The sequence below is a fragment of the Amycolatopsis solani genome (assembly GCF_033441515.1).
Lineage (GTDB): Bacteria > Actinomycetota > Actinomycetes > Mycobacteriales > Pseudonocardiaceae > Amycolatopsis > Amycolatopsis solani.
Genome location: NZ_JAWQJT010000004.1, coordinates 167,537 through 225,207, shown reverse-complemented (window position 1 = coordinate 225,207; position 57,671 = coordinate 167,537). Strand labels below are relative to the sequence as shown.

The 57,671-nt window shown below is 72.3% G+C and carries 37 protein-coding genes and 1 pseudogene (2 of these 38 running past the window's edge); 29 read left to right on the top strand and 9 right to left on the bottom strand.

From position 1 onward, the window contains the following. The 5 genes in view from SD460_RS45140 to SD460_RS45120 are tightly spaced (at most 15 nt apart) and all read left to right on the top strand, a layout consistent with a single transcriptional unit that may run on beyond the window. Positions 1–382, top strand: the 3' end of a protein-coding gene (locus SD460_RS45140; RefSeq protein WP_290052499.1) for an ABC transporter substrate-binding protein. It extends 830 nt beyond the left edge of the window; only the last 382 of its 1,212 coding nucleotides appear in the window; the start codon falls outside the window, past its left edge; it ends in the stop codon at positions 380–382. 15 nt (positions 383–397) lie between these two features. After that, positions 398–1,285 (top strand): branched-chain amino acid ABC transporter permease, encoded by an 888-nt coding sequence (locus tag SD460_RS45135; RefSeq protein ID WP_290052497.1) that lies wholly within the window; start codon positions 398–400, stop codon positions 1,283–1,285. Beyond that, complete coding sequence (locus SD460_RS45130; RefSeq protein ID WP_318307739.1) at positions 1,282–2,985, top strand: branched-chain amino acid ABC transporter ATP-binding protein/permease; 1,704 nt, start codon at positions 1,282–1,284, stop codon at positions 2,983–2,985. Before SD460_RS45135 ends, SD460_RS45130 begins: the two co-directional genes overlap by 4 nt. Before the next feature lie 5 nt (positions 2,986–2,990). Beyond that, positions 2,991–3,698: an ABC transporter ATP-binding protein gene (locus SD460_RS45125; protein ID WP_318307738.1), complete on the top strand. Its 708-nt coding sequence runs from the start codon at positions 2,991–2,993 to the stop codon at positions 3,696–3,698. Continuing rightward, positions 3,698–4,279, top strand: coding sequence for a cysteine hydrolase family protein (locus SD460_RS45120; RefSeq protein ID WP_318307737.1), 582 nt, complete (start codon positions 3,698–3,700; stop codon positions 4,277–4,279). The genes SD460_RS45125 and SD460_RS45120 overlap by 1 nt, the downstream gene beginning before the upstream one ends. Positions 4,280–4,498: 219 nt before the next feature. Here the strand turns inward: SD460_RS45120 and SD460_RS45115 are convergent, their stop codons facing one another. Continuing rightward, positions 4,499–5,317: an SDR family oxidoreductase gene (locus SD460_RS45115; protein WP_318307736.1), complete on the bottom strand. Its 819-nt coding sequence runs from the start codon at positions 5,315–5,317 to the stop codon at positions 4,499–4,501. A gap of 86 nt (positions 5,318–5,403) precedes the next feature. On the opposite strand from SD460_RS45115, the gene SD460_RS45110 reads away from it, so the two are divergent. Further along, complete coding sequence (locus tag SD460_RS45110) at positions 5,404–6,345, top strand: TIGR03619 family F420-dependent LLM class oxidoreductase (RefSeq protein ID WP_290058590.1); 942 nt, start codon at positions 5,404–5,406, stop codon at positions 6,343–6,345. 45 nt (positions 6,346–6,390) lie between these two features. Here the strand turns inward: SD460_RS45110 and SD460_RS45105 are convergent, their stop codons facing one another. Continuing rightward, positions 6,391–7,704 (bottom strand): MFS transporter, encoded by a 1,314-nt coding sequence (locus SD460_RS45105; RefSeq protein ID WP_290058589.1) that lies wholly within the window; start codon positions 7,702–7,704, stop codon positions 6,391–6,393. A 226-nt stretch (positions 7,705–7,930) separates the two neighbouring features. On the opposite strand from SD460_RS45105, the gene SD460_RS45100 reads away from it, so the two are divergent. After that, on the top strand, positions 7,931–8,857 hold the full coding sequence (locus SD460_RS45100) for an SDR family NAD(P)-dependent oxidoreductase (protein ID WP_290058588.1): 927 nt from the start codon (positions 7,931–7,933) through the stop codon (positions 8,855–8,857). Positions 8,858–8,914: 57 nt separating this feature from the next. Here the strand turns inward: SD460_RS45100 and SD460_RS45095 are convergent, their stop codons facing one another. After that, positions 8,915–9,649, bottom strand: coding sequence for an EthD domain-containing protein (locus SD460_RS45095; protein WP_290058587.1), 735 nt, complete (start codon positions 9,647–9,649; stop codon positions 8,915–8,917). A gap of 93 nt (positions 9,650–9,742) precedes the next feature. On the opposite strand from SD460_RS45095, the gene SD460_RS45090 reads away from it, so the two are divergent. Both SD460_RS45090 and SD460_RS45085 read left to right on the top strand, forming a co-directional pair. Then, positions 9,743–10,726, top strand: coding sequence for a PDR/VanB family oxidoreductase (locus tag SD460_RS45090; protein ID WP_290058586.1), 984 nt, complete (start codon positions 9,743–9,745; stop codon positions 10,724–10,726). A 20-nt stretch (positions 10,727–10,746) separates the two neighbouring features. Next, positions 10,747–11,610 carry an isocitrate lyase/PEP mutase family protein gene (locus SD460_RS45085; RefSeq protein WP_290058585.1) on the top strand — a complete coding sequence of 288 codons (864 nt, stop codon included), beginning with the start codon at positions 10,747–10,749 and terminating at the stop codon, positions 11,608–11,610. 6 nt (positions 11,611–11,616) lie between these two features. On the opposite strand, the gene SD460_RS45080 is transcribed toward SD460_RS45085, so the two are convergent. Next, entirely contained in the window at positions 11,617–12,177 is a 561-nt protein-coding gene (locus SD460_RS45080; protein ID WP_290058584.1) for a TetR/AcrR family transcriptional regulator, read from the bottom strand. A gap of 58 nt (positions 12,178–12,235) precedes the next feature. Between SD460_RS45080 and SD460_RS45075 the strand changes: the two genes are divergently transcribed. Together SD460_RS45075 and SD460_RS45070 are read left to right on the top strand one after the other, a co-directional pair. Beyond that, entirely contained in the window at positions 12,236–13,015 is a 780-nt protein-coding gene (locus SD460_RS45075) for an SDR family NAD(P)-dependent oxidoreductase (RefSeq protein WP_290058582.1), read from the top strand. A gap of 39 nt (positions 13,016–13,054) precedes the next feature. After that, positions 13,055–13,795, top strand: coding sequence for an SDR family NAD(P)-dependent oxidoreductase (locus SD460_RS45070; RefSeq protein ID WP_290058581.1), 741 nt, complete (start codon positions 13,055–13,057; stop codon positions 13,793–13,795). Between the two features lie 15 nt (positions 13,796–13,810). On the opposite strand, the gene SD460_RS45065 is transcribed toward SD460_RS45070, so the two are convergent. Further along, positions 13,811–15,196 (bottom strand): MFS transporter, encoded by a 1,386-nt coding sequence (locus SD460_RS45065; protein WP_290058580.1) that lies wholly within the window; start codon positions 15,194–15,196, stop codon positions 13,811–13,813. 30 nt (positions 15,197–15,226) lie between these two features. Then, positions 15,227–15,955, bottom strand: a complete 729-nt coding sequence (locus SD460_RS45060) for a Sua5/YciO/YrdC/YwlC family protein (protein ID WP_290058578.1) — start codon at positions 15,953–15,955, stop codon at positions 15,227–15,229. A gap of 147 nt (positions 15,956–16,102) precedes the next feature. Here SD460_RS45060 and SD460_RS45055 point away from each other — a divergent pair, with 147 nt between their 5' ends. Genes SD460_RS45055 through SD460_RS45040 form a run of 4 tightly spaced genes read left to right on the top strand, consistent with a single transcriptional unit; the run spans position 16,103 to position 19,702 of the window. Next, on the top strand, positions 16,103–16,882 hold the full coding sequence (locus tag SD460_RS45055; RefSeq protein WP_290058577.1) for an IclR family transcriptional regulator: 780 nt from the start codon (positions 16,103–16,105) through the stop codon (positions 16,880–16,882). A gap of 2 nt (positions 16,883–16,884) precedes the next feature. Continuing rightward, positions 16,885–18,264: a 3-isopropylmalate dehydratase large subunit gene (leuC, locus tag SD460_RS45050; protein ID WP_318307735.1), complete on the top strand. Its 1,380-nt coding sequence runs from the start codon at positions 16,885–16,887 to the stop codon at positions 18,262–18,264. After that, entirely contained in the window at positions 18,261–18,851 is a 591-nt protein-coding gene (gene leuD, locus SD460_RS45045; RefSeq protein ID WP_290058575.1) for a 3-isopropylmalate dehydratase small subunit, read from the top strand. Before leuC ends, leuD begins: the two co-directional genes overlap by 4 nt. A 5-nt stretch (positions 18,852–18,856) precedes the next feature. After that, the gene (locus SD460_RS45040; protein WP_290058574.1) at positions 18,857–19,702 is read left to right on the top strand and encodes an isocitrate lyase/PEP mutase family protein; all 846 of its coding nucleotides are present in this window, start codon (positions 18,857–18,859) and stop codon (positions 19,700–19,702) included. 83 nt (positions 19,703–19,785) lie between these two features. Here the strand turns inward: SD460_RS45040 and SD460_RS45035 are convergent, their stop codons facing one another. Beyond that, the gene (locus SD460_RS45035; protein WP_290058573.1) at positions 19,786–20,802 is read right to left on the bottom strand and encodes a terpene synthase family protein; all 1,017 of its coding nucleotides are present in this window, start codon (positions 20,800–20,802) and stop codon (positions 19,786–19,788) included. Positions 20,803–20,906: 104 nt separating this feature from the next. Beyond that, positions 20,907–21,668, bottom strand: a complete 762-nt coding sequence (locus SD460_RS45030; protein WP_290058572.1) for a squalene/phytoene synthase family protein — start codon at positions 21,666–21,668, stop codon at positions 20,907–20,909. A 412-nt stretch (positions 21,669–22,080) separates the two neighbouring features. Between SD460_RS45030 and SD460_RS45025 the strand changes: the two genes are divergently transcribed. The 13 genes and pseudogenes from SD460_RS45025 to SD460_RS47105 form a co-directional block, all read left to right on the top strand. Then, positions 22,081–23,556: an MFS transporter gene (locus SD460_RS45025; protein ID WP_290058571.1), complete on the top strand. Its 1,476-nt coding sequence runs from the start codon at positions 22,081–22,083 to the stop codon at positions 23,554–23,556. A 691-nt stretch (positions 23,557–24,247) separates the two neighbouring features. Beyond that, on the top strand, positions 24,248–24,580 hold the full coding sequence (locus SD460_RS45020) for a WXG100 family type VII secretion target (RefSeq protein ID WP_257927307.1): 333 nt from the start codon (positions 24,248–24,250) through the stop codon (positions 24,578–24,580). A gap of 32 nt (positions 24,581–24,612) precedes the next feature. After that, the gene (locus SD460_RS45015) at positions 24,613–24,912 is read left to right on the top strand and encodes a WXG100 family type VII secretion target (RefSeq protein WP_247050428.1); all 300 of its coding nucleotides are present in this window, start codon (positions 24,613–24,615) and stop codon (positions 24,910–24,912) included. Positions 24,913–25,002: 90 nt separating this feature from the next. Continuing rightward, positions 25,003–25,569, top strand: a complete 567-nt coding sequence (locus SD460_RS45010; RefSeq protein ID WP_257927308.1) for a hypothetical protein — start codon at positions 25,003–25,005, stop codon at positions 25,567–25,569. Between the two features lie 46 nt (positions 25,570–25,615). Then, positions 25,616–29,290 (top strand): hypothetical protein, encoded by a 3,675-nt coding sequence (locus SD460_RS45005; protein WP_318307734.1) that lies wholly within the window; start codon positions 25,616–25,618, stop codon positions 29,288–29,290. Next, the gene (gene eccCa, locus SD460_RS45000) at positions 29,287–33,294 is read left to right on the top strand and encodes a type VII secretion protein EccCa (protein ID WP_318307733.1); all 4,008 of its coding nucleotides are present in this window, start codon (positions 29,287–29,289) and stop codon (positions 33,292–33,294) included. The genes SD460_RS45005 and eccCa overlap by 4 nt, the downstream gene beginning before the upstream one ends. Positions 33,295–33,299: 5 nt before the next feature. Continuing rightward, positions 33,300–34,679, top strand: a complete 1,380-nt coding sequence (gene eccD / locus SD460_RS44995) for a type VII secretion integral membrane protein EccD (protein WP_318307819.1) — start codon at positions 33,300–33,302, stop codon at positions 34,677–34,679. Between the two features lie 4 nt (positions 34,680–34,683). Further along, on the top strand, positions 34,684–34,923 hold the full coding sequence (locus tag SD460_RS44990; RefSeq protein ID WP_290061682.1) for a type VII secretion protein EccB: 240 nt from the start codon (positions 34,684–34,686) through the stop codon (positions 34,921–34,923). A gap of 13 nt (positions 34,924–34,936) precedes the next feature. Further along, on the top strand, positions 34,937–37,720 hold the full coding sequence (locus SD460_RS44985; RefSeq protein ID WP_318307732.1) for a hypothetical protein: 2,784 nt from the start codon (positions 34,937–34,939) through the stop codon (positions 37,718–37,720). 16 nt (positions 37,721–37,736) lie between these two features. Next, a complete protein-coding gene (locus tag SD460_RS44980; protein ID WP_318307731.1) occupies positions 37,737–40,769 on the top strand; it encodes a right-handed parallel beta-helix repeat-containing protein in 3,033 nt (1,010 codons plus the stop codon). Positions 40,770–40,779: 10 nt separating this feature from the next. After that, a complete protein-coding gene (locus tag SD460_RS44975; protein WP_318307730.1) occupies positions 40,780–41,181 on the top strand; it encodes a YbaB/EbfC family nucleoid-associated protein in 402 nt (133 codons plus the stop codon). After that, positions 41,174–41,542 carry a hypothetical protein gene (locus tag SD460_RS44970; RefSeq protein ID WP_290063094.1) on the top strand — a complete coding sequence of 123 codons (369 nt, stop codon included), beginning with the start codon at positions 41,174–41,176 and terminating at the stop codon, positions 41,540–41,542. The genes SD460_RS44975 and SD460_RS44970 overlap by 8 nt, the downstream gene beginning before the upstream one ends. A gap of 16 nt (positions 41,543–41,558) precedes the next feature. Then, positions 41,559–41,900, top strand: a pseudogene (locus tag SD460_RS47105) (WXG100-like domain-containing protein); the annotation flags it as partial. On the opposite strand, the gene SD460_RS44965 reads toward SD460_RS47105, so the two are convergent. Then, complete coding sequence (locus tag SD460_RS44965; protein WP_318307729.1) at positions 41,804–42,088, bottom strand: hypothetical protein; 285 nt, start codon at positions 42,086–42,088, stop codon at positions 41,804–41,806. The pseudogene SD460_RS47105 and the gene SD460_RS44965 sit on opposite strands and share 97 nt — an antisense overlap. Positions 42,089–44,288: 2,200 nt before the next feature. Between SD460_RS44965 and SD460_RS44960 the strand changes: the two genes are divergently transcribed. Further along, on the top strand, positions 44,289–57,671 hold the 5' portion of the coding sequence (locus SD460_RS44960) for a hypothetical protein (protein WP_318307728.1). The gene runs 189 nt beyond the window's last position; only the first 13,383 of its 13,572 coding nucleotides appear in the window; it begins with the start codon at positions 44,289–44,291; the stop codon falls past the right edge of the window.

Here is a 57,671-nt window from a genome sequence, read left to right as displayed (position 1 = left end):
CAGCTTCGGCCTGCCCAAGGTGATGGTGGCCGACCTGCTCCCGGCGGGCGACCCGGCCGGGCCGGCGATCCGGCCGTTCGCGGACGCGTGGAAGAAGGCCGGGAAGCCGGCGCTGACGACGAACAACGCGATCGGCTACTCGAGCGTCCGCGTCGTCTCGCAGGCCATCGAGGACGGTGGCCCGGCTGCCGAGGCGATCTACGCGGACCTCAAGTCCGGCAAGGACTTCCCGACGCCGATGCTCACCTACAACTTCAAGGCGGCCCGCAACGGCACCCTGCCCGACCGCGGCGACGGCTGGTTCACCTTCGCGCGGTGGAAGGCGGACGCCAAGGCGTGGGAGCTCACCTTCACCGGCGCCGCACCGGCGTCCGGCCGCTGAGCGAGGGGAACGCCGGTGCGGGAACTCCAATCACTGTTCAACGGAATCGGGCTCGGGGCCTTGTACGCCCTGGTCGGCCTCGCGGCCGCGTTCGTCCTGCGGGTCACGAAGATCATGAACTTCGCGGTGGGCGGGATCGTGGTGCTGGCCGGCCTGACGGCGGCCTCGCTCGCGGGGCTGCCCCCGCTGCCGCGGCTCGTGCTGCTCCTCGTGGCCGGAGCGCCGGTCGGCGCGCTCGTGCACCTGGTCTCGACGCGGTGGCTCGCGAGCCGTCCGGGCGGCGGGCAGGAACACGACCTCGGCGGGGTGCTCGTGACGGTCGCGCTGGCGACCGCCCTGCAGGGGCTGGGTTACCTGCTGTTCGGGTCGGACCTGCGGTTCGCCACCCCGGTGGTGCCGGCGCGCACGCTGGCGCTGGGTGGCGGGATCACCGTCACGACCGGCACCCTGCTCCTCGTCGCGGCGGTCGCGCTCGGCGGGCTCGGCAGCTGGGTGGTGCTGGAACGGTCGCGGCTGGGCCGGGCGCTGCGGGCGGTGTCCGACGACCCGGTCACCGCCCGGCTGTCGGGCGTGCGGGTCTCGACGATGGCGTTCGTCGCCTACGCGCTGCTGGGCGTGCTGTGCTTCTTCGTCGGCGACGTCTCCGCCGAAGTCGTCGGAGTGACGCCGGACAACGTCTTCCACATCATCGTGGGCGCCTTGTTCGGGCTGGTGATCGGCGGCGGCGACCGCGTCGCCGGGCCGATCGTGGGCGGCTTGGTCATCGGGATCGCCGAAGCGGTCGTGAACGCGCGGGGCGGGCAGTTCACCGCCACCGTCGTCCAGCTCGGCCTGGTGCTGGTGATCCTCCTGGTGAAACCCCGGGGCCTGTTCCCGGACCGGACGAGCAGGGTGGTCGGATGAACGAGCGGTTCCTGCGGCGGGCGATCCAGTCGGTCGTCGTCGCGCTGTACCTCTACGGCCTGTTCGGCGGCAGCTACGCGTTCCAGGCGACGCTGACGACGGTGTCGTTCACGGCCGCACTGGCGGTGGCCTACTCCCTCGTGCTCGGCTACCTGGACGTCTTCAACTTCTCGCAGCACGCCGTGATCGGGATTTCGGCGTACGGGTTCGCGATCACGGCGGCGGCCACCGGCTCGGTGTGGTGGGCGGTGCTGGTCTCGGCGGCCTGCTCGGTCGCGCTGCTCGTCGCGGTGGCGGGCCTGAGCGCACGGCTGACCGGGTTCCAGCTCGGCCTGGTCACCATCTCCGCGGGCGCGGTGTTCCTGACCGCGCTCACCACGTTCACTGGCCTGACCGGCGGCTCGTCCGGCATCACGGACTTCCCGCGCTGGGTGGACTTCTCGGCCCGCGAGACCGGCCCCGCGCTCGCCCTCGGCGTCGCCGTGCTCGTCGGCACCGGCCTCGTCGTGCGGCTGTTCATGTCGGGCCGCACCGGCCGTCTCGGCGTGGCGATCGGCGACGACGTGTTCCTGGCCCGGGTGGTCGGGACCAACGTCGTGGCGGTCCGGATCGGCGTCGCCGTGGTGAGCGGGCTGCTCACCGCCGTCGCCACGGTCCTGTGGGTGCAGGAGCAGAAGGTCGTGGTGCCGACGACCTACGGGCTGCCGCTGCTGATCCAGATCTTCCTCGTGCTGATGGTGGGCGGGCGGCGGAGCATCTGGGGCCCCATCGCGGCGAGCGTCGTCGTGGTCGGGGTGCCCGGCTGGATCGGCGGGCTGGACGGCAACGTCCTGACGATCGTGTTCGCGTTGCTGGTGATCCTCGTGGTCGTGCGCCGCCCGACCGGGCTGTTCCCGGAGGCGCTGCGCGACCGCCGTCGCCGGTGGGCGGTGCGCCGCGCGCCGGCGGGTGCGGCCGGCGCGCGGCCGGAGATCGTCGCGCTCACCGCGGACGGGGTCCGGAAGTCGTTCGGCCCGGTGGTGGCGCTCGACGGCGTCTCGATCGGGTTCGAACCCGGCCGGATCACCGCCGTCATCGGCTCCAACGGTTCCGGCAAGACGACGTTGCTGAACTGCCTCAACGGGATCTGGGCGCCGGAGACCGGGCGGATCGGGCTGCGCTGGTCCGACGGCGCCGACCGCGACGTCCGCTGGGGCCGGGTGCACCGGCTCGCCCGGCACGGTCTCGGCCGCAGCTTCCAGGTGCCGCGGCTGGCGGCGGGCCTGAGCGTGCGCGACAACGTCGGGCTCGCCTGCGACGGCTGGGGCCGGCGCGCGGATCCCGGGCGGCTGGAGGCGGTCCTGGAGCGGTGGGCGTTGACGGCGTGGCTCGACCGGCCGGTGGCGGTGCTGCCGCACGGCGTCCGCCGGTGGGTGGAGCTGGCACGGCTCGAACTGGGCGGCTGCCGCGTGCTGCTGCTCGACGAACCGGCCGCCGGGCTCACCGACGAAGAGGTCGAGTTCCTGGCCGGGGCGCTGCGGCGCTGGCGCGCGGACGGGTGCGCCGTCGTGCTCGTCGAGCACGACCACGACCTGGTGGAGCGGATCGCCGACCGCACCGTGGTGATGGTGGGCGGCCGGATCGTCGGCGTCGGCGACCTCGCCGAGCTGCGCGCCCGCGGCGACCTGCACGACGTCATCGGATCCGGGACGAGGAGCTGACCGCCATGCTGCGACGGAAGTCCACGAGTGCGCCGATCCGCGCGCTGGTCCTCGAGGACGCGGACATCGGGTACGGGCAGATGACCGTGCTGCGCGGAGCCGGCTTCACGATCGGGGCCGGCGAGTGCGCCGGCGTGCTCGGGCCCAACGGCGCGGGCAAGACGACCCTGCTGAGCTGCCTGGCCGGGGTGCTGGGCCCGGGCCGGGGTTCGGTCACCGGCCTGACCGGCGACGGCGACCGCGTCGACCTGACCCGGTCGGGTCCCGAAGCCCGGCGGTTCGCGGGGATCTCCTTCGTCCCCGAGGGCCGCCGCGTCTTCCCCCGGCTGACGGTGGAGGAGACGCTGCGGTTCGCCCACGAAGCCCTGCGCCGTCCCCGGGCGGCCGCCGACGAGGCGATCGAAGGCGCCTACGACCGGTTCCCCGGCCTCGCCGGGCGGCGGCACGTCGCCGCGGGCATGCTCAGCGGCGGCGAGCAGCAGATGCTGTCGCTGGCCAGGGCGATGGCGGGCGATCCCTCGGTGCTCCTCGTGGACGAGCCGTTCATGGGGTTGGCGCCCAAGGTGGTCGACGAACTGATCGGCTGCTTCCGCGAGCTGCGCGCCGCCGGCGTGACGCTCGTCGTCGCCGACGAAAGCGCCACCACGATCGACCAGCTCGCCCCGGAACGCACCGTCGACGTGCGCGACCTGCCGGCCCGGGTGGGTGGCTGATGCCGGGTTCCGGCCGCCGTCACGGACCGGGCCGCCGCCCGGCGGTGATCGCCGTCGACTTCCAGCGCCACTTCATCGACGCGGTCGCCGCCCCCGCCGTGGCGGCGACCGCCGGGCTCCTCGACCACGCGCGCCGCGCCGGGACACCGGTGTACCTCGTCCGCATCGAGTTCGACGACCTGGCGGACGCCGATCCGGCGTGGGCCGCCCGGTTCGACTTGAGCCCGTTGCTGCGCGGCGCGCCGGGGACCGAGCTGGACCCCCGGATCGGACCGCGGCACGGCGACGTCGTGGTCGACAAGCGCCACGCTTCCGCTTTCGCCGGAACGGACCTGGCGGTGCGACTGTCCGAAGAGGACGTCGATACGGTGCTCATCTGCGGTCTGACGACGAGCGGCTGCGTAAGGGCGACGGCGGTGGACGCGGCGTCACTCGGCTTGCGCGTGGAGGTGGTGCGGGAGTGCGTGGCGGACCCGAGGCCGCTGTCGGGACCGGTGGCGCTGTCGGACCTGGCGGACCGGTACGCGGACGTGATCGACCTCGGCGAAGCCGTGCGCATGCTGCCCGGCGGTGTCGAATAGCCGAGCCGGTCACGGTCGATGTCCTCGGTGCCGGTCACCACCAGGATGTTCGTCCGCTCGACCACGATCCGGCCGCTGATGCCCTGCAACGAAACTTCCGGTCGAGGTCGAGGACGGTTTCGCTGGACGGCATGGCGACCGCCCAGCTCGGCCCCAGGGTGCCGGGTGCCGCCGGCGCCACCCCGATCAAGGCCGCGACCGCGTCCGGGTGCTGCTCGATCAGCTTCCACCCGCTGCCCGCACGGCCGTCACGCCGCCGTCGACGAGGAGGTCGGTGCCGGTGACGAAGCCGGCGTCGGGCCCCAGCAGGAAGGCCGCGGCCGCGGCGACGTCGGCGGGCGTGCCGACCCGCCCGGCCGCCGAGGCCGCTACCGCCGCGCGCATGCGGTCGCCGCCCGGCCCGCTGAGCTCCTGGTGTCCCATCGGAGTGGCGACCACGCCCGGGCTGATCGAGTTGAGCCGGGCACGGCGCTCGCCCCACCGCGTCGCGGCGGCTTGCACCCGCAGCTGGTTGCCCCGCTTGGCCAGCCAGTACGCGGTGCGCGGCGATCGCGCGGCCTCCCGGACGAACGGCAGGTCCAGCAGGTCTTCGACGGGCGTCACGGCCAGCTCCCGTTCCTGTCCGGGCGGCAGGGCGGCCAGGCGGTGCCCGGCCATGCTCGCGATGACGACGCCGGCCCCGCCAGGAGCGACGACCTCGCCGAACTCCTCGACGGCGAACGCGACGCCCAGGAGGTCGATGCGCAGGATCCGCTCGGCGGGCGCCTGGGCGGGGGACACGCCGGCGGTGTGGGCGAGCCGGGTGACCGCGCCGAGGCCGGCGGCGGTGGCGGCGAGCGCGGCGACCGACGCGCGGTCGGCGACGTCCACGGCTTGCGTCACCACCTGGTGTCCCTCGCCGCGCAGCTCCGCGGCGGCCCGCTCGAGCCGGACCTCGTCGTGGTCGCCGAGCACCAGCGTGGTCCCGGCGCCGAGCCGCCGGGCGATCGCCAGGCCCATGCCGCCGGCCCCGACCACGACCGTCACGCCCAAGTCCATGACTCGTCTCCCGCTTCGCTGGACAGCGCTTCACTAAGAGGTTAATCATAGGAGCGTTAGTGGTCAACGTTCCCGAAGGAGTGACGATGCCAGCGTTCGGCCTGTTCCCCCCGATCCTGTACCCGATCAGCCTGCGGGACTGGGAAGCGGACGCCACGCCGGAAGACCTGCTCGGCATCGCCCGGCGAGCCGACGAACTCGGCTACGCCTTCATCGCCTGCGGAGACCACGGCGCCCTCGCCGTCGACGAACTGCGCATCTACGGGCGCGCCCGGTTCTACGACCCCGTCGCCACCCTCGGGTTCTTCGCCGCGGCGACCCGGCGGATCGGCTTGGTGACGCTCGTCTACCAGGCGCACCTGCGCAGTCCGCTGATCGCCGCGAAGGAGCTGGCGACCCTCGACCACCTGTCCGGCGGCCGGTTGATCGCCGGGTTCGGAGTCGGCAGCCGGAGGCACGAAGCCGACGCCGCCGGGGTCGACTTCGACCGGCGGGGCGCCATTGTGGACGACCACATCAAGGCGATGGAAGCGTTGTGGGGTAACGAAGTGGCCAGCTATCACGGCGAGTTCGCCCGGTTCGAGGACCTGATCTGCGAACCGCGGCCGAAGCAGCTCCCGCGGCCGCCGATCTGGATCGGCGGGAACCGGCTGGTCGGCCTGCGCCGCGCGCTGCGGCTCGGCGATGGCTGGGCGCCGTTCGGGGCGCACCGGGACGCCATCGCCGACGTCCTCGGCAAGGTCCGCGGCACGCCCGAGTGGGAATCGCGGCCCGGGGACTTCCGGATCATCGCGCCGTTGGCGCCGCTGGGCGGGCGGGCGCCGCGAGGTCAGCCGGCGCCCCCGTTCGAGGCGCCGGGCGACGCCGCCGCCGAGCGCACGGCCGCGCTCGTGGCGGACTGGCTCGCGCTCGGCGCGACGGACTTCATCGTCGACCTGCCCGCGCCGTCCTTGGCGGAGTTCCACGAGGCTTTGGCGTGGTTCGCCGAAGTCGCGGCACCGCAGGCGGGGCTGTCTATCTTGGACTGAACGAACCGGCTGGGCGACGGTGCCGTCGCCCAGCCGGTTTCTGCGTCACCGGGTCGGCAGTGCTTCCGGGAGCGGATCGGTGGCCGCGGTGCCGGCGAGTGACGTCCCGACCGACTCACGGCCGAGCAGCACCGCCGGTGCCGCGATCACGCACAGGCCGGCGATGACCACGACCACCCAGGTCAGCCCGCCCGGCGTGGTCATGAGGGCCGCGCTCACCACCGGGGTCAGCCCGCCCACGATCGCGGCGAGCTGGTAGGCGAGGGAGACGCCCGTCGAGCGCAGTCTCGTCGGGAAGAGCTCGCTCAGCAGCGACGCGATGGTGCCCTGCGCGGCCGGGGTGATGAAGCTGAACAGCACGATGAACGCGACGAACAGCAGCGCCGTCGAGCCACTGCGCATCGCCAGCAGGAACGGGTAGGTGGCGATCGCGACGCCCAGTACGGAGGCGACGTAAACCGGCCGGCGGCCGAGCCGGTCGGAAAGCAGGCCGTACAACGGGATCGTGAAGGTCGAGAGCACCCAGCTCGCGCTGAGCGCGAGGAGCACGGTCGTGCGGGCGTGCCCGGCGGCGACGGCGAAGCTCACCGCGAAGCTGCCGAAAAACGCCGCGGACATCGTGGGCGGGATGCTCGCGAGGATCCCGCGGGCCAGCGGGCCGAGGTGGCTCACCAGGCCGGCCTTCTGCCCGCGCGCCCGCTTGGCTTCGACGAACAGCGGGCTCTCGCTGATCCGCAGCCGCAGGTAGATCCCGAGCGCGATGAGCACGAAGCTCAGCAGGAACGGGATCCGCCACGCCCAGCCGAACAGGACCGGCTCCGGGAGCCCGGCGACGACCGCCATCACCAGCGTGGCGACGACCGCCCCGAGGGAGAGGCCGCCCTGCCCGATCCCCGTGTACAGCCCGCGGCGGCGGGGCTCGACGTGCTCGGCGATCATCAGCACGCCGCCACCCCATTCGCCGCCGTGCGCCAGGCCCTGCACCATGCGCAGGAGCACCAGCAGAACCGGCGCGAGCGGACCGACCTGCGCCTGGGTGGGCAGCAGCCCGATGACCCCGGTGCCGCCACCGGCCAGGCACACCGTCGTGATCAGCACCCATCGGCGGCCGAAGCGGTCGCCCAGGTAGCCGAAGACGAAGCCGCCGAGCGGCCGGACCAGGTAGCCGGTGGCGAAGGTCGCGAACGAGGCGATGGTCGCGAGCGCCGGGCTGAGCTGCGCGAAGAACAACGGCCCGAAGATCAGTGCCGCGGCGGAGCTGTAGAGGACGAAGTCGTAGGTCTCGATGGCGGTGCCGAGGCAGCTCGAGGCGACGACGCGGCGGACTTCACGCCGGGTGGCCCGCGGGTCGGCGCTCACCGGCCTTGCCTCGCCGTCGCGCGGGAAGTCGTGGTCCTGACGGTGGTTGACCGGGCACAGTCGAGCATCGTTGCTCCTTTGTGGATGGTGAGTGGCCGAGAACCGGACCGATTGCTCCTACTATTAGCCTGGATGTCGGGCCGGTCAAGGGTCACTTCCGGTCGGCTTGACAGCGGACCTATTGCTCCTATCATTAACCCGTTAGAGGTTCGCGCAAGGAGGAATGATGGCTGGACAAGGCCCGCTCGACGGCCGGGTGGCGATCGTGACCGGCGCCGGGCGGGGGATCGGCCGCGGCGAAGCCCTCGCCCTCGCGGCGGCCGGCGCGAAGGTCGTGGTCAACGACCTCGGGGTGGACCCGGACGGTGCGGGTACGGCCGCGGGGCCGGCCGACGAGGTGGTGGAAGCCATCCGGAGCGGCGGCGGTGAAGCCGTCGCCAGCTACGAGTCGGTCGCCGACTGGCACGGTGCGGCCCGGGTCGTGGCCACGGCGGTCGAGGCGTTCGGCCGGCTCGACGTGCTGGTGAACAACGCGGCCGTGGTGCGCCAGCACAAGATCGAGGACGCCACCGAGGAGGACTTCGACGTGATGGTCGGGGTCAACCTCAAGGGGACCTTCGCGATGTGCCGGCACGCGATCCCGGTGCTCCGGCGCCAGGGCGGCGGGCGGATCATCAACACGACGTCGAACCAGTGGGCCGCGCCGCTGGGCAACGCGGAGTACGCGTTGTCCAAGGGCGGTGTGACGAGCTTGACGTACGCGCTGGCCTGGGAGCTGCAGAAGGACGGCATCACGGTGAACGCCGTCGCCCCGTTCGCGCTGACGCGGATGACGGCCGACCAGGGGCAGCGGGACGCGGCGCGGATCGCCGAGGGCGTGATGAGCGAGCGCCGCGCCCGTGCCAAGGAACCACGGGCCGACGCGGCGCTGGTCGCCCCGATCGTCGTCTACCTCGCCGGCGACCGGGCCGCGGACGTGACCGGCCGGGTGTTCCGGGCCGGCGGCGGCAAGATCGGGATGTACAGCCACCCGGTCGAGACGCGCACGATCTTCCGGGACGAGAACGCCGGGCCGTGGCCGCACGAGGAACTCGTCGAGCTGCTGCCGCGCACCGTCCTGGCCGCGGACACCAAAGCTCCGCACATCGTCTGAGCCGCACGCGCGGGGCCCCTGACGTGCCGGGGTCCCGCGCGTGCTTCATCCGGGTCGCTACGCGGGCTGCGTGATCGGCCGGTCGACCGCGGTCCGCTCGTCGATCGCGGGCCTCGCGTGGCTCAGCCGGGTCGCCATCGCGACCGTCCGCACCTCGTCGCACAGCTCCGCGCGCCGCCTCAGGTAGGCGCCCTCGAACGCCGGCGTCCGCGTGAACTCCCGGAGCTCCTCGGCGCTGTCGAACCACAGCTCGGTGACGGCGTCGAAGTTGTAGCCCGGCGGCCGGTCGACCACCGCGTTCACCACGCCTCGGCGCGTGCCCGCCGCCACCTCGGCGTGGGCCTCGGTCAACGCCGCCACGAACTGCTCGTTCGTCAGCGCGCGGTCGCGCTTGAGGAAGAAGGCCAGGCAGTACGGCCGCATGGCGCCCGGGCTGGCGACGTGCTCGTGCGTCGTCAGGGTGAAGTGGCGGGCGTAGGTGGAGAAGGTCGCGAGCTCGTCCGGCTGCAGCAGCTCCATCATCTCGTCGTGCTGCCACATCGTCGTCGCGACCTCGGGGCCGGTGAGGGTGAGGAAGTTGACCCCGTCGTAGTCGAGGGCGGCGCGCGCGAACACCGTGCGGTCGAACAGGTTCAGGCAGTGCGCGGTCTGCACGATGCCGGGGCGGATCCGGGGCATGCTGCCGGCGAGCAGCGAATGCTGGCGCCAGCGGACCACGAACTCGGCGGCCGACAGCGCGGGATTGCGCCGGGCCAAGTACACCAGCTTGGTCGTCGGATCCGGTGTCGTCACGGGTTCCTCCTCGTTCGGTCAGCTCTTGTCATCGACGCGAGTGCTTTCTATGCTAATTATAGGAGCAATCACGATGAGGTGAAGGTGGGCGTCATGAGCGCAGGTCAGGAGCTCGAGGTCCGGGTGCTCGCGGCCCGCTGGGAGGCCGACGGGGTGATCTCCCTGCAGCTCGCCAGAACCGATGGCGGGCAGCTGCCGCCGTGGGAACCCGGCGCGCACGTCGAGGTCGTCCTCCCGTCCGGCCGGATCCGCCACTACTCGCTCTGCGGGGATCGCGGGGACCCGTACACCTACACCGTCGCCGTGCTGCGCGAACCCGCCGGCCGCGGCGGTTCCGCGGAGGTCCACGACACCGCGCTCGTCGGTGGGGAGCTGGTGATCCGAGGCCCGCGCAACCACTTCCCCCTGCGGCCGGCCGGGGCGTACGTGCTCGTCGCCGGCGGCATCGGCGTCACGCCGATCCTGAGCATGGCGCGCGAGCTCACCGCCCGCGGCGCCGACTGGCGGCTGCAATACGGCGGGCGCTCGCTGGAATCGATGGCGTTCCTGCCCGAGCTCGACAAGCTGGCCTGCGCCGCGGACGCGCCCGTCGACGTCCGGCCGCAGGACCGGGCCGGTTTGCTGCCGCTGGAGGAGATCGTCCGGGCGGCCCCGGCCGGTGCCGCGATCTACGGCTGCGGACCCGCGGCGATGCTCGACGCGCTGCGGGCGGCGGCGAGCCGGGTCCGGCCCGAGCTCGAAGTCCACTTCGAACTCTTCACCGCCGGGACCGCCGAGCCGGGGGAGGGGGGCGCGCCGGACCGCCACGCCCGCCCGTTCACCGTGGTGCTGGCCCAGACGGGGGAAACCGTCGAGGTGGCCGATGGCACGACGATCCTCGAAGCGGTGCGCGACGTCGTGCCCGACGTCCCGTACTCGTGCGAGGAGGGTTTCTGCGGCACGTGCTGCACGAAGGTGCTCGGCGGCACGCCGGTGCACCGGGACACCGTGCTCGACGACGGCGAGCGCGCGGCCGGGGACACGATGATGATCTGCGTCGGGAGCTGCTCCGCCGCGGAGCTGGTCCTCGACCTGTGAAGAGTTCGATGGGAGTGGAGATGCTGGGTCTCGATCGCGCGGCGTTCCGCGCGCGGGTGTCGAGCGGCGAGCCGCTCATGGTGCAGTGGTGCCCCGACGCGCTCACCGCCCGGCTTTGCGAACGGCTGGGGTACGACGGCGGCTACCTCGGCGGTGGCGGCCTCGGCTACTCGATGGCCGTCTCCGAGGCGCTGCTGAGCGTGTCGGACCTCGCGGCGGCGAGCTGGCAGATCCGGCGGCGCGCCCGGCTGCCGCTGATCGTGGACGGCGGGGTCGGCTTCGGCGACGCGGTCCACGTGGCGCGCACGGTGTGGGAGCTCGAAGCGGCCGGCGTGCACGCGATCGAGCTCGAGGACCAGGTCGCGCCGAAGCGCGCCAGCCACCACCGGCACGTCGAGCACCTGGTCCCGCTCGAGGAGATGGTGGCCAAGATCCGGTTCGCGGCCGAGGCGCGGCGCGACCCCGACCTGCTGCTGATCGCCCGCACCGGCGCGGTGCAGAACGAGGACTTCGAGCGCGCCGTCGAACGGCTCACCGCCTACCACGAAGCCGGTGCCGACGTCCTCATGCTGCTGCCCGCGAACGACGAGCAGCTCGCCGAGGCACCGGCCCGCCTTTCCGCGCCGGTCGCCACGCTGACGTCGTTTGATCTCCACACCGCCGAGGAGTGGCGAAGCCTGGGGTACGCGATCCTGATCGACGCGGTGACCGGCCAGACGGCGGCGTTCGCCGCGCTGCGCGAGGCGTACGAGCGGCAGCGCGCGGGAAAACCCAGCGGCCGTCCCGCCGCGGAGTCGTTCGCGATCTACGAAAGCTTCCAGGAGCTCGCCGGCTTCGAAGAGCTGTACGACATCGAGCGCGCCACGACCGAACCGGGCACGTGACCGGGCTCAGTCGAGCAGCACGCGGAACAGCTTCTCGAGGGTGTCCCGCAGCGTCTCTTCGTCCGCTTCGTTGAGCGCGGTGCTGCCGATCACCTTGCGCATCAGCCAGAACCCGTTGATCAGCGCCAGTGCCATCGCCGCCCGCTCGGTGCCGCGGGTGCCGGGGACGACGTCGTACAGGTGCCGCTCGACGTGCTTTTCGATGCCGGCGCGCAGGATCTCCGCGGCGCGGGGGTTGGGGGCGGACCGCAGGACGAGCAGGAACGGGTCGAGGTCGCCGGCCTCGGGCGCAGTGCGGCGCACGAGCGTCGCCGCGGCGTCGCGGGCCAGCGTCGCCGGGTCCGCGCTCAGCACGGTCCGCTCGGTCAGCGACACCTCGACCACCTCCGTGAACAGGCCTTCCTTGGAGCCGAAGTAGCGGTTCACGAGCATCGCGGTGACCCCGGCCGCCTGGGCGATCTCCCGGACGCCGACGCCGTCGTACCCCGCGCGGGTGAAGGCTTCGATGCCCGCGCGCAGGATGGCCTCTCGGGTGGCGGCAGCGTCGCGGCGACGTGGCTCAGTCATGTATACGAGTGTAGACTAGTCTCAAGTCTACACACGTATACATCTGGAGAGCGAGACCATGGATCTGCAACTGACCGGCCGGCGCGCACTCGTCACGGGCTCGAGCTCGGGTCTCGGCGAAGCGATCGCCCTGCTGCTCGCGCAGGAAGGCGCGGACGTCGTCGTGCACGGGCGCGACGAAGCCCGGACGCGTGCGGTCGCGGAGAAGGTGGGGGCCAAGGCCGTCGCGGTGGGCGACCTCGCCACCGACGAGGGCGCCGACGCGGTGGCGGCCGCGGCCGGCGAGGTCGACATCCTGGTCAACAACGCCGGGGCGTACGACCACCTCGGCTGGGCGGACTCGACGCCCGAGGTCTGGCTGCGCACCTACGACGTCAACGTGGTGTCCGGCGTGCGGATGATCCACCGGTTCGTGCCGGGCATGCGGGCCCGCGGCTGGGGCCGCGTCATCCAGATCGGCGGTGGCCTGGGCGGCCAGCCGATGGCGATGCAGCCCCACTACAACGCGACGCTGGCCGCACGGCACAACCTCGCCGTGTCGCTGGCCCGCGACCTGAAGGGCACCGGGGTGACGTCGAACGTCGTTTCGCCGGGCGCGATCCTCGTTGATTCGGTCCAGCGCCTGCTGACCGAGATCGCGCCGGAGCGCGGCTGGGGCGCGGAGTGGGCCGAGATCGAGCACAACGCGGCCGAAGACTTCGTCCCCAACGACATCGGCCGGTTCGGCCGGCCCGAGGAGATCGCGGGCGCGGTCGCCTACCTGGCCGGCCCGTACGCCGACTACATCAGCGGCGCGACGCTGCGGGTGGACGGCGGGACGATCCGCTCGGTGCAGTGACTCCTGGACATCATGCCCTTTAAGGATAATGATAGGAGCATGAGGGACGAACTGTTCTCCGTCCGGGACAAGGTCGTGGTGGTCACCGGCGGCGGCCGGGGGCTGGGCGAGATGATCGCCCGCGGTTTCGCCGAGCGGCAGGCGAAGGTCCACATCGTCGGCCGCTCGGCGGAAACCCTGACGGCCACCGCCGACCGCCTGGGCTGCATCGCCGTGCCTGCCGATTTGTCGACCGCGGCCGGCATGGACGCGGTGGCCGAAGCGCTGTCCGCCGAACCGGCGGTGCACGTCCTGGTGAACAACGCGGGCGCCAACGTCCGCGGCGAAGTGGACACCTACCCCGAGTCCGCCTTCGACGAGCTGTTCGCGATCAACGTCAAGCCGGTGTTCGGCTTGGTGCAGCGGCTGCTCCCGAAGCTGCGCGAGGCGGCGTCCCCGGGCGACCCGGCGCGCATCGTCAACATCGGCTCGGTGGTCGGGCTGAAGCCGTCGGGGCGCGGGTTCGCGTATTCGACGACCAAGGCCGCGGTGCACACGCTCACCCGCCACCTCGCGCTGGCGCTGGGCCCGGAGTCGATCACCGTCAACGCGATCGCGCCGGGACCCTTCGAGACGGAGATGACGTCCGGGCGCATGGCGGAGATGCTCGGCAGGCTTTCGCTCAAGCGGCCCGGCGTGGATCTGGACCTGATCGGCGCCGCGGTTTTCCTGGCGTCCCGTGCCGGAGCATTCGTGCACGGCAGTGTGCTGCCGGTGGACGGAGGACTGGCGATCACGTGACGCGGCCGGCGATCGTCAGCCCTCGCCGATCTCCTCGAGACGGCGGCCGCGGGTGCGCTCACCGAACAGCCCTACGGTCAGGCCGCACAGCAGGATGAACGCGGCGGTGAGGGTGAACACGCCGCCGAAGCCGAAGGCGGCGGCGACCGCGGCGATGAGGAACGCGTTGCCGAACCCGGCGAGGCGGCTGAAGCCGTTGGCGAGCCCGGATCCGAGGCCGCGCAGGACGGTCGGGAAGACCTCGGGCAGGTACGCGTAGACGACGGCGGTGTTGCTCTGCAGCAACATCGTCACGGCGAACCCGCTGATCACCAGGATGGCGTAGGAGCCGGTGAACGCGAAGACCAGCATCAGCGCGGCGATGATCGCGGTGAGCACGAGTGAGGTGGTGCGTCGCTGGAAGCGGTCGCTCAGCAGCATCGCGAACAGCGCGCCCAGCGGTGGGCCGACGGAAAAGATCGTGGTGATGGTCAGCGCTTCCGCGGTGGTGTAGCCGCGCTCGACGAGCAGGGTGGGCACCCAGCCGTTGAACCCGAACACACCCAGGGTGCCGAGCACGAGGCACAGGGTCGCGACGATGGTGCGTTTGCGCATCCCCGGCGCGAGCAGGTCCGACGCCTTCTTGTGCTGGTGGATCGCATTGACCGCAGCGACTCCGGGCAGCGGGCCGGGAAGCTGGGCCTCCAGCCGCTCCACCGTCGCCCGCGCCTCGTCGAGCCGGCCGTTGACCGCGGCCCAGCGCACCGATTCCGGCAGTGAGAACCGGGCCAGCACGGCCGGCACGATGCCGATCGCGCCCAGGACGAAGAGCCATCGCCACGCGTCCGGTGCCAGCGGCACGATCAGCCGGGCCGCGCTCGCGACCAGCGGAACGCCCAGCGAGCCGACGCCCAGCATGAGGGCCTGGCAGCGGCCGCGGCTCGCCCCGGGGAACATCTCGGCGACGTAGACGAGCAGAACCCCCGTCACCGCCTGGATGCCGAAACCGGTGACGACTCGCAACACGCCGAGTGCCGCCACGTTCGGGGCGAACGAGGACAGCAGCGAGGCGACCGAATAGAGCACAGTGGCCCAGACGAGAACGCGCCGGCGGCCGAGCCGGTCGGACAACCGGCCACCGACGATCCCCCCGGCGAACATGCCGAGGAAGGAGTAGGAAGTCAGCTGCCCGATCTGGGCGACCGACAAGCCCCACTCCGCACGGATGCCCGGGGCCGCGTAGGCCAGGGCGTTGGTGTCCATCAGGTCGCAGACGAACAGGACGCCGAGCAGGATCATCCAGCCGCGGTGGGACCGGGTCGTCCTGGGCAGCCGCTCGAGCCGGGCGGCCAGGTGACCCGCGGCGGCCACGCGATCCGCGGCTCTGGGCCCGGTGACGGTGTTGTCGAGGGTGTCGTCCATCGTGCTCTCCTTTGAGCCGGTGGGAAGGGGTTACGCCGAGGCGGCTTGCTCGCGGAGGTGACCCGACGGCAGGACGTCGCGCCCCGGGTCGGCCGGGAGCTTGATGCCGAACTGGGTGTCGACGATGTCGCTGATGAGGTCGTAGCAGGACCCGATGCGGACGACTTCCATGGTGGTGAAGTCGATGACGGTCGAGGACCGCCGGTAGTGGTGGTACTTGCAGAGCCCGTAGTCGACGACCAGGTCCACGGCGTCGATGATCGGCTGCTGGATGTCCTCGACGCGGAACTTGGTGCCGGTGCCGGTGAGGTTGGCCGACGAGCCGAAGAGCGGCAGGCCCGCGGCGTGGGTCAGGCGGACGACCTCTTCGGGGAGGCGGCCGTTGTTCAGCAGCATCGCGAGGGTGCCCCCGACCGTGCTGGCGGTCAGCGTTTCGCCGCCGGCCGCGGCGATCACCGGGTGGTCGGCCCGGAACGGCGCCACGACGCAGAGCGGCAGCCCGGCGTCGAGCGCGATCGCGTCGATGATCTCCCGCTCGCGGCCGCCGATCTCGTGGACCTCGCGGTGCAGGTCGTAGTTCCCGGCCATCGCGTTGCGCTTGTGCGGCGCCCGCTGCTTCGCCTCGAACAACCGCTGCAGCCGCGTCCCTGACATCGCGCCGGCGGCGTAGCCGATGTCGCCGGGCATGATCACCGCACCGCCCGCGCTGACCGTGTCGAAGATGCGCTTCGCGTCGCCCTTGATGTCGCGCCTGCTCATCAGAGCCTCCTTGCTCGTGTGGATTGGTCTGCCGCGATGCGGCACGGAACCCTGATCTTCTTGACCGAGGGCGAGGACAGCATCTACCGTTAGACCACTTCGTGGCAAGCCCTACCGCGATGTGACCTACTTGGAGGGATCAGCACGATGCCCGACGGCCAGCCCTCGATCCTCGTCATGGAGAAGGCGGTCCGCGTCCTGGACTGCTTCTCCCCGGAGCACACGCGGCTGTCGCTGAGCGACATCCGGCGCCTGACCGGCATGCCCAACTCGACGGTCGCCCGGCTGGTCCGCACGCTCGTCGAGAGCGAGCTGCTGCAGCGGACCGGCGACGACTACTGCGTCGGCCTGCGGGTGCTGAGCTGGTCGTCGGCCGCGGCGGCGGGCTCGGACCTGCTGGTCGCCGCCGACCCGGTGGCCGCGCACCTGCGGGACGTCACCGGCGAGACGGCCGGGGTCTACATCCGCCGCGGGACCACCCGCGTGGCGGTCATCGTCAAGCTCAGCCCGCGGTCGATCATCTTCCGCTGCGACGTCGGCCAGCTGGCGCCGGTCAGCCAGGGCGCGGGGGGCAAGGTGTTCATGGCCCACGACGAGCGGGTGCTCAACGCGGTCCTCGTCGAGACCGCCGAGCAGGCGACGGGCGAACCGCGGGCCGCGCTGGAGGGCCAGCTGGAGTTCGTGCGGGCGAACGGGTGGCTGTTGACCGAGGAGGAACGCGAGGCCGGGCTCAGTTCGATGGCCGCGCCGGTGTTCGACGCGAGCGGCGCCGTCGTGGCGGCCCTCGCGGTCGGCGGCCCGTCGTTCCGGCTCGACCGGGCGATGGCCGAGGAGTTCGGGCCGATGGTCGCGGAGTCCGCCAAGGCCCTTTCGCGCCGTCTCGGCTATCCGGGGCAGGCCGACCGCTCGGCCGAGGAGACGGCGTAGCGATGGCGACCTTGCTGGACAAGATCTGGGACGCCCACACCGTGCACCGCGGCGCGGGCGGCACCGACCTGCTCTACGTCGACTTCCACCTGCTGCACGAAGGATCGAGCCCGCAGGCGTTCGAGGGCCTGCGCCTGGCGGGCCGCACGGTCCGCCGGCCCGAGCTGACCCTCGCGACCGAAGACCACGTGGTGCCCACCCGCGGTCTGCTGGGCAGTTCCGGGGTGGCGGCGACGATGGTGGCGGCGCTGCGGCGCAACTGCGCGGAGTTCGGGGTCCCGCTGCACCGGTCGGGCACCGCCGGGCAGGGCATCGTCCACGTGATCGGGCCCGAGCTCGGGATCACCCAGCCCGGCCGGATCATCCTCTGCGGCGACAGCCACACGAGCACCCACGGCGCTTTCGGCGCCCTCGCGTTCGGCATCGGGACGAGCCAGGTCGAGCACGTGCTGGCGACCCAGACCGCCGCGTTCGCCAAGCCGCGGGCGATGGCCGTCACCTTGCACGGCGACCTGCCGGACGGGGTGTCGGCCAAGGACGTCGCGCTGGCCATGATCGGCCGGATCGGCACCGGGGGAGCGCAGGGGCACGTGATCGAGTACCGCGGCGCCGCGGTCGGGGCGATGTCGATGGAGTCGCGGCTGACCTTGTGCAACATGTCCATCGAGGCGGGCGCGAAGGCCGGGATGATCGCGCCCGACGCCGTGACCGCCGACTACCTCCGCGGCCGGCCGTACGCGCCGGTGGGGGACGCCTGGGACGAGGCCGTCGCGTCGTGGGAGTCGCTGCGCAGCGACGACGAAGCCGAGTTCGACCGCCGCGTCGACATCGACGTGTCGAGCCTGTCGCCGTTCGTCAGCTGGGGGACGAACCCGAGCCAGGTCGTCGAGCTGGGCGGGGTGGTCCCGGAGCCGGCCGACCCGGCCGCCGAGCGCGCACTGTCCTATATGGACCTGGCACCGGGGACGCCGATGCGGGAAGTCCCGATCGACGTGGTGTTCCTGGGGTCCTGCACGAACGGGCGCATCGAGGACCTCCGCGCGGCCGCCGGCCTCCTCGAGGGCCACCGCCTCGCGCCCGGCGTGCGGATGCTCGTCGTCCCCGGGTCGGCCGCGGTCAAGCAGGCCGCCGAGGCCGAAGGTCTCGACGAGGTGTTCACCTCGGCCGGGGCCGAATGGCGCACCGCGGGCTGCTCGCTGTGCGTGGCGATGAACGACGACGCGTTGGCGGACGGCGAGCGCTGCGCGTCGACGTCCAACCGCAACTTCGAGAACCGCCAAGGTCGCGGCGGCCGCACGCACCTGGTGTCGCCGACCACGGCCGCGGCGACCGCGCTGACCGGCCGCCTCACCGCGCCTTCGCAGCTGGGAGCCCGCCGATGAAACCGATCAGGACGCTCTCGGGCCGCGGGGTCGGCATCCGGCGCACGAGCATCGACACCGACCAGATCATCGCCGCCCGGCACTGCTTGCGCACGACGCGGACGGGCTTCGCCGAGCACCTCTTCTCCCGCTGGCGGACGGAGCCCGGGTTCCCGCTGGACGACCCGGCGCACGCCGGCGCCACGATCCTCTTCGCGGGAACCGACTTCGGCACGGGCTCCTCGCGCGAGCACGCCGTCTGGGCGTTGCAGGACTACGGGTTCACCGTCGTCGTCGCCTCCCGCTTCGGCGACATCTTCGCCGACAACGCCGTGCGTTCCGGGCTCGTTCCCGCCGTCGTGGCGGAAAGCTCGGTCGGCGCGCTGATGGACGTCGTCGACGCGAACCCGGCCACCGAGGTGACGGTGGACCTCGCCGGGCTGACCATCGGCGCGGGCGGGGTCGAGGCCCCGATCCGGATGAGCGCCGACACCCGGCAGCGGTTCCTCGACGGGCACGACGGCATCGACGTAACCCTCCGGCACGAAGCCGCCATCCGCTCGTACGAGCGCACCCACGTCCCGATCAGCAAGGCGCCCGGAAGGTGACCGGCATGACGACCGCCCCCGCACAGCTGCGCGCGCTCCTGGCCGAGCCGGGCATGGTCCGCGCACCCGGTGTCTACGACGGAATCGGTGCGCACCTCGTCCGGCGAGCGGGCTTCAAGGTCGCCTACCTGACCGGCGCCGGGGCCGTGGCTTCCGGGTACGGACTGCCGGACATCGGCCTGGCGACCGCGACCGAGATGGCCGACCGCGCGGCACTGGTGGTCGAAGCGAGCGGGCTGCCCGTCGTCGCGGACGCCGACACCGGCTACGGCAATGCGATGCACGTCGCGCGAACTGTGCGGGCTTACGAGCGGGCGGGCGTCGCGGCGATCCAGCTGGAGGACCAGGATTTCCCGAAGCGCTGCGGGCACCTCGCCGACAAGGCGGTCGTCAGCGCGGACGACTTCGTCCGCAAGCTCGCCGCCGCCCTCGACACGAGGGAGAACGACACCGTCATCATCGCCCGCACTGACGCGCGCGGACCCGCCGGGCTGGACGAGGCGATCGCCCGTGCCCGCCGCTACGCCGCCGAAGGGGCGGACATGATCTTCGTCGAGGCCCCGCAGTCGCTCGAGGAGATCGAGCGGATCGCCGCCGAGGTGGCCGCCCCGTTGGTCTTCAACGTCGTCCCCGCGGGCCGGACTCCGGCGGTCCCGGACGCCGACTTGGCGAAACTCGGGTTCCGCATGGCGATCTACCCCGGGGCTTTGCTCCAGCCCGCCACCCTGGCTATGGCGGCCGCGCTGGTCGAGCTGGGCGGGGAGGACTCGCACGTTGCCGAGGGACCACTCGGCGTCTTCCGCGCGGTCGGGTTCGACGAGTGGGCCGCGCTCGGCGAGCGCTACCGATGACTTCCAGGACGAAGGTCTGGACACAGTGGACGCGAATCTTCTGCTTCAGCGGCTTTGGCGCCACCGTCGGCCCATCGGTGCGCTCAGGCCATGGTCCGCGCGGGCAGGTGGTTCCACCACCAGGCGATCGCCGCGATGTCCGGCGCCGCCTCGACACCGCTGGGTGCGTTGCCAGTGGGGGTCAGGGGCTCGTCGGCCAGCATGCCCGAGTATCGCGGAGAGCGCAGCAGCCAAGGGATGAAGGCACCGTGCAGCCGGATCATGGAGTGCACGGACGCACGCAGTGCGGGGCTTCCCTCGCGCAGCAGCAGGCGTGACAACTCGCTCATCGCGTAGTGGACGCTGCCGACCAAGGCGACCGCCTCGTTGGTCGCTTCCAGCGAGTCAAGACCGGATCGTGCGGCGAGCACGGCCACCAGGTTGTGGTGACCTTCCTCCGCGTCCTTCGCGAAAGCGCCGATGTCGTTGATCCATCCGATCGCCAGGTGCGCGGCTTGGAAGAACGATCGGACGGGGGCGCTGTGGTACTCGTGCTCGGCGATGTCCATGCCGGTGGCGAACTCGACCACGGCCGACAGCGCCGCCATGCCGGACGCCTGCTCTCGCACGCCGGTATGGACCTCCGCGGACGGCGGTCGCTCCGCCGCGTCGAGGAGACGCTCGGTGACGGTGGCGGCGAAGTATTGCTGGTGAGTGGCCCTCAGTCGCTGTCGTTGTGCGGGCGAGGCCAACGCCAGTGCCTCCTCGGCCATCTGCCGCACCATCGCGGTGATCGGAGTGCTGGGTGCCGGGGAGAACGGGTCGTCCCAAATGCGTTGCCCACAGGCGGCCATCACCGCGGCCTCCTCGATCGGCGCCGATTCCAGGACGTCGTCGATGAGGAGGTAAGCGACGATCCAGTTCGAGGCGAACTCGACGAGCTCCGGACGCGCCGGCGACACCGCGAACGCCATCAGTGCGGCCACGCGCGAGCGCACGACGGCTTCCAGCTGCGCCTGCGGTAGGTCACTGTGGTGCGATAGCCATTCGGCGGCTTTCCGGTCGTATTCTTCACAGCCGATCTCGGCGTGCACTGGAAAAGGAAAGAACAGCTCGGCCACGACTGTCACCGGCCAGTGGCGGTAATCGAAAAGCGGACGCTGCACATGTTCGGTCTCCCTCGGCTGTAGTGGGACGCCCTTCGCGCGGTGATCGTGCCGGCGACTCAGGCCTGCTGGAGCGTCTGCGCCCGGTGGAACTGGGCCCAGGCCACCTCCATGGCGCGGCCGCACCAGACACGAGCCGGCCCGGGATCCGGCAGCGTCGCCATCCACCGATCGGCGAGCCTGAGCTCGGTGTGCACGTAGGTGGCCAGATCGGCGACCGTCCAGCCCTCGGGGAGGAAGTCGACACCGCGTTCGCGGTCGACGGCCAAGTCGGCCAGGATGTTGGCCGCCTGGCAGCCGCGCGCGTAGCTCATCATCTGCCCGCGGTCGACCTGGGTGCCGTCGTGCCAAGCCCACATGTCGCCCAGCAGGGTGGCGACGACTCCGGCGACGGAAAAGGCGTACTCGTCGAGGTCGTCGACGTCTCGCATCCGCCAGCCACGGCGGGACCACACCGCCATCCGGTTGGCCATGGCGATGGCGGCGTCCAGGATCCGCGGCGCGATCGAGCCGGGCGCCAGCGCGCACCAGTCCGCCAGCCGCAGCGAGACATCAGGCAGGACGTCGCGATGCTCCGCGAACGCCGCGTCGAGACGACCGGCGATGTTGCGGGTCTGGAGCGCGCAGGCCACCTCGGTCAGCATCGTGTCCTTCACCGTCGCGGCCAGCGCGGGATGATCTTCGATTTCGTCGATCCCCCGGAACAGCAGGTAGAAGGAGACCTTTGCCTCCTGCAAGCCGGGCGGCATCGCGATGAGTGGTTGGTAGTACGTCGTGGACCACTGTCGAGCCTCATTGAGTGCAGCAGTCAAATCAGTCACAGTGATACCCTCCGCATATGTTCGAGGCGGACGTGAGAACACGATCCTCCGGCAGAAAACTGTTACGCGTCCAGGTCGGGCCGAATTCAGGCCTGTGCACTCTGCTGCTACCGATTTGCAATCGGAGGCAGCGCGCGCCGATTCAGGCGAAAACCCCTCGGGCGTCTATACAAAAACTGTAGCGAGCAAACCGCTGGATTTGCCAGACCTCTATCAGGTGATCCGCACGTCCCGTGGTGACACCCGATCGGTGGCGTGTGCAGATCGTCACCCGATCCAGGGTGGAAATGCAGTCGATTCCGGATCCGACGAACTGTCACCGCGAGGGGAAACATTGATGGCCCGGGGTGTCGATCGTGCGCCGAGCACGTCCCTGACTGCACGTCAACACTGGACACTGGTGGTCTCGTGCGTGGCCGTCGCGCTGGTCGTCGCCTCGATGACCGCGTTGTACTCCGCGCTGCCCGGCATCGCGGTGGCGACCGGGGCGACCCAGGGGCAGCTGACCTGGGTGATCGACGGGTACACGCTGGCACTGGCCTGCCTGGTGCTCACCGGCGGCGCGCTCGGCGACCGCTACGGGCGGCGGGCCACCCTGTTCACGGGCCTGCTGGTGTTCAGCGCCGGTTCGGCGGTGCCGTTGGCGGTCAGCGAACCGGCCTGGCTGATCGGCGGCCGGGTGACCGCCGGAGTCGGCGCGGCGCTGGTGATGCCGTCGACACTGTCGCTTCTGACCGGCGGCTTCCCGGCCGCGCAGCGGGGACGCGCGGTCGGCGTCTGGGCCGGCGTGGTCTGCGTGGGAGCCCTCATCGGCCTGCTGGGCTCCGGCCTGTTGCTCCAGAGTTGCTCCTGGAGAGCCATCTTCTTCGTCCTGACCGCCGCCGGGACGGCCCTGACCTTCGCGGCACTGACCGTCCCGGAATCGCGCGAACGGGATCGGCCTCGTGTGGACATCGCCGGCGCGGCTCTGTCCGCTGTCGCGGTCGGGCTGTTCGTCGGCGGCGTCACCGAGGCACCTGCCCGTGGCTGGCTCTCGCCGGGCACCCTGGCCGCGCTGGTCGGATGCTCGCTCGCGACCGCTGCGTTCATCGCGGTGGAACGTCGTCGGGAGCACGCGTTGTTACCGGTGCGGCTGTTCGGCAACCGCTCCTTCGCCACCGGCGTCGGCTCGTTGGTGGTGCAGTTCCTGGCCTCCTTCGGCATGTTCCTGCTGCTGCAGCAGTACTTGCAGCTGGTACTCGGCTACACCCCGACGCAAGCGGCGATCGCGATGGCACCGCTGGCCGTGCCGTTGCTGTCGTTGTGCCTGGTGGCGTCCAGGCTGACCGCCCGGGTGGGGTTGCGCGTCGTGACCGTGAGCGGCCTGGCCGTGCTGGCCGTGGGCCTGTTCATGATGTCCGGCCTGGAGGTGCACACGACCTACGGGGCGATCCTCCGGTGTGTGCTGGTCGTGGGTGCGGGGCTCGGGCTGTGCACGGCACCGGCGACGTCGGCGATCATCGCCGGCACCCCGGCCGCCAAACACGGCGTGGCCTCCGCGGTCAACGACTCCGCTCGAGAGGTGGGCGCCGCGATCGGCATCGCCGTCGCCGGCAGCGTGCTGGCTGCCGGGTACCGCGACCGCATCGAACCAGCTTTGCCGGGATTGGCCGAACGGGCCCAGGGGCCGGTGACGGACTCTCCGGCCGCGGCACTGGCTTTCGCCGAGCATTCCGAACCGGGCGGGCACTTCCTGGCCGACCTCGCCCGCGCGGCCTTCGTCCACGGCTTCCAGCAGGCGATGGCGACACTGGCCGTGGTCACGGCTGCGGGTGCGCTGGCCGCGGTGGCCGGCCGAGCCTGGACACCAGGCAACACCGTTTCTCGTCGGTGGCGACGCGCTGGGTGACCGACGCAGGGAGGAGACGGCGCCCAAGCGGCCACAGCCACCGGGTTGCTCGACGAGTTCGCCGGCGGCGGCTTCCGGCTGCCGGTCCGGGAACGAGGTGTCCCGGACGTCGACGTCCCCTGCGCGCGGCTCGCGGTCGCGAGGAACTTTTGGCGGTCCGGACCGCCTGATCGGTGGTGACGACGACCGCTCGGCATCCCCCGGATGAGTGATGCCACACGCATCTTTTCTGTTTCGGCGCGGCGAAAACGCGGTGTCCAAACCGGACAATCTTTGTCAGGTCACTCGTTCGGACCAAACGGCACTGTGATTTTCCCGTGGGACTCAGGAAGAAATCGCGACTTTGGTCGGGTTGACGCCTCGCGCACCCGGGCGTTCGCGGGCACACCTGTGTGTCCGGAGGGGCAACCGCGCTGCGCCGGGGGCCGGTTCCGGGTGCTTCCACCTGGTAGTTGATCATCAATGTCCGTTTCTGCCCGAGTGTTCGCGTTCATGTGTCCGGAAGGGAACGAGTAGCGCGACTGCCGGAAAACGTCCTTACGATGATCGTGCTGTCTCCGTCAGGCTTTCACGTCTTCCGGCGTCGGGAGTGCTGGGCGGGGCGATGCCGGGGTCCCGCCGAATCCTTTGTGGACGGTGGTGGCCCGACCCCGTTGCGGCAGGGCAGAACAACGGATTCGAGGAGGCGAACATGGCGGCTCAGAACGGCGCCAAGGTAGACACCGGGATCATGCGCCAAGGCGCTAGCACCATCACCGACACCGGCCAGGGCATCACGGGCGTCAACCGCCAGGTCGACGCCACCATGCAGGAGCTGCTGGGGACCTGGCGCTCGGACGCGGCCGTGGTCTTCCACGAGGCGATGGGCACGTTCGACCGCACCGTGCAGACGATCGTGGACCGGCTGAACACGCTTTCCCAGCACGTCACGACCGGCGCGAACGACTACGACCGCCAGGACGAGGACAACACCTCGAACGTCCGCCAGCAGGCCGCGACCATCGGTGGCCTGCCCGGCTTCTGACCGGTCTCCCCTTATCGGAAAGGAAAAACCCCATGGCTCTGGGTCAGTTCACCATCAGCTTCGCGCAGATGGAAGCCACGGTCGGGCGCGCGCAGCAGCAGTCGCAGCAGATCACCGAGCTGCTCGACCAGATGAACCGCACCATCACCGCGCAGCGCGAGCACTGGCTCGGCAGCGCGGCCGACGAGTTCCAGTCCACGTACGAGTGGTGCCGGCAGCAGGCGCTGACGCTGCCGCAGTCGCTCGACGCCGCCGGCCGCACGCTGGCGACGGTCAACGAGGGCACGTCGAGCACCGAGAGCGCCAACGCGACGCGGTTCGCGCAGCGCTGACTCTCCCGCGCTCCGGCCGGGGTGCGGCCGTCAGCCGCCGTGCCCCGGCCGGAGCGTCCGAACGCGACAGTCCGGAAAGGACCCTTCGCCATGGCTTTCGACCCGGTGGTCTTCGAAACCGCCTCGATCGCGAACCCGAACAACCAGCACAGCGACGCCCCGCCGTCGACCGAGGGCGACTTCAACAGCCCCGGCCCGCAGGACCCGGGCGACCAGGGCAACGTCTACATCCCGGTCGGTGACGTCTCCACCGCGCCGCCCGTCCCCGGGGGCGCCGACCACCCCGGCAAGGGCGTCACCGCTGTGAACACCCAGGCCATGCACACGTTCGCGCAGAACCTGCGCACGCTCGCCGACGGCCCGCTGGCCAAGCTGCCGGGCCAGCTCGACACCGTGAACGTCAAGCCGGGCATGTTCGCCACCGCGCACGACAAGATCCTCCAGCCGATCGTCGGCGAGGGTGGCCTGCGCGACTCGACCCGCACCACGGTGCAGGACCTCATCACCGCGATGCACGACGCCGCCGACGCGGTCGACAAGGCGGCCAACGCCTACGACTCCGCCGACGAGGCCAACAAGATGACCACCGACGCCTACAACCAGTACTTCGGGCAGCTGAGCTCGGAGATCACCGGCGCGGGGTCCAAGCAGCACTGATCGGCCACGCGCGGGCGGCGAACCAGGGACGGGCGAGCGAGGAACGATGGGCGACGACAACAACACCCACGGGTTCACCCAGGACGACAACGGCGTCTGGCCGGATTCCAGCAGCACGCCGACGAATTCCACCGGTGACCCCGGCAAGGACTTCGACGGCCTGACCTGGAAGCAGATCCAAGCCGCCATCATCGGCGGCGGGTCGATGGCGCCTGGCCAGGACCAGGCCGACCAGGCCTACGGCAACGTGAACTGGCAGTCCCTGCAGACCGCCGCCGGCGTGTTCCAGACGACGCAGATGAGCCTCGCCGTCGTCGCGGAGGCCATCCAGAAGCAGGTCGAAGCGCTCGCCGGGGAAGACGGACCGTGGAAGGGCACGGCGGCGACCAACTTCAAGGGCATGATGAACGACATGGCCTCGAAGTTCGAGGGCCTCGTGCACCAGATCAACGACGGCAGCAGCGGCGGCCGCAACATCCCGAACCAGCTGGCCAACTCGGCCGCGTACCTGCAGTGGGCGCAGAACACGTTGCGCTACATCGATTCCTACTACGCCCAGCAGGTCATCGCGCGCGGCAAGGTGCTCAACGACGGGCGTGCATACATCTCGCAGTTCCCCGAAGCCGTCGAGATGATGACGAACGACATGCGCGCGGTCGGCAACCAGCTGGCCGGCAAGTACCACTCGTTCTCCGTCGCCAGCTACACCGCGCCGCCGCCGGCGACCCCGCCGCCCGGCGCGGACGTCCCGCCGCCCCCGCCGCCGCCCGACGCACCGCCGCCCCCGGACATCCCGCCGCCCGCGGACGCGCCGCCCCCGCCCGCCATCCCGCCGCCACCCGGCGGTTCCGGTGGTGGCGGTGGTGGTGGCGACGTGCCGCCGCCTCCTGAACTTCCGCCCCCGCCCGGCGACACGGGCAGTGGCGGCAACCCGCCCCCGTTGTCCGGCGCCGACATCCCGCCGCCGCCCGGTGGGGACTTCGGCCCGGGTGGGGAGGGCGGGGGTACACCCCCGCCGTTCCAGAGCCTCGCCGCTGTCCCTCCGCCGCCCGGCGGTGCTAGCGGGTCCGGCGGTCCCGGCGACATCGGGAACATCGCCCCGCCCTCGCTCGACGGCCCGCCGGGGGACGTCGGCGCGGGCGGTGGCGCCCTGCCGCCGTTGACCTCGCCGAGCCTGACCCCGCCGCCCTCCGGCGCGGGGAGCAAGAGCGATCCGAAGGCCGGCGGCCTCGGCGACCTCAAGTCGCCCGCGCTCGACAGCCCGCCGGGAGACGTCGGTGAAGGTGGTCTGGGTGACCTCAAGTCGCCCTCGCTCGCTCCGCCGCCCGGCGATGTCGGTGCCGGGGGCTTGGGTGACCTCAAGTCGCCGTCGCTCGCTCCGCCGCCGGGCGGCGCCGGGGGCCTCAACGGTCTCGGCGACTTGAAGTCGCCGGCGCTGGGCAACCCGCCGGGCGCCGGCGGTCTCGACGGGCTGGGCGCGAACGCCCTCAACCCGGCCGACGTGCCGTCTTCGCTGCAGGACCCGAAGGTGGGCGGCGGGTTCACCTCGCCGATGGGCGGCGGCATGCCGATGATGCCGCCGGGCGGCATGGGCGGCGGCATGAACCCGGCCGGTTCCGAACGCCCGGACTCGGCCGGGCTGCTGGGTGGCGTCGACAAGCCGTGGACCAGCAGTCTCCCCGACGGGCTGGGCGACCCCAGCGCGCTGGCCGACGCCCCGGCGTTGAAGTCGGCTTCGTGGTCGGCGCCACCGGGTGACGTCGGCGGCGCCGGTGGCATCGGCGACGTCGGCGGCGCAGGCGGCGTCGGCGATGTCGGCGGTGCGGGAATCCCCGACGTGGGTGGCATCAAGGGCTTGGACCCGAGTCAGCTGCAGGGGCCTGGTGACGTGTCGTCGCCTGCGCAGCAGCAGGGGATGCCGGGTGCCGGGATGCCGATGATGCCGCCGGGTGGCATGGGCGGTGGGATGAACCCCGCCGGTGCGGAGCGGCCCGACTCGGCCGGTCTGCTGGGTGGGGTGGACGCGCCCTGGGATTCGGCCTTGCCGGACGGCCTGGGGGACCCGAGTTCATTTGGGGAGACCCCGGCATTGCAGTCGGCTTCGTGGTCGGCGCCGCCCGGTGATGTCGGCGGTGCGGGTGGCGTCGACGTTCCCGATGTCGGTGGGATCAAGGGCTTGGACCCGAGTCAGCTGCAGGGGCCGGGTGACGTGTCGTCGCCTGCGCAGCAGCAGGGGATGCCGGGTGCCGGGATGCCGATGATGCCGCCGGGTGGCATGGGCGGCGGGATGAACCCGCCGGGTGCCGAGCGACCCGACTCGGCCGGTCTGCTGGGCGGCGTGGACGCGCCGTGGACGGCGGATGTGCCGGATGGTCTTGGTGACCCGAGTTCCTTCGGGGAAACGCCGGCATTGCAGTCGGCTTCGTGGTCGGCGCCGCCCGGTGATGTCGGCAGTGCGGGTGGCAGCGGCGATCTCGGTGGTGGCGTCGACGTGCCCGGCGTCGGTGGCATCAAGGGCTTGGACCCGAGTCAGCTGCAGGGGCCTGGTGATCCGTCGTCGAATGGTGGGCAGCAGCAGGCCTTCCCGGGTGCCGGGATGCCGATGATGCCGCCGGGCGGCATGGGCGGCGGGATGAACCCGCCGGGTGCCGAGCGACCCGATTCAGCTGGTCTGCTCGGAGGTGTGGACGCGGCGTGGACTCCGGATGCGCCCGGTGGTGTCGGTGATCCGACGTCGGTGGGGGAGACTCCGGCGCTGGGTGCGGCTTCGTGGTCTGCTCCGGGAACTGCACCGTCCACTCAGGACTCGGTGCCGGCCGCGCCCGGGATGCCGATGATGCCGCCGGGTGGCGGGGCGAACCCGCCGAGTGCCGAACGGCCGGATTCGGCCGGCCTGCTCGGGGGTGTGGACGCGGCCTGGACGCCGGACGCGCCCAGTGGCGTCGGCGACCCGGCATCGGTGGGCGAGACGCCGGCGCTGGGCGCGGCTTCGTGGTCGTCCCCGAGTGTGGGCGGAGGGATCCCGGCCGAGCGCGTCGACGTGCCGAGGAGCCAGGAGACACCCGCGGTGACGCCCGGGATGCCGATGATGGCGCCGCCTGGCACCGGTACCGGCTCCGAAGCGGAACGTCCGGACTCGGCCGGTCACCTCGGCGGCGAAGCCTCGGCGTGGGCCACCCCTGACGCCCCGGGCGAACCCGACCCGGGCGCCGGTACCCCGCGAGGCTGGGCGACCGCCGTGCCGGTCAGCGGCTGGGGCGCCGCACCCGCCGGGAAGCCGGACGACCGCGACGACCGCGACGACCGCGACGAAGAAGTGCGGGTCTCGGTCGTGCAGCCCGCCGGCGCGCACGAGGACACCTCCGCCTGGGACGTCGGCACCGCCGAGTTCCTGCCGGGCCTCCTGCCGTTCGCGCCGCCCGCCGAGGAAGAACAGGACGTCAGTACCGACCTCGTCGAGCGCAGCGACGAGCCGTGGCGCCCGGCCGAAGACGAGCCGCGCGAGACCTACCGGCGGATCCGGGTCGGGGACGGCGAGTTCATCCCGGACGAGCTGCCGACCTGCGGTGACGGCCCAGCCGTCGACACCGAGACCGAGGCCCCCGAACCGGAACCCGAAGACGAGCCGGAAGAGGAAGAACGCACCATGGCGGACCTGCTGAGCCAGGACGACTCCGCCTGGGGCCGGTCCGCGAGCCGGCCTTCGGGGGTGCTGGAGTGAGCACGGAAACCGTCAAGCGCGGCCCGCGCGCGTCCGGCCCGGAACTGCCCGAAGGCCAGGAAGAGCTGCAGGAGCCGCCCGTGCTCGCCGAACCGGCGGCGCGGGACTTCAACTCGCTGCTCATGATGCTGCCGATGGGCATCGGGTCGATGGTGATGGTGCTGTCGTTCTCCGGCGTCGGCGGCAGCTCGCCGATGACCTACGTGCTCGGCGGCGGCATGGGACTGTCCATGATGGCCATGAGCGTCGGCCAGCTCACCCGCGCGGTCGGCGAGCGCAAGCGCAAGATGCGCGCCGAACGCCGGGACTACCTGCGCTACATCGCGCAGGTCCGCACCCGGGCCCGGGCGACGGCCGAGCAACAGCGGCGCGCGGTGGCGTGGAACAACCCGTCGCCGGACTCGCTGTGGTCACTGGCCATGGGACGGCGGCTGTGGGAGCGGCGCGTCAGCCACGACGACTTCGGCCGCGTCCGCATCGGACTGGGCTCCCAGCAGTCGGCCCTCGAACTGGTCCCGCCGGTCACCAAGCCGATCGAGGACCTCGAACCGCTGTCGGCGATCTCGCTGCGCCGCTTCACCGAGACCTACCGGTCGCTGTCGGGCATCCCGACGGCGGTCGGCCTGCGCAGCTTCACCAGCGTCGAGTTCGACGGCGACCCCGAGGCCGCCGTGAGCCTGGTGCGGGCGATGCTCGCCCAGCTGGTCGTGTTCCACTCGCCGGACGAGCTGCGGATCGCCGTGCTCACCACCGAAGCCGCGCAGTCCCAGTGGGACTGGGTGAAGTGGCTGCCGCACAACCAGCACGCCACCTTGCGCGACCCGGCCGGCCCGCTGCGGCTGCTGGCCGCCGACCACGACGACCTGATGGACGTCCTCGGCCCCGACGTCGCCGACCGCGACGACCACGACAAGGCCATCGGTCCCACCACGACCGAGCCGTTCGTGGTGATCGTCGCCCACCTGGCGGCGATCCCCGAGTCCTCGCGGCTGCTGGGCGCGGGCCTGCGCAACGTCGTCCTGCTCGACGTCACCGGCGCGCTTCCCGGCGGCCCCAAGGTGCTGCGGCTGACCACAAAGGACGATCGCGTCGAGTTCCCGGCGGGCACCGCGGTCGGGTCCGCGGTCCGCGACGAGCTGTCCGTGACGCAGGTCGAGGGCCTGGCCCGGCTGCTGTCGCCGAAGCGCACCAGCGGCACCCTGGAGATCGCCGAGCAGCCGCTCGAGAGCGACTTCGGCCTCACGGCGCTGCTGGGCATCCGCGACGTCCACAGCTTCGACATCCCCGCGCAGTGGCGCCCCCGCGCGGTGCAGCGGGCGCGGATGTCGGTCCCCATCGGCGTCACGGAAGACGGCGAGATCGTCGAGCTGGACCTCAAGGAGTCCGCGCAGGGCGGCATGGGCCCGCACGGCATGCTCATCGGCGCCACCGGCTCGGGCAAGTCCGAGCTGCTGCGCACGCTGGTCCTCGGCCTGGCCGCGACGCATTCGTCGGAGATCCTCAACTTCGTCCTCGTCGACTTCAAGGGCGGCGCGACGTTCCTCGGCATGGACCGGCTGCCGCACACCTCGGCGATGATCACCAACCTCGCCGACGAGCTCCCGCTGGTCGACCGGATGCAGGACTCCCTCAACGGCGAGATGGTGCGCCGCCAGGAGCAGCTGCGCGCGAGCGGGCACCCGTCGCTGTTCGAGTACGAGAAGGCCCGCGCGGCCGGCGAGCAGCTGGCGCCGATGCCGACGCTCTTCCTGGTCGTCGACGAGTTCTCCGAGCTGCTGAGCGCGAAGCCGGAGTTCATGGAGCTGTTCGTCTCGGTCGGCCGGCTGGGCCGCAGCCTCGGCGTGCACCTGCTGCTCGCCTCGCAGCGGCTGGACGAGGGCCGCATCCACCGCGTCGAAGGCCACCTGTCGTACCGGATCGCGCTGCGGACGTTCTCCTCGATGGAGTCCCGCAGCGTCATCGGCGTCGGCAGCGCGTACGAGCTGCCGTCCGAACCGGGCAACGGCTACCTCAAGATCGACACGACGAACCTGGTGCGCTTCAAGGCCGCGTACGTCTCCGGGCCGGTCCCGGCCGGCAGCGGGGACGGCGCGAGCGACGTCGCCCGCGCGAGCGCCGAGGTCGTCCCGTTCTTCACCCGGACCCGCCCGACCCGGTACATCGTCCGCGACGACGAACCCGACACGAAGACCGAGAAGACGGCTCAGGAAGTTCTCGAAACCGCCCCGAGTGGCCCGACCCTGGCGGACGCCTTCGTCGAGCGGCTGGCCGGCGCGGGCCCGGCGGCGCGCCAGGTGTGGCTGCCGCCGCTGGCCGACTCGCCCAGCCTCGACGCGCTGCTGCCGGGCGTCCTGCCGGACGCCGTGCGCGGCATGAGCGTCCAGGACCCGGCCCAGCTGGGCAGGCTGCGCGTGCCGCTGGGCATGATCGACCGGCCGTTCGAGCAGGTCCGCGAGCTGCTGACGGCCGACCTGTCCGGCGCGGCCGGGCACGTGGCGGTCGTCGGCGGCCCGCAGACCGGCAAGTCGACCCTGCTGCGGACCCTGGTGCTGGCCTTGGCCATGACGCACACGCCGGAGGAGGTCCAGTTCTACGGGCTGGACTTCGGCGGCGGCGGCATCATGTCGATCAGCGGCCTGCCGCACGTGGGCTCGGTCGCCACCCGCCTCGAACGCGACCGCGTCGTGCGGACCATCGAAGAGATCTCGCAGATCATGGAGCACCGCGAGAACATCTTCTCCGAGCGCGGGGTCGAGTCGATGGACGTCTACCGCCGCCTGCGTCGCGCCGGCCAGGTCGACGACGCGTTCGGGGACGTCTTCCTGGTCGTCGACGGCTGGTACTCGCTCAAGAACGACTACGCCGAGCTGGAGCAGAAGATCGGCGAGCTGGCTTCGCGCGGCCTGTCGTTCGGCATCCACGTCGTCGTCGCCTCGACCCGCTGGTCGGAGATCCGCCCCTACCTGCGCGACCTGCTGCAGACCCGGTTCGAGCTGCGCCTCGGCGACCCGATGGAGTCGGAGATCGGCTCCCGCAAGGCCAAGACCGTGCCGAGCCAGCCGGGCCGCGGCCTGACCCCGGACGGCCTGCACTTCCTCGCCGGGCTGCCCCGGATGGACGGCAGCGCCGCCACCGACGACCTCGCCGCGGCGACCAAGGCCGTCGCCGAAGAAGTGCACACGTTCTGGCCGGGCCGCCGCGCGCCCGCGGTGCGGCTGCTGCCCTCGACGTTGCCGCTGTCCGAGCTGCCCCGGCCCGACGGCGACCTGCGGCTGGCCCTCGGCCAGGACGAGCAGCGGCTGCTGCCGGTGTGGCACGACTTCCGCGCCACCCCGCACCTGCTGGTGTTCGGCGACAACGAGACCGGCAAGACCAACCTGCTGCGGCTGGTCCTGCGTTCGGTCACCGCCCGCTACGGGCCCGGCGAGGCGAAGATCGTGCTCGCCGACCCGAGCCGCCAGCTCGACGCCGAGGTGCCCGAGGCCTACCGCGTCGGCTACGCGACGACGACCGAGGCCCTGCAGGAGCTGGCGAACCAGACCGGCGTTTCGCTCTCGCCGCGGGTGCCGGACCAGAGCGTCACCGCCGACCGGCTCAAGCGCCGCGACTGGTGGACCGGGCCGCGGCTGTTCCTCGTCGTCGACGACTACCAGCTGCTGACCGGCGGCATGGGCTCGCCGCTCGAACCGCTGCTGTCCCTGCTCGCCCAAGGTGCCTACATCGGCATGCACCTGGTCGTCGCGCGCAGCACGTCGGGCGCCATGCGGGCGCTGAGCGACCCGGTCCTGCGCCGGCTCTGGGAGCTGGGCAGCCCCGGTGTCGTCTTCTCCTACCCCAAGGAGGAAGGCAAGTTCCTCGGCGAGGCCGCGCCGCGCAAGCTGCCGGCCGGCCGGGCCCAGCTCGTCACCCGCCGCGGCGTGAAGCTCGTCCAGACCGGGTTCGTCCCCGGTCCCGACCAGCTCGTCGGCAGCGGGTTCGGCACTCTCGAAGGGAGCGGACGTTGACCGCCATGCAGCAGGGCGAGCTGTGCCGGATCACCGTGCACGGCCCGCAGGGCCGCGCCGACCTGGCCGTGCCGATGGGTGTTCCGGTGATGAGCCTGCTGCCGGTGCTGCTGCGGCACACCGGCGGCCACGAAGACGCCGGCGACTCGTGGGTCCTGCAGCGCCTCGGCGAGGCGCCGCTCGACCCGGCGGGCACGCCGGAGTCGCTGGACTGGAAGGAGGGGGAGGAGTTCCACCTCCGCCCCCGGCTGGACCCGTTGCCGGAGCTGGACTTCGACGACATCGCCGACGGCATGGCCACCGCCGTCAGCCGCCAGTCCGGCCGCTGGAAGCCCGAGTTCAACCGGTTCCTGTTCCTCGGCTTCGCCATCGCGGGCCTGCTGGTGCTGGCCCGGGTGCTGCTCTACCCGGGCGCGACGGGCCTGTCGGCCATCGGCTGCGCGGTCGTGGCGCTGGGCCTGCTGGTCGCGGCGATCGGCTCGGGGGTGCGGTCCGACGACACGGCGTTGATCACGCTGCTGGGCCTGGGCGGGTGCGGGTTCGCGTTCGTGGCGGGCTCGGTCGCCGTCGCGGGCCTCGGGCCGGCGTTCGACCTGCAGACCGCGCCGCTGCTGTCCGGCTGCCTCGCCTTCGGCCTGGCGGGTGGGGCGATGCTGGGCGGCCGGGCCGCGTGGGCGCGGGTCACGCCGTTCGTCCCGTTCGGGACCGTCGTGGCACTGGGCGGCGCCGGCGCGGTGACGCTGTGGCTGCACCACGGCCCGGAGTTCTCCCCGGTGCAGTCGGCCGCATTGGTGTCGGCCGTCCTCATCGGACTGCTGGTGTTCGCGCCGCGGATCGGCATCCGGTTCGCCCGCATCCGCGGCCCGCAGCTGCCGCGCACGGCCGACGAGCTGCAGTACGACATCGAGCCCGCACCGGCGGAGAAGATGGTCACGCAGACCGCGTACGCCGATGGGTACCTGACGATCGCCTGTGTCACCTCGGCGGTCGTGTTCGCCTGCTGCTTCCCGTTCCTGGTCGGCCAGGGCCTGTTCCCGGGCATCCTCGCCGGGCTGCTCGCCGCGGCCGTGCTGATGCGGTCCCGCAGCCTGCTGGGCGTGTGGCAGCGGGTGCCGCTGGCCGTCGCCGGTGCGCTCGGCCTGGTGCTGCTGGCGTTTTCGCTGATCGAGCCGCTGGCCCCGGACTGGCGAGGGGCGTCCGCGGCGGGCGTGGTGCTGGTGTTCTTCCTGCTGGTGCTGGCCATGCTGCGGCCCCCGCCGCGGCGTCTGCTGCCGATCTGGGGGCATCTGGCCAACTGGCTGGAGACGCTGAGCGCCGTCGCGATCCTCCCGATCCTGCTGCAGCTGTTCGGGACGTACGCGTGGGCCATCGGACTGACGGGCTGAAACCATGGTGCAGACGCAGAAAGACCACGTCGAGGCGTATTCATTCCTCATCGGACGGATGACCTCGGCCCTCGTGCTCGGCGACGCGAGCCACCTCGACGTGCCCGCCAAGCGCACCTGGACCGGCCTGCTGGTCGGCGCGGCGCTGGCCGTGCTCATCGTGCTGGGGTTCTTCGTGTTCGGCCTGATCGCCCACCACACCGGGCACGCCGTCCAGGCGCCGCCGCCGGTCCGCCGAGTCTGATCGGGGAGTCACCATGGATCTCTCGCTGACGCGCCGCCGCGGCGGCCCGGACACCGACCTGAGCCGGCAGACGGTCGGCAACGCGCTGGTCGTGCACCCCGCCACCGGCATGACGGAGGAGGCGCAGGCGCTCGCGCTGGGCGTCGCCGCCGACGCCGAGCACGACCTCGTCGTGGTCGACCTGCCGGTGGATTCGCCGATCTCGTTGTGGGAGTCGGTGGCAAAGGCACTGCCGCGGCGCCGTCGCGGGGTGCGCCTGGTCATCGGCGGGCGCTCGCGCGAGACGTCGGCACTGGCCGGCCAGTGGCTGGCCGAGCGGATCGGCCGTCCGGTGCTCGCCCCGGACGGTTCGGTGATCCCCAGCGCCGGCGGCGCCCTGTTCGTCCACAGTGGACGCGGCAGTGGCTGGGTCCGGTTCCAGCCGGGCCGGCCGCCGAAGTGGGAGGCGAAGCGCTTCCCGCGTCCCTCCTGGGATTCGGGCGTCACGTCCGAGCTGACGTCGACGAGCTCGCGCGGCGTGGCCGAGCCGTTGCCGGGCGGTCTCTGGATCCGCCCGGTGGGCGTCGACCGCCGGCTCGGTCACCACCGCTCGGCGCTGATCCGCGGCCTGCCGGCGCTGCCGGACACGATGACGATCGTCCTCGGCTGCCCGGGCTGCCCGCCCCTGACGATGGACGACGCGGCGCGGCTGTGGATGCGCCTGCCGGAGCCCGTGCGCCACCAGGCCCGCTTCGTCCAGTACGGCCCGATGTCGGTGCCCGCCGGGAAGACGCTCGGGCAGGCGCTGGCGGATCTGCTGGACCGCGAGATCGGGTGCTACAGCGGAATCCCGATCGGGACCCCGCACGACCTCGACGTGTGGACGGTGCGGTACGACGGCAGCCTCGGCTGGGCACCGTTCGTTCGCGAACTGGCGTACGTCCCGGGGCAGCCGCTGCCGCGGGTGCTGGACCACCGCTCGCCGATCTCCGGGCTGAAGGAGCTCGAGCCCGCGGTGTACTGGTACTCCCCGGACGCGGTGCTGGAGGTCGTCCAGTCGGGTCTCCTGCTGCGCCCGCCGTCGGCCGGCCCGACCGCGGAGGCGCTGCGCGGGGTCACGCTGGACACGACGGTGCACAACCTGACCTACGACGCCCCGTCCGACGCGGTCGAGCGCATGCGCTTCCTGGCCGAGGACGTCCTGGCCCGGCTCGACGACCACACCCGCCGCCTCAGCCGCATCCTCCCGGCATCGGCACTGCTGGCGGAGCGAGCCAGGGCGGCGACCCCGCGGCGCGCGCAGGCCCAGCTCGAGGCCCCGCCGCTGAAGACCATCTCGGAGCGGTTGGACCCGGGTGCGGTGGTCGCTTCGTCGCCGGTCACGATCACGACGGCCGCTCCGGCGCGGGTCGCTCCGGCTGGCGCGGAGCTGGGCGTCGCGACGGTTTCCGACGGGCCGGTCACCACGCCGCCCGCCCGGGTGGACTCCGGCACCGCCGCCACCGCGCGGCCCGAAGCTCCGGCGGTCCCGCTCCCGCCACCAGCGGTCCCGCCCGCGGGCCTCCGGGCGGCGGGTACGGCGGTTTCGGGGGGTGCGGTGCCGCCGTCCGAGGTCACCGGGAGCACGGCGACGGATCTTCCGGCCGGCGAGACCACGCCCCGGCCTCTGGAGGCTCCGCCGGCGGACGGTGGTGCTGTTCCTACGCCGCCGCCGGCGGTGCCGCCGGCCGGTGTCGTCGGTGGTCCGGATGGTGCCGGCCCCGGCCCGGCGAATGCGCCCGGCGGTGCGGGTGCCGTTCCCACGCCCCCGCCGGCCGTGCCGCTCGCCGGTTCGGCCGAGGTGAATCCCGGCCCGGCGATTCCGCACGCCGGCGCGCCCGCAAGTGCCGTCTCCGCACCCCCGCCGACGGTCCCGCCCGCCCCCGCGGCGAAGCCCCCAACCAGCCAAGACGCGAGCACCCCCGAGACCCCGCCGTCCGCGGCCTCGCCCCTCGAGGTCGCGGGCGGCGGTACCAGCCAAGCCCGGCTGCAGCCCACCCCCGCCGCCGAAGCCGCCGCCCTCGTGCCCCAGCGCGGAGTCGACAAGGAACGCGAGTGGCTTCGCAAGTCCCTCGGCGCCGAATACGGCCTGATGTCCAACGCCGCCGCGCGGATCCTCTCCGAACACCCCGGTTTCCAGGGTGCGCTCGCCGCGTCGCCGGCCGATGTGCTCACCGATGCCGTCGCCGTGCAGCTCTACCTCTCGGCCAAGGGCGCGGCCGTCGACGCCGGGCTGCGGGCCGGGCGCAGCGGGCCGCACGTGCCGATCGCGCGCTGCGTCGTCGCCGGGCTCGGGCGGCTGCCCTCGCACCGGGGGCCCGCGAGCTTCACGACCAGCCCGACCGCCGCGCAGTGGGCGCTCTACCGGACCCGGAAAGTGCTCACCGAGTGGGGTTTCCTGCACACCACGACCACCCCGATGTCCACATCGGACGGTGACACCGACATCCTCGTCTGGTCGGTCACCGCCCGCCGGACGAAGCTGCTGGAACCGGACGACAGCGTCGCCAACCGCGCGCTCTTCGTGCCGGGCACCAGCTTCAAGATCCTCGAAATCACCGAACCCACCGGCACCGAACGCGGCCTGGTGCTGCTGCGGGAACTGACCGTGAGCGAGGTGGACGAGACCGGCCGGGTCGCCGCCGACCGGATCTCGCTCGACGAACTGGCGCTCGAGTCGCTGCGGCGCGAACTCGAGACGTGGGCCGAGACGGACGGCCGCACACCGATCGCGACGGCGGCCGCCGCGCGGTTCGGCGTCGTGCCGGGGCTGGTGTGAGGGAGAGGCGGAACTGATGAACCGACAGGTGCTCACGGTCGGCGGCGAAGGCGGCCACCCCACGATCGGTGCCGCGCTCGCACTGGCTCAGCCCGGCGCCACGATCACCGTCCACTCCGGACGCTACGAGGAGAACCTCGTCGTCGACCGCATGGTCTCGCTGGTCGCGGAGGGCGACGTCGAGATCGTCGCGCGCGAAGGCAGCGTCCTGGTGGCCAACGCCGAAGCCGTCCAGCTGCGCGGCTTCACCCTCACCGGGCAGGACGGCAAGCTCGTCGCGGTCGACGTCGTCCGCGGCGAGGCCGCCCTCGACGGCTGCCGCGTCACCGGCGCCTCCTGGGCGACGCTCCTCGCCCGCCTCCAAGGCTCCCTCGCCCTGCGCGGCTGCGCGGTGACCAGCACCGCCGGGGCCGGGATCGTCATCGCGTCGCCGGCGCAGAGCACCATCGAGGACACCGAAATCGCCGGCACGGCGTCCTCGGGCGTCGTCGTCGCGGAGGTCGGCTCGGTCGTGCTGCGCCGGTGCGCCGTCCGGCAGCCGAAGGGCAACGGCGTGTGCGTCAACGGCGAGGCCGTCGCCGTGGTCGAGCAGTGCGAGATCACCGGCGCCGAGAAGCCGGCGATGGTCGTCGAGCAGCAGGGCCGGGCCACCATCACCGGCCTGACCGTGCGCGACAGCGCGAACGTCGACCTGTACCTGACTTCTGAAGGCCGGGTGTCCGTTGTGGACTCCCGGTTCCTGGCGGCGCCGATGCAGGCCGTGCACGTCGCCGCGTCGGCCGCGCCGGTGCTGCGCGAATGCGTGTTCGCCGGTGCGGAGCGCAACGCCGTGCAGGTCACCGGCAACGCGTCGCCGCACTTCGTGGACTGCACGTTCGAGGAATCGCAGGTCGTGATCTTGGCCGACGGCGAGGCCGCGCCGAACTTCGAACGCGCGACCGTGCGGGACGCGTCCCGGACCGGCGTGCTCGCCACCGCCGACGCGAAGGTCCGCATCGCCGGGCTCCGGCTCGCCGGCCGGGGCATCGTCCTTTCCGGACAGTCCCGGCTGGACCTGATGGACGCGTCGGTCGAGACCGGACGCGAGATCGCCGTCGAGGTCACCGAATCGTCGTGGCTGAACGGGACCGATCTCCACGTGCGGGGCAGCGGGTTCCGGATCACCGCCACGGCGGAGCTGCAGGACTGCGAGATCGCCGACGAGGTCGTGGTCGCACCCGGCGCCACGCTCACCGCGTCGCGCTGTCGCGTGCGCGACGGCATCTCGGCCGAAGACGGCGCGAACGTCACGCTCACCGAATGCGAGACCGACGGCGCGACGCCCGTCGAGCCCGAGGTGTCGCCGGCGGCACCCGAGCCCGGCGCCGGCGACGCGTCGGGCGAGGTGCTCGACGGCCCGCTCGGCGAATTGGAGTCGCTGGTCGGCCTGGCGGGGGTGAAGAAGGAGGTCACCGGCCTGATCAACCTCATCCGGATGTCCCAGATGCGGGAGCGGATGGGGCTGCCGATGCCCCCGATGAGCCGGCATCTCGTCTTCGCGGGCCCGCCCGGCACCGGCAAGACGACGGTCGCGCGGCTCTACGGCACGGTGCTCGCGGAGCTGGGCATCCTCTCGAAGGGCCACATGGTCGAGGTCGCGCGGCAGGACCTCGTCGGCCAGTACATCGGCTCGACGGCGATCAAGACCACCGAGGTCGTCGAGAAGGCCATCGGCGGCGTGCTGTTCATCGACGAGGCGTACACGCTGTCGGCGGGCTCCGGCGGCTCCGGGCCGGACTTCGGCCAGGAGGCCATCGACGCGCTGATGAAGATCATGGAGGACCAGCGCGACTCGCTCGTCGTGATCGTCGCCGGCTACTCCGAGCAGATGGACGTCTTCCTGGAGTCCAACCCAGGTCTGGCTTCACGCTTCACGCGGACCATCGAGTTCCCGAACTACAGCGTCGACGAGCTGGTCACCATCACCACCGGCTTGACCCGCAAGCACTACTACGAGCTGACCGACGACGCGCTGACGACGCTGCGCGAGTACTTCGAGCGGGTGCCGAAGAACTCGACGTTCGGCAACGGCCGCGTCGCGCGGAAGCTGTTCGAGGCCATGGTGAACAACCAGGCGTCGCGCCTGGCGCTGCAGCCGCCGTCGAAGGACTCGGAGCTCAACCGGCTGACCGCCGAGGACCTGCGGGCGGAGCTCGCGAACCTGCCCGCGGCGGTGCAGGCGGCGGTGTCGGTGGGCACCGACCCGGCCGCCGCCGTCGGCGCGGCGGACAGCGTGCACCGGCTGCGCCGGCTCGTCGGCCAGAAGACGGTCCGGGAGCACGCCGAACGCCTGCTCGTCCGGCTCGGCGGGCTCAAGCACGGCCGTCAGCCGCTCGGCCAGGAAGCCAACGTCGTGCTCAGCGGCGAGCGCGGCTCGGGCCGGGCGGAGTTCGCGCGGCTGTACGCGCGGGGGCTCGCCGAACTGGGGCTGGTCGGCGTCGGCCAGCTCGTCCGGCGATCGGTCGCCGAGGACCTGCTGCCGCGCTGGCCAGGGCAGGCCGAACACCTGGTCCGCACCGCGCTGGACGACGCGCGCGGCGGCGTGCTCGTGCTCGATTTGGACGGTGAGTGGGAGTCCACAGTGCACACTTCCGGCCACGAAGTCCTGGAGGCACTTGCTGAAACGGTCGGCCGCCGGCCCGCGGACCCGGTCGTCGTCCTGACGGGCGAACCGCGTCGCGTTCGGACACTCGCCGGGCTGGTGCCGTCACTGCGGGACCGGTTCCCGGCGGTCTGGGAACTGGGGGAGTACACAGTGGACGAACTCGGCGAGATCGCCGTGCGGCTGCTCGTCCGAGGTGGCCACGAGGTCCCCGGCGACGTCCGCGACGCACTGGCGCACGAGCTCGCGGCGGCGTCGGATCGGACGGTGCACGCCGCGCACGAGCTCGCCCGCACGCTGTCGGCCACGGCGGCGTCCCGCACGCTGGCCGCGGCGGACCTGCGCGCCGTCCGCCCGCCGGACGTCGAGCCGCTCGCCCTCGGGCAGGGCCTGGCCTCGGTCGGCTGAAGGAGGAATCATGGCATCGCCCTACGAAAAGATGCTGGAGGACGCGCTCGGCGCGTACCAGCGCCAGCGTGAAAACCTCACCGCGGCCAAGGAACGGATCGACGAGGCCACCGGCACGGCGACGTCCGCGCGCCGCGAGGTGACCGCGACCGTCGGCCGCACCGGCGAGGTCACCGAGCTGACGTTCCCGACGAGCGCGTACAAGCGGATGGCGCCGGTCGAGCTGGCCGGGGTGATCGTCCGGACCATCGCACAGGCGCGGCAGCAGGCGATCGACGCGTCCGCCGAACAGCTCGCGCCGATGCTGCCGCCGGGGTTCTCCGCGCAGGACCTGATGGCCGGAAAGGTCGACGTCCAAGCGTTGTTCGCCGCCCGCGTGCCGGGCTTCGAAGGAAGGACCGAGGATGACTGACCAGTTCTTCGTGGACGCCGACGGGCTGGACACCGGCCGCAACGGCTACCGCGAGAAGGCGACCGAGCTGGAGGCGCTCATGCAGCGCATCCAGGCGCTCGGCAGCTCCGGCCGCGTCTCCGAAGCGGCGGGCCACGACAAGAACGGCAACGCGTTCGCCGAGACGCACATGAAGGCGGTGGCCGAGATCCGCGACGGCGTTCGGCTGTGGGCGAAGGCCGTCGACGGCACGTCCGACGCGATCGGTGACATGGCCGGCTCGTTCCGCGAGGCCGACCAGGGAGCGTTCGACATGGCGCGCGACCTGCAGAAGAGCTTCCTGCAGCTGCAGGAAGACGTCACGAAGCCGCCGACGGCCTAGGTTTCCGGAGCCCGCGATGAGCCTGATGGTGGATCCCAGCCTGAACTGGATCTTCTACATCATCGCGGGTGACGCCTGGCCGCAGGGCGACGAGGACAAGCTCCGCGAGCTGGCCGCCGAGTGGGACCAGGTCGCCCGCGACATCGCGGCGGCGGGCCAGGGGTTCAACCGGCTCTCGCAGCACGTGACGGCGAACGTCGGCGGCGACGTCCAGCACAACTTCTCGGAGTTCTCGCGGAACCTGAGCACGTTGGGCGCGGACTACGTCCAGCGCGCGACCGCGCAGGCGGCGTCGCTGCGGGAGCAGGCGCTGAACATCGAGAACGCCAAGTACGGCATGCTGATCTCGATCGCCGTGACGGCCGCGGAAGTGTTGTGGGCGTTGACGAACCCGTTCACGGCCCCGCTGGTCCCGGAGATCATGGCGGCGGGCCGGACCGCGGTGGTGACGGTGCAGCGCACGCTCGTCCAGCGCCTGACGAGCCTGCTGGCCCGCATCGCCCGCGAGGCGGCGCAGGAAGCGGCCGAAGAGGTCGCGGAGGACATGCTGGCGCAGATCATCCAGATCGCCCAGGGCAACCGGCACGGGGTCGACTGGAAGTCGATCGGCCAGTCGGCGGCCCTGGGCGCGGTGGGTGGCGCGTTCGCCCACGGGCTGGGCAAGGGCCTGGGCAAGGTCGACGGCCAGTTCGGCACGAAGTTCTCGAAGAACGTGTGGGGCGAGGCGGGCAACGAAGCGGCTACGGAGGTGGTGGTCGGTCTCACTGGGGCGGCGGCTTTCGGTGGTGATCTGGACAGTTTGGGTTGGGGGGCGCTGAACGGCGGGTTGAGCGGGGCGGCCACGCATGGGGCGCACAAGGCTGGGGAGTCGCTGCACGACAAGTTGACTGGGGGCGGGGCGGGTGACGCGGGGCCGAAGGATGTGGGGGACGTCGGGTTCGACAAGGGTGTTGTTGGTCCGATCGACGCGCCGTCGGCACCTGGGGCCGGCGGGTCTGGACGTGGGGTGAGCGGGGCGGGCGGCGGTAGGGGTTCGGGAGGGGCGGGGGCCGGTTCGGCCGGGGCGGGTTCTGGTGCCGGCGGTTCCGGCTCGGCTGAGGCGGGTTCCGGTGCCGGTGGTTCGGGGGCTGGTGGTTCTGGTTCAGCAGGCACGGGGGCCGGTGCCGGTGGTCCCGGTTCGGCTGGAGTGGGTTCCGGTGCTGGTGGTTCGGGTGCTGGTGGTTCCGGTTCGGCCGGCGCGGGGGGCGGTGTTGGTGGTTCCGGTTCGGCTGGGGCGGGTTCGGCCGGCACGGGGGCCGATGCTGGGGGTTCCGGCTCGAACGGGGCCGGCGCAGGTGCGGGAGCCGGTGACCAGGGTGCCGGCTCCCAGGGTGCCGGCGCGGGGACCGGCGGCCCGGGTACGAACGGAGCGGGCTCTGGCGCCGAGACGGGTTCCGGTGGACCGACTTCGGGCGGGGCGAGCAACGGAGGAGCCGGGCTGGCGGCCGGCTCCGGTTCGGCTGGAGCGGGTTCCGGTGCGAACGGCCAGGGAACCGGCGCGGGGCCGGGTGGCGCGAACGTCGGTTCCGGGGCGCAGGGTTCGAACGAGGCAGAGACGGGCGCCGGCCCGTTGGCTCCCGGCCAGTCCGGTGCCCCGGGCACCACGGGACCGGGTGCCCAAGTCGGCTCGGGCGGCTATGACAGCGGCGCCGGTCAGTCCGCCGCGGGTGGTACCGGCTCTGCTGTGGCCGGGACGGGTGCGGGGGTTGGTCTGCCGGGTTCGAGTGGAACTGGTGCTGGTGAGGCGACCTCGGGTGGCGCTGGCTCTGCGATGGCTGGGACGGGCGCCGGGGTTGGTCAGCCAGGTTCGGGTGGAACCGGCGCCGGTCAGTCCGGGTCGGATGGTGCCGGTACCGGGCCTGGTGAATCCGCCTCGGGCCCTGGTCGTGAGCTCGGCACGGGTGCCGGGCCCGGTCAGCCGGGTCCGGGCGGAACCAGTATCGGTGCGCCGGGGTCGGTGGGGACTGGTGCCGGGCTTGGCGGTCCGGGTTCGGCCGGGGCCAGCACCGGGCCTGGGACCAGTGGCACCGGTTCGGCCGGGACAGGTCCAGGCACCGCCGGGCCGGGGCGAGGCGTCGGTGACTCCGGTGCGGGACTTGGCTCGACAGGCTCCAGAGGCGCCGCCGTCACGGCCGGTGGTCTCAACGGGACCGTGGGAGCCAGTGCCGGTACCTCGACCGGCGGAGCCGGCAACGGCCACCCCTCTGCCCACGGCGGTCCGGGCAACGGCGCGGTCGATCAGGGTGTCGGCGCACCTTCCACCGGCACCGGTTCCGGGGCGCACGGTCCGGGCGCCGGCCCCGCGTCCGGCCTGGGCACGGGCGGCTCGAGCGCCGTGACGCCCGTCGAAGCTCCGGGCATCGGCTCCCCGGACCGGCACGGCACGGCGGACCAGCCCGGCACGGCTGCCGGCGTGCGCCCGCCGGCGGTTGGGGACGCCGGGGCCACTCCGGGGCCGAGCGCCGGCAAGGCGGACACCGGGGCGGGCACCAACTCCGCCGCCGGTGGTCCTGTGCTTGGTACGAACCGGCCCGGGGACGGCTCGTCCGGGGCCGGGACGAACGGCGGTCCGGCCACCACCGGCGACAAGTCCACCACCGGGGATGGCCCACGGGGATCGTCCCCGGACGGGGCCGCGGACCGTGCTCGGCCCGGCACGAACGTCTCGACGCCGGCACCGCCTCCGGTGGCGGGCAGCGTCGGCGGGGTGACCGTGACCGGCTCGCCGACCACCCCCCAGCCGAACGCGACCAGCGACGACGCCACGGTGAACGTTCCCCCGGCCGGTGCGGAGCGGGGCGCGATCGATGCCGGTCCGCAGCCGACGAGTGCGACCAACCCCGGGCCGAGCAGTATGGTGACCAATCCTGGTTCGGTGCCGGTGATCGGGGCGGGCAGGACTAACGCCGGCTCGCTGCCTGCGGCCGGGACGAGTTCGGTCGACGCCGGGCCGGGCGACTTCGGTCCGCAGCCGATGAGCGTGACCAACCCCGGGCCGAGCAGCGGGAGGACCAACCCCGGTTCGGTGCCGGTGACCGGGGCGGGCAGGACCACGGCCGGCTCGCTGCCTGCGGCCGGGACGAGTTCGGTCGACGCCGGGCCGGGCGACTTCGGTCCGCAGCCGATGAGTGCGACCAACCCCGTGCCGAGCAGCGGGGCGACCAACCCTAGTCCGCAGCCGGCGGGCTCGGTGAAGGCCGGTGTGGAGCCGATGGCCGAGACCGGGTCGGGTAAGGCCGATACCGGTGCCGCGATGCCGAGTCAGCGCCCCGCCACCCCGATCAAGACCGACTCCGCGCTCCCAGTGAGCACTCCGCGCCACGTCCCGGCCGCGGCGCCGGCGGTCGACGGCGGGAAGGCCCACCAAACGGCTGGGCAGCCGGACGCGCCGAAGAAAACCGACACCAGCCGACGGGACACCGCGCCGCCCGCGCGGCTCGTCTCCGAACGCTTCGATCCCGCCAAGTCCATTGCCCAGCAGTTCGAGAACGGCGGCTTCAAGGACGGCGAACTCGACGGCGCCGTCACCCAGATCCGCTACGACGTCCGCCGGTACGAAACCGCCGATGGTGGCTGGGTGCGGGACTTCACCGTCCCGCTCGACCTGACCTCGAACTCCGGCTCGGTGACGCCCGAAAGCCGCGCGCAGCTCGCGCGGGACCTGCAAGAACACCTCGACGCCACCGTCAACCGGGGCAACCGGCTGCCCGGCGGCGACGTGCTGCACGTCACCGTCGACGTCAAAACTCCACAAGGGACAGTCGACGACGACTGGCGCACCGACCACCGGCGCGGTGTTCCGGTCGACGTCCACGACTCCACTGTGGACGGCAAGCGGCCGACCGACCAGACGCACTGGGACGTCCACGACGCCAAGACCGGCCTCACCCACGAGGTCATGCACTACCTCGGCCTCGGCGAGGGCTACCACGACGACCACCTGCTCTTCCACCGCGCCGACCAGCCCGGCGTCATGGGACCCGACGCGTGGACCGACTCGACGCTCACCGAGCAGAACCTCGCCAAACTCCAGGAGATCTCGGACACCGCGCCGATCCGTGATCACTACCGAAACGACCCCGGCGTCACGCCCGCGCCGCGCCCCGAACCGCCGTCGGGGCAACCGAAGCCGCCGTCCGCCCACCAGTATCCGGCCAAGGCGCCCGTCACCGTCAACACCGTCCGGATCGACGACCCGCACCCCGGTCAGGTGCTCGACCGCAGCGTCCTGCCGCCGCCGCAGCACACCTTGCTCGGTGTGCACGGCATGGACCCCGTGTTCGTCGACGGGGGCACGCCGCATGACAACTTCCGTGAAGCCGTCGCCGCCAGCCTGTCCGACAACGCGCCGAACGAGCACGCCCGCATCACCGCGGCCCTCGACGCTCACCGGGGCGAAACCGACTTCGACGCTCTCGCCGAGGCCGCCGACGTGCACGTCCACGTCCTGGACAGCAACGGAAACTGGACCAGCCACGGTCCGGAGACCGGCCGGCCGGTCCACATCGTCCGAACTGAGGTCGACGGAAAGCAGGCCTACCTCGGCACCAAAGAGAACGTCCACATCGGACGTCCACAAGTGAGCTACCCCGGCTCCACGGTCCTGCGCACCGAAGAAGGACGCAAGGTCGTCCATCGCGGCGAGTTCGAGATCGAGACGATCAAGGGGCAGCACCACGTCCGCCTCTACACCGCGATCCTGACCCCGGCCGCGCGCGGGTCGGAGTTCAAGGACGTCCACCAGGACGCCGACGGTACCGTTCACCCGTTCAGCGGGGACGGCAAAGAGGGTTCGAAGATCTTCTGGGTCGGTGGCGGCCGCCCGCTGCGGGCGCTGCAGTGGACCGCGAAGTACGAGCACGACGTCAACCGCAAGCCGGGGATGCAGCCGGTCCTGCGGTCGTTCCTCGTGCCGATCGACACGTTCACCAAGATCAGCGAGCAGGCCACCGTCGAGGCGCGGTCGCAGGGCAACAGCCTCTCGATGAACGTCGACCAGAACGGCGACACGAACCAGTTCGGGTTGCGCGGCCGGGATTTCGACGCGCTCCAGCACCAAGCGCTCAAGGGTTCCCTCGTCACGTACACCCCGGGCGGGCACGACTACCAGCTGCCGGACGTCGCGGGCCGCCAAGAAGACCTCGCCGACCTCTACCACCGGCTCGGCCTCCGCCCGGACTTCGACTCCGCCGCGCTCGGCCGCGAGAACGACCCGTGGTTCAGCTGGACGCCGGACGGCCGCAAGTACTTCCGCAACGACCCCGCCGCGCTGCGCGGACTCGCCCGGACGCTCGGAAACCACTACCACACCTGGAAGAACTCACCGGAGTCGTTCTTCAGCCCGGCCGCGGACAGCATTCCCGACGTCGTCACCAAGGAAGCCGCGGACAGCAAGCCGCGGCGCACCGAGGACATGAACGTCTTCCTCAACACCCACGGTCCCGGCCGCGCCACCGTCGGGCAGCTCGCCGACGGCATCGGCGCCGCCATCGACACCGCCGTTCACCAGCACGCTACGAACGGCGTCCCCGTGGGCTCGAAGGAGCTGAAGGACACGATCCTGAGCGAGGTCAAGGACAGCCTCAAGCTCCCGAACCAGGTCCTCGCCGAGGCCACGCCGAACGCCCGGCGCGACACCCTCGAGAACATCCGCGCCGCGATGGACGCCGATCCGCAGGTCCCGGCGAAAGCCGCGGACATCGTCACGAAGGCCGTGACCGACCGCCTGACCGGCGAACTCGGCGACACCGGAACGTTCGGGCCGGACGTCGCCAAGATCGTCCACCAGGTCGTCCGCGCGCACTTCGACGGGCTCAAGGGTGACCCCGGTACCCGGCTCGACCAGGTCCCGCAGGGCAAACGCGGGTACCTGAGCGGCAAGCGCGCCGAAGCCTTCACCAAGGGGATCGCCGACGACCTCACGAAGAACCCGGACCTCAAGACGCTGCTCGCCAAGCCGGGCGTCACCATCGCCCCGGACGTCTTCGCCGCGCAGCTCAAGGCCCAGGTCGTGCCCAAGGCGATGCACCCGGTCACCAAGACGTCGCTGGTCGGCCTCGACGCCGACGCCCTGCGCGCGCACTTCCAGGCCAAGCAGAACGACGTCGCGGACGCGCTCGCCAAGGAGCTGGCCCGCAAGAACGCGGGCAAGCTCGCCGACCCCGGCTTCCGGAAGAACCTCGCGGCCGCCGTCGGCCCGGAGGTGCGCGACCCGGACCTGCTGAAGAACGCCCGGTTCGACCCCGTCACCCACGAAGACGCCGACGCCTTCATGGACCGGCTGCCCGACTTCGCGACGCAGGCCGAGATCGGCGCGGCCATCGCCACCGACGAGCGCCGGATCAAGGCCGACTTCGACACCCGCGAAACCGACCTGGCCGACCACGGCATCGAGGGCACGCCGTTCGCGAACGAGTTCGGCCGCTGGCAGGCCGAGCACACCCTCGGCTACACGCAGAAGAACGACCCGGCGGTGTTCGCCCGGCACCAGGAGGCGGGCCGCGACCTCACCTCGGCCATCCACGACGAGCTGGCCGACCCAAACCCGCGGTCCGCCAAGAAGATCCTGGACCGGCTCGTGTCCAGTGTGGACGAGCCGGCCGCGCGCAAGTTCGCCGAGACCGTCAAGCCGCAAGCCGACGGCCGCCCGGACCGCGCGCCGGGCCAGAGCAAGCCGAACACCTTCGGCGAGCACGCGCAGATGGTGCTCAACCAGTACCTCAAGCTCACCCAAGGCCAGCCGGACGCCGGGCGGTTCGTCTCGCGGGACGCGATCGCGAAGGCGATCCTCTTCCACGACGCCGACAAGGTGAACTCGAAGAACCAGTACGGCGACGCCCAGGTCAGCCACGACCGCGAGCCCGAGCACCGCGGCGCGGTCAAGCAGATGAACCGCCACGAAGGACTGTGGGCGAACCAGCGCGACTTCGAGATCGCCCGCCAGTTCGTCGACTCCGACCCGTTCGGCTTCTACTTCCGTGACCTGGGCGTGTCCGCAAAGGACGTTCACGACTTCGTCAAGGCACTCGCGCACCAGGCGAAGACGCCCGACGGCCGGACGCCGAGCGCGTCCGACGTCCGTGACCTGTTCCGCGAGTTCCACCAGTACTACCAGGCGGACTTCTCCTCCTACAGCCCGCAGGCGAAGTTCGTCAACGACACCACGGGCGAAGTCCAGAGCGGCTACGACAAGCTGACCGGCCTGGCCGTCGAGCACGGCGACCACGTCAAGGTCCCGGGCGAGCACCGGTTCGCCTACTCGAACGAACCCCGCGACGGCGGGAAGACGCCGTACGAACAGAAGTACCAGGAACTGGCCAAGCTCTTCGACGACGCCGTGCACGACGGGAGCGTGCTGGTCGGGGACGCCGATCCCGGCCCCGACGGCACCGACCGGGACTCGGCGCGCGGGGTCCGGGCCGTGCACGAGACGAACCCGCAGGCCAAGCCGACCGTGCTGGCCCGCGTCAAGCCGCGCGAGTTCAGCGAGAACGAGACCCGCGCGATCGACGACGCCCTGAAGCACTACGCGCCGATCCTCGGCGAGCGCCGGGCGACCTCCAGCCGGGCGCACGCCGAGCAGGAGGTCAGGCACTTCGCGGCCGTGTCGTTCGGCGTCGAACGCGGCCAGATCGCGCCGACCGCCCGCGCGGAGTACCTCGCCTCCCACCAGACCGTGAACCTCTACGCGATGGGCGTGATCAACAAGGAGTTCGGCGGCGGCCACCGCGGGATCGAAGGCACGGTCACCCACGAACTCGCCCACGGCCTGCTTTCCTACGCCCTCGACGACTACGGCAAGCACGTCGGCAGCTGGCACCCCGACGGCTCGCCGCACCGCAAGCCCGGCGGCGAAGCGCCGGCCGACCCGAAGATCCGCGACGACGTCGCCGACTTCAAGGCCGCCCTCAAGTCGCACCTGCTGGACCCGGCCGGGTTCGCGACGCGCTCGCCGCGCCGTTCGGAGTTCGTGACCCGGCTGGCGCAGGCCAACCCGGACGTCTTCACCCGGCTCGAGAACGAGCTGTCCGGCAAGGCGGCCGAACGGATCTTCAAGGAAGTGAAGGGAAGCCAGGCCGAGTTCAACGTCCACACCGGACACTGGGACGCCGACGGTTACCCCGCGTTCGACGGCGAGCGCCCGATCAGCAAGTACGGCGCGACCAACGTCCACGAGGACATGGCCGAGACGGCCAAGTACTACTTCCTGGACCGGGACCACCTCCGGCAGCACGCGCCGCGGCGCGCCGAGTTCTTCGACCGGCTCGTCGCCGGCTGGGACCCGGCGCACCGCGACGACGTCCTGGTCGACGACGCGCCGGACACCCGGCCCCTCCAGGCCCGGCTGCCCGAGTACGCGCGCGACGGCCGGGCGCTCGGTGCCCTCGCCCCGGTCGACGTCCGGGGTGCCGAGCAGGTCGGCGCGCGGATCGAGCAGCTGCTGCGCCCGCTGGCCGACGGTCGTCCCGAGGGCGTCGACGCCATCACCGCGTCCCTGAAGGGCGGCGGCTTCGAGTCGTTCCTCGGCCAGGGCAAGGCGTCGATGGTGCGGGTGGGGGAGAAGTGGTTCGAGGTCCGGGTCCAGGCTGAGCCGAACCTCGCCGCGGACCGGATCACCGACGCCACCCCCGCGGCCGGCGACGTCACGAACAAGAACGAGACCACGCACGGCGACCCGAACGCCGACACGACGACCGGCAGTATCGCCACGTCCGCGTTCTGGCTGTTCCCGGCCGGGCCCTACGCCTCGGTCGGCGTGTCGGCCCAGCTCGCGTCGCCTGCGATCGAGCACACCTCGACCAGCACCGGCACCGAGCAGCGGGTGATCCGCTCCGCCGGTGACCTGCACCGCGCCGACGTCCCGGTGAAGTACCGGATCACCGTCACCACCCCGACCGGTGGACAGACCGGGTCCGAAGTGGACGGTAGCGTCCGACTCCTCGTACCGACCGACCTCGCCGGGCTGGAGACGCACGACACCCCGGACGCGATCCCGCGCGACGACTGGGCCGAACGCGTCGAGTTCCTCGCCCCGGAGGCCGTGCTGCTCGACGAGCAGGCATTCTTCGACCAGGTCAGCGGCAAGCTGCACCCGTCGGTGACGAAGTTCGGCGCGCCGGGCCGCACGGCGTTGCGCGACTTCGTCAGCGGCGCCGGCCTGCGGCAGGTGCTCGGCACCGCGCTGTCCGGGTCACCGGTGGTGTCGAACGACCTGTTCAGCCCGCACGGGAGCTACCGCGAGGCCGTCGAACTGCGGGCGAAGCCGACCGGCGTCGAACTGCTCGGCACCGTGCCCGGCGACTCCGAGGTGAAGCTCACCGACTCCGCCGTCAGCGGCGGGAGCACCGCGGCGGCGTCGAAGTCCGGCGGCGAAATCAGCGGGATCTTCGGTGGCGGCGCCTACATCCCCGGGGCCACGGGCGGGGTCGCGGGCGTCAGCGCGAGCGCGTCGGCGAAGGTCACGCAGACCTCGCAGAGCGGCACGAGCGGCACCACCAAGACGAACCTGAACGCCAAGGGCGACATCGGGCTGTACAAGGTGACCGTCGACCTCGCGGTGACGACGTCCAGCGGTGAAACCGTCACCGTGCCCGCGACCGCGTATGTCCGAATGGGACTGCCGGAAGCGAAAGCGCAGGGCTTGCCGGTGCCGGACGGCACCCGCGACAAGGTGACGCCGGGGGAGAAGCGGTTCGAGCCGCCGTACCTCGCCGCCGCCGCGGCGGCCGGGCACGTCCGCGCGGGCACCTTCACGCCGGCGACGAAGGTGCAGGCCCAGATCGAGACCGCGCTGCGCGAACGCCCGGGCTTCGCGAAGTTCCTCCCGCGGTTCGACAAGTTCCAGCGCGATGTCTCGAAGGGCTCCGGTGCCGATGCCGCCGAGCGCCTCGGCAACCTCCGCAAGCTCACCGCGAACTTCTCGCCCGCCGCGCTGCGGTCCAAGATGGACGATCTGCTCGGGCCGGGCGTGTCGACGCAGCTCAAGCGCCGCGGGCTCTTCACCGACGAGTACCTCAGCGTCACGGTCAAGGCGAAGCTGTCGCCGGGCCGCCACCTCGGCCAGGCCACCGGTCGCTCGGTCAAGGGCAGCACCGTCAGCTCGCCCACGTTGACCAGCAGCACCACGATCGAGAAGGGCTGGAGCGTCGGCCTCGAGGGCCGGATGATGATCCCGAACACGACGCCGTTGACGTCGCTGGGCATCAGCCCGACCGTCACGCCGGTGCAGTACTCCGACACCACGACGTGGAAGAACTCCGGCGGGCCGACCACGACGGTGACCACCGGCATCGGCGGCAGCCCGGACGCGCAGGTCTTCGCGCACGACGTCGAGTTCGAAGTCGAGATCACCAGCCACACCCGCCACCGCCCGTGGGTGAAGAAGCTGACGCCCGGCTCGCCCTTCCGCCAGACGCCGCGAGTGTCCACAGTGGCCAAAACCGGTGCCGGCCTGCCGAAGATCTCCGGTCAGGTCGACCTCTGGGTCAGCGACGGCTCGGCGCCCAAGGCCGATCCGGCGCGGTTCGCCCCCGGGAAGCCGTCGGTCACCGACCTCGAAACTGCGCCGAAGCTGGACGTGCTGCTCGGGGCCGCCCGGCCGCCCGCCCCGAAGTTCCTGCACGTCGAAGCCGTCGCGAACACCGAGGCGCTTCGGGATGAGGCCGTCCGGCAGCTCGAGCGGGCCGCGGGCGGCGACGGCGTCCTCGGCCTGCCCGGCGGCGAGGCCCGCAAGCGGATCGACCGGATGTTCACCCCGCAGGCGTTCCGCTCCGGCCTGCCGCGGTTCCTCCGCCAGGGCGCGCGCTCGGGCGGGTTCCGCTACGAACGCCGGGTCGCCGACCGCGTCGGCGGGCTCGGGATGAACGTCGGGCTGAGCAACCCGAAGCTCGTGCTGACGTCGGAAGCGGGCGGCAGCGACACGACGTACGCCGGCGGCGCCAAGGCGGGCTCCGAGAAGTCCCGCAAGCAGGCGGTCGAGGCCAACGTCCAGTTCGGCATGACCATCCGGCCCGACGGCGGCGACCCGCACGGCCAGGGCCAGCTCTACACCTCGGCCAAGTGGAGCCCGTGGAGCCGCACGAAGGGCTCGTCGGCCGAACTGAGCGCGAGCGTCGACCACGTCCGCCGCGCGTCCTCGGACAGCCGGACCGTGCTCGTGCAGTACGACGCCGACGTGCGGCTCGTCGCCGAGACGCGGCAGGAGAGCATCGTCAACGGCGGCAAGTCGCGCGCCGGGGCGGACGTCAAGCTGCCGGGCGCGGTGTTCGTCCGGATGACCGAGGACCAGGCTCGCGAGCAGGGCCTGCTGCCGCCGGTCGAGCCGCGGACCCCGGCGCCGGGCACGCTCACCGCGCCCGCGCTGGTCGGCGGCACGTCCAGCGCGCTGGGCGTGGCCGTCGTCGAGGACGCGCCGGACCTGAGCGGCCTGATCCGGGACACGCGCGCGTCGCTCGGCAAGACCGGCGAGGCGTTGCTGCCGAAGTCCGTGCTCGACGACTCGATGAACAACCTGCAGCGGATGCTGGACACGGCGTCCCCGGAGAGCGTCACGTCTCTTGTGGACGGTGCGCTCGACGGCGGCGTGCCGCTGGTCCTGCACGACCCGGGCGTCGTCACCACCGACACTTATCAGGTGCTGCTGAAGGCGCGCGTCACCGAAACCGAATTCCTGGACGTCGCCCACGACGGCAGCGAGATCGACCACGCCCTCACCGCGACCTCGACGGCCAAGGAGACCGCGGGCCACGGGTCGTCCTACGGCGGCCAGGTTCGCGGCGCCGGCCGCGGTTTGTTCTCCGACAGCCACCCGAAGGTCAGCGGCTACGACGGTGTCTACAAGGGAGTGTCCGGCACCCGGACCAAGAGTGACCAGACGACCGCGACCGGGACGAAGACGACGTCGAAAACGGCGTCGTCGAGCGGGCCCTCGGTGCGGTACCGCGCGCGGATGACCTTCGAGCTGGTCGTCACGCGCGGCGGCAAGACGTTCCCGGTCACGTCGCAGGACGCCGATGTCGTGGTCCGGGCGGCGGCCGACGACCAGAAGATCAGCACCGGTCCGGCCTCGACGGACCACAACGCGGCGGCGACGAACGTCAAGGCCTTCACCGACGCCGACCTCAGGACCTGGCAGGACGGCGGCCACGGTGCCCTGCCGCCGTCGGCGACGACCGAAGGCCTGCGCGGCGCCGCCGAGGTGCGCGCCGCCGCCCGGCAGGCACTGCGGACCGCCGGGGCCCGCGACGGCCTGCTCGACACGACCACCCTCGCGCCCGCCCTCACCAACGAGATGCTTCAAGCCCACCTGCCCGAGCTGGTCAAGGGCCCGCTGCACGTCCCCGAGCTGCACGAGGCCGCCGTGCTGCGGTCCGGCCACGGCACGGTGAAGGTGTACGCGCGGGTCGTCAACCCGAAGCTCACCGGGCTCAGCGACAGCGTGAAACTGGAGCACTCGGCCACCGAGACGGCGAGCTTCACCGGCGAGGCCAAGGCGTCGTCCAGTTCCGAACAGCAGCACAACCTCGGCGGTGGCGGCATCACGGACACCGCGCAGAACGCGCACTCGTGGGGCGGCCTCGACACGCGCTCGCCCGACCCGACCACCGAGCCGACGTCGTCGACGTCGGCCGGGGACCCGTCGGTGACCGGCAAGCCGAAGGGCCGCACCGGGCTGGTCGGCTTCGACGTCGAGTACCGCGTGGTCGCCGACCTCGGCGGCGGGCGGACCGCGGCCGTCGAGGTGAAGGTGCCGTCGTCGGCGCTGGTCCGGATGACCGACGCCGATGTCGAGGCGTTCCTGAAGACGAAGCTGCCGGACACCCTGAGCCAGGCCCAGGACGCGGTGAAGGACGCCGCCGAGGCGTGGCGGACCGCCGAAGAGGCCGTCGACCAGGCTCAGCGCCGCGCCGACGACCGCTGGCTCGACCAGCAGGAGGGCTCGCGGAAGCTGACCGAAGACGGCCCGGCGCTCGGCGTCGACACCTCGGGCGACGCCGTGCGGGCACTACGGGACGCGCTGGCCGTGGCGGAAACCGACGCGCGGGACGCGGGCGCGCGACTGCGGGCGGGCAACGCGGAAATCTCCCGGCTGAACGACGTCGCCGATCAGGCGCTGACCCTCGCCGCGGCCGCCGAACCCGGCTCGGCCGAGCAGCGCGGGTTCCTCGGCACGCGCGGCAAGGCCCTGGAAGACGCGGCCGCGGTCCGGGCCGAGCAGCCCGAGCTGACCCGGGCGCGCGGCGCCGCCCAGGACCGCGCCGAACGTCTCGCCGCCGTGCTCGACGACCACCGCAACGACCGCGCCGACCAGGTTTCCCGCCGCGAGGCCGCGCTCGACGAGGTCGCCGAAGCCCGCCGCCGGGCCGACGAAGCCCGGCAGGCCTGGTGGGACGCCAAGCGCGAGCTGGACCGGCGGCTCGACGCGTTCGACCCGTCCACTGTGGACGCCGTGCTGGCGCAGGACACCGTCACCGGTCTCGACACCGGGACCGGCCTGCCGTACGACTTCGACGTCTCGCAGATCGAGGCCCGCCCGGTCACCGACCGGTCCGGCCGGGTCGTCGCGGTGTCGTTCCTGCCCGCCGCCGAGCACACCGCGGACATCGAACGCGACTGGGCGGACGACCACGCGGACACCGTCGGCTCGCTGCCCGAAGGCGCGACGCCGGAGCGGACCACGCGGCTGCTCCGGGACGGCGCGAAACCGGACCTGCACGGTCGCGCGTTCGGAGAATGGGCGACGCAGGCCCCGGCGCCGTGGGATTCGAGCACGTTGTTCGTCATGGCCCACGGCCGGCCGCAGTCGGTGAAGCTCACGCTGCTCGGCGGGCGCACCGTGCGGGTCGACGGCGCCGCGTTCGCCAAGATCCTCGCCGCGTCGAAACCGTTCGCACAGGCGGCAGGGTCCGCGCGGCCGTCGGTCACGCTCATCGCTTGCAGCACCGGCAAGCTCGACGGCCCGGGCGGCGTCGCCCACGACTTCCAGCGCGCGCTGGCCGACCTGGGTGGCCCGCTGCGGGTGCACGCGCCCACCGAGCCGGCGCTGTTCGGCCGTCCGTCGGCGACGCTCGGCCAGGCGACCGGCGCCGCCCGCGGCTTCACGACCGTGACCGACGGCGGGCACTTCGCGACCTTCGGCCCGCGGTTCACCGGCGAACCGGCCGACCGGCCGGGGACGTCGGTCGAGTTCGACGCGCCCGTCGCGACCCCGCTGCTGGACTCCGCCGGCGAGGTCCGCGGGGTGAGCTTCCTCGAACCGGCCGAGGCGGCGAAGGTGCAGGCCTGGCTTTCGCAGACCACGGGGGAGAACCTCCTCGTCGAGGCGGAGCCGGACGAGATGCGCGAGTTCGCCGCCGGCACGCGGCCGTCGTTGCGCGGCCGGGGCCCGGGGGAGGGCGGCGTGCTGGTCCGCGCGCCGTGGGCGGACGAACTGGCGCGGGGGAAGACATTCCTCGTCACCGGGCACGGCGAGGAGACCCGAACGAAGGTCTTCGCCGACGTCGACGGCGAACGGCGCGCGGTGTTCGTCGACGGAACCACGCTCGCTCGCTTGGTCACGGCGTCCCCGGCTTTCGTTGCGACACAACCGGAATCGGTGACGCTGTTCCCGTGCGCGGCCGGGCGCCGTCCCGGACCGGGCGGGGTCGCGCACGACTTCCACGCGGCCTTCGGCGGCCCGGTGCACGCGGCGACGGACTCGGTGCTCGCCAACCGCCGCGGGCCCGGCGAACCCTCGGCGCCGCTGTTCGGCGCCACCGACGACGCGTTCACGGCCGTCGTCCGCGGCGGGCACTGGACGACCTTCGGGCAGCCCGTCGACGGCGGCGCGGTCGTTGACGAGCTGGCCGGCGCCGTGGCCAAGGACTGGCGGTACGCGCGTCCGGAACCCGCCGCGGGACCGGTGCCGCTGGCCGACCGCGCCCGGACCCTCGAGGTGGTGCGGGAAGCCGTCGCGACGACGCTCGCCCTGCGCGATCCTGGGCCGGTGCTGGCTCAGCACGAGCGGCCGGACCTGATCCGGGCGGTCGTCGACCGGCACCTCGGGTACCGGGACGCCGACCTGGCGACCGGCGCGCGGGAACTGGCGCAGGCGGTGCTCGTGGCCGACACCGGCGAGGGCTCCCTGCCCGCCATCAGCCTTTCGGGGACCGGCGCCGGCGCCGTCGCGAAGACCCTGGCCGGACACCTCGGCGCGGCGCTCGCGCACGACGTCCTGGCGCGGGTGCCGGTGAAGATCCGCGGCGGCGAAGGGGGATACGTCGACATTTCCTTCGCTTCGACGCGGCTGCGGGTCGACCCGGCGGTCGGGGAGATCGTCGGGCGGCTCCGGGACGGCCTGCCGGTGGTGCGGCTGGACGCGGTCGCGGACGCCGTGGCTTCCCACGAGAATCCCGGTCTACTGTGGACGTCCGTGCTGGCCGCCATGGCGGGTTCACCCGACTTCGCCGGCGCCACCCACGTCGTCGACCGGAAGTTCGACGCGACGTCGGGGAAGTGGCGGCCGGTCGGGGTGTCCGTCCGGGACTTCTTCCCGGCGATGGGCAAGGGCGAGTGGCGGGACGGCCTCGTGTACCGGCCGCTGGGCCCGGGTGGGTCCGAAGTGGACACGGCCCGTGCGCTGGCGGAGTCCATTGTGGAGCACCTGGGCGACGGCTTGCCCGCGCCGGCCGTGCCCGGCGCCCTTGTGGCGGACGTCCAGGCGGAGCTGCGGGCGTTGACCCCGCCCGGGGTGGCGCCGTTCGTGCTCGACGGTGCGGCGGACCCGGCCGCCGCGGCCGGGCTCGCCGAGGAGTTCGCCCTCCTGCAGCTGCACGGCGTCACCGACGTCGTCACCGGCCGGGACGACGTCCTGGACATCGCGGCCCGAATCGCCGAGGGCCTGGACGTCGGCGCCGCGGCGGACGCCGTCGACGCGCTGGCCCGGCACGGCGCGCTGCGGCCGGGGCTGGTGACGGTCGCGCTGGACGCCGTCCTGGCCGCGCCGGACGCCGAGACCCGCGCCGGTGCGGTCGCGGCGGTGCTCGGGCAGCTGTCCGATGTGGAACTGCCGACCGGAGTCCTGCGCGAAGCCGTGCGCGGGGTGCTGGACGGG

Bases quoted from the DNA above. Each gene is read 5' to 3' on its own strand.
- SD460_RS45130 (WP_318307739.1), top strand. From the start codon at position 1,282: ATGAACGAGCGGTTCCTGCGGCGGGCGATCCAGTCGGTCGTCGTCGCG.
- SD460_RS45125 (WP_318307738.1), top strand. From the start codon at position 2,991: ATGCTGCGACGGAAGTCCACGAGTGCGCCGATCCGCGCGCTGGTCCTC.
- SD460_RS45120 (WP_318307737.1), top strand. From the start codon at position 3,698: ATGCCGGGTTCCGGCCGCCGTCACGGACCGGGCCGCCGCCCGGCGGTG.
- SD460_RS45115 (WP_318307736.1), bottom strand. From the start codon at position 5,317: ATGGACTTGGGCGTGACGGTCGTGGTCGGGGCCGGCGGCATGGGCCTG.
- SD460_RS45110 (WP_290058590.1), top strand. From the start codon at position 5,404: ATGCCAGCGTTCGGCCTGTTCCCCCCGATCCTGTACCCGATCAGCCTG.
- SD460_RS45100 (WP_290058588.1), top strand. From the start codon at position 7,931: ATGGCTGGACAAGGCCCGCTCGACGGCCGGGTGGCGATCGTGACCGGC.
- SD460_RS45090 (WP_290058586.1), top strand. From the start codon at position 9,743: ATGAGCGCAGGTCAGGAGCTCGAGGTCCGGGTGCTCGCGGCCCGCTGG.
- SD460_RS45085 (WP_290058585.1), top strand. From the start codon at position 10,747: ATGCTGGGTCTCGATCGCGCGGCGTTCCGCGCGCGGGTGTCGAGCGGC.
- SD460_RS45080 (WP_290058584.1), bottom strand. From the start codon at position 12,177: ATGACTGAGCCACGTCGCCGCGACGCTGCCGCCACCCGAGAGGCCATC.
- SD460_RS45075 (WP_290058582.1), top strand. From the start codon at position 12,236: ATGGATCTGCAACTGACCGGCCGGCGCGCACTCGTCACGGGCTCGAGC.
- SD460_RS45070 (WP_290058581.1), top strand. From the start codon at position 13,055: ATGAGGGACGAACTGTTCTCCGTCCGGGACAAGGTCGTGGTGGTCACC.
- SD460_RS45065 (WP_290058580.1), bottom strand. From the start codon at position 15,196: ATGGACGACACCCTCGACAACACCGTCACCGGGCCCAGAGCCGCGGAT.
- SD460_RS45060 (WP_290058578.1), bottom strand. From the start codon at position 15,955: ATGAGCAGGCGCGACATCAAGGGCGACGCGAAGCGCATCTTCGACACG.
- SD460_RS45055 (WP_290058577.1), top strand. From the start codon at position 16,103: ATGCCCGACGGCCAGCCCTCGATCCTCGTCATGGAGAAGGCGGTCCGC.
- leuC (WP_318307735.1), top strand. From the start codon at position 16,885: ATGGCGACCTTGCTGGACAAGATCTGGGACGCCCACACCGTGCACCGC.
- leuD (WP_290058575.1), top strand. From the start codon at position 18,261: ATGAAACCGATCAGGACGCTCTCGGGCCGCGGGGTCGGCATCCGGCGC.
- SD460_RS45040 (WP_290058574.1), top strand. From the start codon at position 18,857: ATGACGACCGCCCCCGCACAGCTGCGCGCGCTCCTGGCCGAGCCGGGC.
- SD460_RS45020 (WP_257927307.1), top strand. From the start codon at position 24,248: ATGGCGGCTCAGAACGGCGCCAAGGTAGACACCGGGATCATGCGCCAA.
- SD460_RS45015 (WP_247050428.1), top strand. From the start codon at position 24,613: ATGGCTCTGGGTCAGTTCACCATCAGCTTCGCGCAGATGGAAGCCACG.
- SD460_RS45010 (WP_257927308.1), top strand. From the start codon at position 25,003: ATGGCTTTCGACCCGGTGGTCTTCGAAACCGCCTCGATCGCGAACCCG.
- SD460_RS45005 (WP_318307734.1), top strand. From the start codon at position 25,616: ATGGGCGACGACAACAACACCCACGGGTTCACCCAGGACGACAACGGC.
- eccD (WP_318307819.1), top strand. From the start codon at position 33,300: ATGCAGCAGGGCGAGCTGTGCCGGATCACCGTGCACGGCCCGCAGGGC.
- SD460_RS44990 (WP_290061682.1), top strand. From the start codon at position 34,684: ATGGTGCAGACGCAGAAAGACCACGTCGAGGCGTATTCATTCCTCATC.
- SD460_RS44985 (WP_318307732.1), top strand. From the start codon at position 34,937: ATGGATCTCTCGCTGACGCGCCGCCGCGGCGGCCCGGACACCGACCTG.
- SD460_RS44980 (WP_318307731.1), top strand. From the start codon at position 37,737: ATGAACCGACAGGTGCTCACGGTCGGCGGCGAAGGCGGCCACCCCACG.
- SD460_RS44975 (WP_318307730.1), top strand. From the start codon at position 40,780: ATGGCATCGCCCTACGAAAAGATGCTGGAGGACGCGCTCGGCGCGTAC.
- SD460_RS44970 (WP_290063094.1), top strand. From the start codon at position 41,174: ATGACTGACCAGTTCTTCGTGGACGCCGACGGGCTGGACACCGGCCGC.
- SD460_RS44965 (WP_318307729.1), bottom strand. From the start codon at position 42,088: ATGTCCTCCGCGACCTCTTCGGCCGCTTCCTGCGCCGCCTCGCGGGCG.